The following is a 57,671-nucleotide window of genomic DNA, read 5'->3' as shown; positions in this document are numbered from 1 at the left end:
TCCTTAACATCTCCTCCCATACTTTGTAGAACATCCTTTGCATCTGGGTTTGTTGTTAATCGCTTGCCTTTTAGTAAACCGAGTTCATGGAGGATGAATGATCCCGCACAAATCGAACCTATTAGCTGCCTATTTGGATCAAGATTCAACGCTGACATAAATTCAGCATCTTTTAAAGCGGCTGGAATACCCCGTTTGCCGCTTGTAATAAGAACGACATCTTGATTCGTCACCTCAGAAAGGTGTCCGTCTGTTTTAACTTTCATACCGAGGTGGGAATGATGTTCAGATTTAGTTCCAAGTATACTTACTGTCCAACTGTCGGTTGTGCGCCCCAGCAAGTCATACATAAGAAAGAAATCGACATCCGTGAAATCATCAAATAAAACAACGCCGATTTTATACATAACATTTATCCTTTTGGACTTACTCGTAAGTCGCAAAATGTGTAGTAGGAGGGGAGGGGCATTCGATACACAAGCTTCTGCTAAGCACCTTAAATACCAAAGGCGGTGCAAACTAACAATGCCATGTGTACCAAATCCCTATTATAAAACTTTGTTATGTTTGTTTTATGAGCCCGCCCAGAAAAACTCAACCCTAATACCACTTGGGTCGTAACACATTAAATGTTTTGCGGGTCCTGTCTTAACAAGCTCGGGACCAAACTCAATTTCGATTCCCGACGCCATAAATTGATCACGCAACTCATAGAGTTGCTTCTCAGTCTCTACGAGTAAAGCTAAGTGATGCAAACCAATATTCGTTTTTCTGTCAAATGGAGTGGCGGCATCAGCCTTAGCCGCCCATAGTGTAAGCATGATATGCCCATCACTCACAAATATTGCCGGGTAGTCTGGATTTCTTTTTACTTCACTCCAACCTAATTGTTCAGTGAAAAACTTCGCGCTTGCTTCTAGGTTAGATACGGTTAAACCTACGTGGTGTATGCCTTTTGTTAACACAGTCACTTTGTTTCCTTACTCGTTTTAATGGCTATCAAACAAAGATAACTCGATAAAAAGTAAGCATCAATACACATATATTGATTAACTTCGTCAATCTATTCGAATACGGTAATCCAACTGGAAACATAACATTGTAAACAAGAAACCCAATCTTGAACTAAAAATTAAACTTAGAGTTCATTCTTAAGTGCTGTATTAATCAAATACATTAATAGCCATAATATTTAAGCCAGCCTATAGGGCATATCATTCCATTAAAGGTTTGAATGTTCTTATTCAAGCTAACGTCTTCCAATTTGTAACAGTGAACAAAATTACTAGTCGAAGTAGATGCTGGTGTTGAATACGTCACAGGTTTAGAAGCGTTTGCTTTATGTATTTCATGTGCTCGCTGCTGGTCTATCGCCACTTGATTCTTATGATTGTTAACTTCTCGCAATCCAGATTCTAGGGGTAGGTGCCAATCCTTACATGTTGTTCCTAAACCATCATTCTGAGACTGATATTCTGATAACGCTACACGAGCTTCATTTACCGACTGATCGATATCGGACTGATCGACTAGCCAAGTAGAAAAAGAATAGTTAATGGCCTCTCGATAGTTTACGGATTGCTCTAAGCTATAAGCATCGGAGTGAAAACAGGCCTCTACCACTGCCCATTGAGTCGATAGGTTTGATAATACGTTTTCAGGTATAGGCTGAAGCTGGCTTTGCGTAGACTGGCAACCGGTTAGAAGAAAAGGGACAGAGAGTAGTTTTAGAAAAAATTTTTGGTTCATTTTAATTTTAAAATTAGTGCAATCTTTTTCATTATCATAATACAGGACGATTGAAGAAAGTAGCATTTCTATCAGTAAGGGAATATAGCTAACGTACTGATAAGGTGCGAGTAAAGCAATGCCAAAGCCCTTAACACACCTTAACTACGAATACTACCGCATAACAAAGATGCTATGCGGTAGCGGTAGTATTCAGGCTTGAACAGTTTGTCGCACGTTGCTCTCGCCTGACAGCACGGAAATTCTCTCAAAATCTCGACTCGGGAAGTCAGGGTCTACGTACACAAACATACGACTTATCATTTTTCCTTCAAACTCAAATACACTACAAAAACGCCCTGTGGAAACTTTGTTGTCCGGCCAAGAGGTACCATCACTCATTACGCCGCCTTCCTGTCCTTCAACAATGACCTTGTTTCCAGCAGTCGTTATTTGAAAGCCGTCTATGTCGTGCCAGATACTAATCAACGAGCTACCAATCCTATTGCCAAACTCCACTAAGGCACTCTTTCCTTTCGCTTGCCCAAATTTAGGAAAGAAAAAATCAACATCCTCTGAGAATAGATCCAGATAGCTAGGATCACCGGCATCTATTTTCTCGAAATACTTAACTACTAGCCCAACTAAATCGTCTTTTTCCATAATTATTTCACACCCATATAAGCTTTACGCACAACCTGAACGCTTGCATCTTAAACACAGAGTACATTTAAACTGAAATTGCCAAGAGTTGCGAATCTTATTGAAGTGCCTTGTTAGATGTAATCCGTTTAGCCTACGTATACACCATTGAAGTATTCGACGCGTTCTAACGTCATTCTTAACTTACATTCTTCAATCTGGACACCTTGCCAGGGTGAAGGTGTGGAAGACAGGCCCGTAAATTCACATTCGGCGTCTCTGTATTTTAGCCAAGCTCTTTGGGCCTTTCGAAATGGCTCTACCAGTTCGGTCTGAGACCATGTTTCCCTTAGTGCTTTTTCTTCCTCACCTATTCTAGTGATTGCTTCCTTGTAACTTTCGTTAAGCTCTTTATCTGCAGATTCCATTTTCTTTTCTACACACTGATAACCAGCCATAACGCCACCGCCTTTTACTTTGCAGGGATCTTCAACATCATCAGAGGCCAAGCAAGGTAAAGAAACCAACGCAAATATCATTAGTAATTTGTTCAAAATTGCCTCCAAGCTCCGAGTGCTTGTTAAACCGTTATCCGCTATTTTTCCTTTTTAATCATGCTTCTTTTTATCTGTGCCTTCAAAGATAAAATAGAAGGTTAGTGATTCTAGTGCCTAAATAGAAGGTAAAAGAAGATTGATACACGGATTAAATGACGCCTTAATCTGAGTTATTTTTAGTGGGCGTTTGGTGTTAATCTTTTCTGTGGAATCATTAGTTTGATGGCGTCTGAGGATGTTAATATGACTCCCATTGAATTTATTATCGCCCTGAAACACCTAGGTTGAATTAAGTGGTGAATATTCCCCTCCTTGATTCAAAGGTAGGGCGATAAATGTTGCGATTCGTAATAAAAATTTATGCCAAGTGCAGTTCGCTATCGCGGCTTATATTGAGTTGGGCAATAACCTCTAATGATGTCTGAGTTTCGTAGCTTGTTGTGTTTTGTATTGCGCCCCGAAACCCTTTTACGCCACAATTTAAAGCTACTTGATTTGAGCCGGCTACGCATAAACTGAATCACGTCGGATTCATTCAAACCAAATTGAAATTCGATAGCCTCAAATGGGGTGCGGTCTTCCCATGCCATTTCTATTATTCTTGACTCAGTTTCCGAGGTCAGTTTCATTTCAAATAACCTATTTTAGAAAAGACATTTCTACGACGGAAATTGAGTATTGGTTCAAATGTTCTTATATGCGTGCTTAGTGTTTAGCGACTTAACACCTACAAAAACTTCTCAATGAGGACTTCGTCTACGTATTTCCCACGAACTTTTGCATGCTTCTTCGCGGTCCCTACGATTTCGAAGCCTTGTTTGAGATAGGCTGATAACGCTCGCTCATTATCGCCGCGAACGTACGCAAATAGTTTTTCGTAACCCTTTTGTTTGGCTACTTCGAATGTCGATTTGAAAAGCTGTTTAGACACACCTTGGCCACGAGCACCGTCACTAACAAACGTACCAATTATGCCAACATGGTCAAAAGCTTTTGTATATTGTGCAAATGGCTCGATATTTTGGAAACCTATGACTTGTGAGCTATTTTCGGATAAAGCGACTGTAAACACGCCCCGTTCTGGGAAATGAGTAATGAACTCTTTTTCTTCTTCAGGTGTGAAAGGCGTATCTAATACAGTGTATAAACCTTCAATAATGATGGGGTTGAGGACGTTTGTAATGCCTTCAGCATCACCTAAAGTTACCTGACGTACAATTAAATTCATGCCACTTATCTCCTATTAAAATTAGGGCTGTTTTGTACATGAGTTGGAGACTTGCGGCAACAAGTAACGTCATTAAGTCGTAAAGAATATACCTATTACACTTAAACGGCGGTTAATAGTGCTGATTGTTACTTTAGTATTTCTGATATATCACTTTTTAAGTGACGGCTTAACTTCTACAGAATATTTCCACATCACGACCCCATTTTCTACAAGATCATAACTCGCGCTTTGACCCTCGGAGTTGAGTACAAATACCGGCATTTCCATCCTTGACGTAGCGCCATCTCGGTTGCATGACATGGTAGCTTCAAGCTGTATGCTATTTTTGCTCGGTTCTGAAAGGGTTCCTAAGTACGTGCAGCCGTCGACAAAACTGGTTTTGCTTTTTCCTTTAGAGGATATTTCAAAAGTCGGAAAAATGAATGTTGATTGAGGCTCTGTTACTACCACATTGACTTGATAGTTCGTCGCTGAAAAAGCATTGAAATGAGCTCCAAGCATAAGTAAGAACAAGATTTTTGATTTCATAAACTCTTCTTTATTTCGATATTACTAGTTTGGTTACGGCGCTATTAACGTGACCACTTAATCTAAAACTTTACTGCGGAAGCATTAGAAAGGATACAAAGGTAGAGTAGTTGAATATGGTTAATCGGCCGTAAATAGTTTTATTAAGCGATTTTACATACCTAAAAGAGGTAAGTTCTTTCGCTTTTGATAGGTTAATGCTAATTCTAAACAGGTCTTGATTGAAGCTTCTGGCAAAGGTGCTGATAAAGATAGAATTATTGCTCGATTACCCTGAAACTCAAGTGAGTCACTATACAGTTCGCGGAATGTGTCGACGAGCTTAGTTTGGCAATTAAAGAACAGATAATAACGACTAGGCGTTTTCTGTTTCCAATCCATCCTTACCGGGCTACCTGTTTTCACACTGTAGCTTGGCTCTCCCCATTTTAGAGATTCTTCAACTTCCCCCAGTTTTAATTCAGAAGCGATAGTTAAGACGGTATTTCGTAGCTCTTCTATCCGAATACGCACATGTTTTGGATACTCATCAAATCTTGCCTTCACTGCATGGTTCATTGGTATCTCCTATAAATAGCGTTGTTTTGGGGTGAAGCCCAAGCGTACTTTGGCTATGTAGCAATTACGTCATAATGTTATTAATCAATAAATCTAGCACATAGCCAAAATACTAAGCGTAAGGGTTTCCCTCGGTTACGTTTAGGATGCTCTGGGTGAAAACATGATGATTGACATGCCAAGCATAGCGACAGAAACCCCCACTATGTCCCAGAGCGTTGGTCGAACGCCGTCGATACACCACAACCATAGAATTGCGACAAAAATATAGACACCACCGTAAGCGGCATAAACTCTGCCAGTTGCGGTAGGATGTAAAGATAGAAGCCAAGCAAACATAGCAAGGCATAGCGCTGCTGGTACCAAAAGCCAAACTGACTTATCTTCCTTTAACCAGAGATAAGGTAAGTAGCAGCCTAATATTTCTGCAATGGCGGTTATAAAGAAAAGCCCAATGGTTTTGACTTCAGTCACTTAAACATTCCTATCTTTCTCTACAAATATATGATGCTTGTTAAATGGGCAATTGTTCGGCTCATTACATTTCGCCCAGCTTAATCTTGGATTGAGCCTCACTCACGGTTTGTTTACCGAATAACAAATCCATCATCGAAATGATTCGTTTGTTGTCTTTACCCCATTTATCTGGGTTCGCGCTGTTTGGTGCTTTAAATTCAACTTGTCCTACTTTTTCGTTATTTTTGTAGGCTTTGATCTGAGCATCAGCGATAAATGTTCTAAAATCCCAGCTCCAGCGTGATACGTAAGTAAGTGTTAGCTCAGAGCTAACAGGAGGCGTGCCGTCGCTTACGACTGTGCATTTATGGGCGGTATCCAAACACCAGTCTTGCATCGAATCTAAGAAAACATCTCGCGTGGCGTTGTCTTTTACGATGGTGATTTCCTTGCTCTGATTTTCTTTCGAGATTGTTTCTACCGTATACTTTGGTGCCGCACATGCAGCTAATAGAATAGGCAAGCTTAGAATGATGAGTTTTTTGTGCATCTTATGTCTCTTTTTTTAAATTTATATATTCAAACAACTTCAAGATACTGAGTTCAACGAGAATAACTAACAAGCATGGCAACTGTTATTAACAAAACCTTTAGAGTAGAAGGGTTTGTTTCGGGAGTATGCCAATGTCTCGATGCAAAATAATTAGTAAGAGATTGCTATTGCGTTATGTTAACTCTTGAACTTATGTCCGTATCAATGTCCAGAATTCTTCGCATTGAAGTTTTTGAAGTGCAATTCTAACGGAATTTTAAATTGCTGCATAATGCTCAATTAAGAGGAATAGGGGAGCTTATCGTTAAACATAACGTGTAGTGCTGTAAATTGGTCCCTAAGACTAAGCTAAAAGGGCCTAATGTTTTAAAATAGCTTCTTGTCTATTCTGTTGTGTGAGTTTTCAATGTTGTCTCATACTAGCCACTTAAAAGAGCGCTGTAAGAACTCGTCTGCATTATCAAGGACGATTTCACCGTGAGCCATAACCAATATATTAGGTTTCCAAGACAGCAATTTATTTAAGTGTTTTCGAGCCTCTTGTTTGCTAAACATAAAACTTAGGCGCCAATCCAAAGGCATTTTTCCATTCGGAGCAAGAATACCGGCCCCTTTAGCCACAAACCGCTGCCAGTAGTTAAAGTCCTGGCCAGAAAAATTCTCGACGAGGTCAGTAACAATTAAGGTCTTTGAAAGTCGATGATAAAACACACACTCTTCCATTAATGGAGAGCCAGAAAATAGTTCTTGTTCAATCTCAGAGTTCCAAGCATTACCGCCTTGGTTAAGTGAAGCGTGAAAGTGTATATCACGGCACTTCTTAATGACTTCATCTGTGCCATAAATTTCTGCGCTAGGATAGGCAAATACCCATTCAGATAAGAACAAGTGGTGTAAATGATTAGGAGCGATTAAGTATTTCACTTGGCCTAGATTGTTGATTTGCTCTTTAATCGAATTTGATAACTGAATTGGACTATGAACCCAAAGGCCACCATCAGAAAGCCTAACAATAGTCATACGAGTGGTGTATGGGAGTCCTAAGAATTGGACGGGATCTCCGTCAAATATCCATATCTCATGGGCTAACTTTTTCATGTCTCTCCAACCGTTAACACTGTATTAAGGCGGCATTTAAGTTACTCAAAAGCTGCCTTGCTGCACAATAAACGCTTCGCTAAGCGTAAACCAAAAATATTAGGTTTACCAAACCCTTATTGAGTGCAGCTGTATGTCTTTGAGTATTTTTATACTGAACGGCGTAAAGTAGTTTTAAGAGGATCATTTGACTTGATAGAACAAAACCCCGCTATTTTTGAGCAGGGCTTTGCAATTAGATAAAGGGGCTAACCGATAATGAAGAAGAAAATCGCGGTTGCAACAATACCAATCAACGCATAAGGAAACTGTGTGGTTGCGTGTTGCATTGCTGTACAGCCTGAGCCTTGTGCAGATAACACGGTTGAGTCACTAAAGAAACAAGAGTGGCTCCCTGCCGCTGATGCTGAAAGCAGCGCTGCAACGGTTAAGTGTAGAGGCACACCAAGCTGTTCGCCCAAAGGTAGAACAATTGGCATCGCTACTGCAAACGTTCCCCAAGACGATGCCGTTGCAAATACCAACGCGCCCGTAATCATAAAGATAATCGCCGGGAAGTAAGACGCTGACAGGTAAGGGCTGACGGTCTCAATGACATATTGTGTGACGCCCAATGAGTCGTTGACCGATTTCAACATGAAACCACCAATAACGGTCGCAAGCGGCAGTAGCATAACCTTAATGCCATCATAAACAGCTTCGAACATGTCGTTCATCGAGATCAGTTTTTGTGCGCCGTAAAAGCTAATAGTAAAGATTAGCGCGACGAAAACACCAGCAAGTAGATCGATACCAAAGTACCAACTTGCGGCAACGAGTACGATCATCGGCAACAAGAAGTTGACAAGGCCCATGGTTGGGTTGGTATGTGCAGATACATCGGGACCAAAGTCGACATCTGTTGCACCGTCTGGACGAACTTGACCATTCTTCGCACGCTTTTCTGCCTTTTTCATCGCACCTAGATCTGGGATCTTTTCCATTGCAACCAGCAAAACAATCACCAGCGTTACCCAGCCGTAAGCCATGTATGGAATAGCTTCAATGTATGCTTTGATACCATCTCCCGCTTCTGCTACTCCGTTTGCTTCTAGCAACGAACTGAAGAAAATTGCCCAAGTGGAAATCGGTACGAGGATACAGATAGGCGCGGCGGTTGAATCCACAAGATATGAGAGTTTTTCACGCGAGATTTGGTAACCGTCCGTAACTTTTTTCATTGAGGAAGAAATTGCAATCGCATTCAAATAATCGTCGATAAAGATCAGAATACCTAACGCAAAGGTCATCAGCATCGATTGCTTACGGCTTTTTACTTTCGTGACCAACATGTCGGAGAAGCTTAAGATACTGCCGCCTTTCTCCAAAATAGCAATTAGGCCGCCCATCAAACCACAAACGAGGATGATCCAGGCAATAGTTTCATCCATCATTACACTCATGGAAATATCAACAATCTGTTCTACCGCTTCAGTTGGGTTAAGCAGAAGAACACCGGCAATAGCGCCGCTAAAGAGGGCTTCCACAGTTCGGTGTGTTGTCAGCGCAAAGACCAATACCAACGCCGTTGGTAAAAGGCTCATCCATCCGTAGGCTTCGCCTTCCTCATGGTTCAAACCGATTGTGGTAAAAAAGACAAACGTCGCAACCGAGATTAAAGAAACAATAATGTGTTGAGAGTTGATTTTAAGAGGCGCATCCAGCGCCTTGGTCTGCGTAGTCATAAAGTTCATTTCCTTTGTTTATGCCGAGTGCAACATCCAGTCGATTTCCAATGGAGTAATCGCTCGCTCAAATTCTGCGAGTTCACTCTGTTTGCAAGCTAGATACAAATCGATAAAGTCTCTTGAGATGTATTGAGCCAGCTCACTGTGCTCCAGTCGCTCTAGAGCTTCTGACATACGCAGAGGTAACTCAATTGCATCATCACTGAGAGTCGGTGGACATTGATCTTTGGTGTAGCTTTCACTCGCTAATACTGCGGAAAGTACTACTGCAGCGAGAATGTATGGGTTAACGTCAGCGCCTGCTATACGATGCTCTATACGGCGATTTTTGCTATCGCTGATAGGCACACGCAACGCAACACCGCGGTGGTTTTCTCCCCAATCGGCTTTGGTTGGGACGTAAGCGCCAGGAACAAAGCGACGGTAAGAGTTAACGTTAGGACAGATTAGAGCCATGGCATCGGATGTTTGTGACAGCATCGCTGCCATGGTTTGATAGAAGAAGGCGCTCGCTTGACCGTCTGATTGGCTAAAGTGGTTGTTACCATCTGTATCAACCAAGCTGAGATGAATGTGCATGCCATTACCCGCTTGCTCACTAAAAGGTTTCGCCATAAATGTGGCGTCAAATCCGTGCTGATGAGCGACCTGGCGAATCAAGCGTTTTGCGATGATGATTTCATCACATGCTCGAAGTACATCTTTAGAATGGTTGAAGTTGATTTCGAACTGCCCTGGTGCCGATTCAGATAGGGCTCCGGAAGTGTTTAAACCTTGTTCTAATGCAATTCGATTAAGGTCGGCCAAGAAATCAGCGTAGTCATCTAGTCCATCAAGGTCGTAAACCTCGGTATCTTTTTCTCGAGTTTTTTTCGTGGGGTTAATTGCCGTTAATGGTTCGCCATTTTCGCCGCGGGTTTTGTCTATTAAATAGAACTCCAGCTCGAGCGCGACACAAGGATATTGGTCTTTAGCATGCAGTGTTTGCAATATAGAAGCGAGAATGTTTCGGATGAACAGTGGGTTAGGGTGCTGCCCGGTTTCATCCATCATACTAAGCAGTAGCTGACCAACTTGTTCTTTTGCCGTCGGCATTAAGGTGCCGCTGATTGGATAGCAGAGATTATCTGGTTCTCCGAGATCTTCTCCCAACCCGGCCGTTTCAACGACGTTACCTTTGGTATCTAGGGTGATGGTCGAAAGGGGGAGGGCAACACCTTTATTCAGTTTTTCTAGAGCATCTATCGGGATGCGTTTTCCTCTTGGGGTGGCATTTATATCGGTAAAGATGAGATCGATAAATTCAATATCGGGCCATTTTTGTTTAAAATTTTGTACTTCCTGTAGATACGATTCCATTTTCTTCTCCAAATAGCCTGACGAGTAGAAATTAGAAATAACCAAATTAACAAATAAATTACAGCACTCTGAACGAGTTGTTTGTTTTTCAGGTTATTTTTAATTTAAACATGCACTTACACTGTGCTTTTGATGTTTAACGGCTGGTTTTTATGTCTTTCTGTTAACTATTTTGTAACAGTTGGTTTTGTTTTGTTCAATATAATGAGCATAAATATTCAGTTTTGAAGCCTAAAAAGTGCGTCAGATCACGTTGTGACGATAATAATGGTCATCTGTGTTGATAATTTTGTACATGGTTTGTAGGGTTTGTGTTAAATAAATTGAACACGGACATATCATGGCAGATACACACAAACCCATCATTGGTGTGGTTAGCTGCGCTAAAGAGTTGGGTGGCTATCAGATACAAGCGGTCAACGACTTTTACCTTCGCGCCATAAAGGATTTTGGAGGACTACCGATTATGTTGGCTCCCGACATGTCGGGCGATGACGTAACCACCATCCTAGACATATGTGATGGTTTTCTTTTTCCTGGCAGCCACTCTAACGTTGCGCCACATCGATACAATGCAACGCACGAAGAGAGCTACAAAGATGAAGCTCGTGATGAGCTCTCATTCACGTTAATTCGTCATGCGGTTGACCAAAACATTCCGTGCCTTGGTATTTGCCGCGGCTTTCAAGAGATGAATGTCGCACTCGGTGGCTCGTTAAACCCAGCCGTTCATGACTCCGGCTTCAATGACCATCGTGAAGCGCCTGTTGAAGATTTCGAACAAAAATACGCGCCAGCACACGCTGTGCTAGTTCAAAAACAGAGCTTATTTGAACAATGGCTGGTGCAAAATCATTGGGAAAACACCACCTTCTTTGAAGTGAACACACTACACAACCAAGGCGTCGATCAGCTTGCTCCTCTATTACAAGTAGAAGCTAAAGCCCCGGATGGCTTGGTAGAAGCATTTAGTCTTCCTAATCAAAAATTTTTCGTTGGCGTGCAGTGGCACCCAGAATGGGAAGCAAAAACCAATCATTTCTCTCAAATTTTGTTCAATGAATTTATGATGGCTACCTCTCGTTAAACGTTTGGAGCTGTATGAATGGACAATCAAGAGATTGGTAAAAATATTGTTCAGTTACGAAAAAAACATGGATTGTCACAAAGGGAACTAGCCGAGCGCGCTGGTATTACCCACAGTGCAATCTCATCCATTGAAAATGGCAAAGTGAGCCCGTCGGTCAGCTCACTACAAAAAATCGTTAATGTATTTTCTTTATCGTTATCAGAGTTTTTCACTTTTGAACAACCTTCGAACGATGAAGTGAAAGTAGTCATCAAGCCGTCAGATCTTGTGGAAATCGGAAGCGAGACGGTGTCCATGAAACTGGTAACGAATGGCGACAAAGATCAAGTCATCGGATTCTTGATCGAGGAATACGCACCTTATGGAACCACTGGTGCGGCAGAAATCAAACACGAAGGCGAAGAGATTGGCACCGTATTAGAGGGCGAAATCACTCTGGAATATAAAGGGCAATCTCATGTCATAACAGCGGGCGAGTCGTACATTATTGATACGACGAAGCCCCATCGATTTAAAAATCACACAGACAAGGCTTGTCGAATGATAAGTGCGCATACGCCAACCACATTTTAGTGGGGGCTTGCCTTGTGTGATCACAAGGAGAGCGTATGAAAACCCAAGAGCAATGGATTGAACTAAAAAACAATCTAAACATCGAAAACAGGGCGTACATTAACGGTGAATACAGTGCCGCTTTAACAGGGCAAACCATCCCGGTAGTTAACCCAGCAACAGATGAGATATTCACCGAAATCGCCCGTTGCCAAAATGAAGATGTTGATCTCGCGGTTTCATACGCTCGCCAAGCATTTCAATCCGGTCAGTGGAGCGAGAGCAGCCCAGCTCATCGCAAAGCAGTGCTTAAACAGTTTGCTGACTTGATTGATCAAAACCAAGAAGAATTGGCTCTGCTAGAAACGCTTGATACCGGTAAGCCTATCTCTCACAGCTTCTCTACCGATATCCCTGGTGCGGCGAGTGCATTACGCTGGTACGCAGAAGCAATCGACAAAGTATACGGCGAAGTTGCCCCAACCGAAAAAGATGTACACGCTTTTATTTCTCATCAACCAATTGGTGTGGTTGCTGCGGTTGTACCGTGGAACTTCCCCCTTTGGCTTGCGTGCTGGAAGCTTGGTCCTGCTTTAGCCGCTGGTAACAGCGTGATTCTAAAACCGTCAGAAAAATCTTCTCTCACCGCGATATTTCTAGGTCAACTTGCTTCTCAAGCGGGCTTACCAACAGGCGTTTTCCAAGTCGTTACGGGTTTTGGTCATGAAGCTGGCGACGCGCTGGCGAAACACCAAGACGTAGACTGCATCGCCTTCACAGGCTCGACGCGCATTGCAGGCCAACTGATGGTCAGATCGGGTGAGAGCAACCTAAAGCGCGTGTTTGCAGAAGCGGGCGGCAAGAACGCGAACATCGTGTTTGAAGATTGTGATGATTTAGACCGCGCAGCAGCAGAAACCGCCGCAGGGTGTTTCTACAACCAAGGTGAGGTGTGCGTCGCGGCAACCCGCCTGCTTGTTCACGAAAGCATCAAAGATCAGTTCTTAGAAAAAGTTATTCAAGCGTCGAAAGCGTTCACGCCAAAAGACCCAATGGACCCAAGTTCATCCATGGGAGCGCTCATCGACCAAGATCATAAATCAAAAGTGTTGGAATACATCTCGTTAGGTGAATCAGAAGGTGCAAACGTACGTTGTGGCGGCGATGTCGATGGGCAAGGTGCATTTGTTTCCCCTACCATTTTAGACAACGTCGACAACAAGATGCGTGTCGCTCAAGAGGAAATTTTTGGTCCGGTGCTGTGTGTCATTCCATTCAAAGACGAAGCGCAAGCAATTGAGATCGCTAACGATTCGAAGTACGGCTTAGGTGCTGCACTTTGGAGTAGCAATATCAACCGCGTTCATCGCGTAGCAAAACGACTGCAAGCCGGCTCGGTTTGGGTCAACAACTATAACGAAGGTGACATGACGGTCCCATTTGGTGGATTCAAAATGAGTGGAAATGGTCGAGACAAGTCTCTCCACGCGATTGAAAAATTCACCGAAACCAAAACCACTTGGATTCGCCTCCATCCTTAAGCCTGCTGACGATTACGATAAATAAAGGAATAGTTCTATGAACAAGCATACGGATTCGTTCTACGCGCACTCTGTGCCAAACATGCCGGAATACCCACAGTTGCAAAACGACATCGAGTGCGATGTGTGTGTCGTCGGTGCGGGATTTTCTGGTCTTTCTTCTGCACTACACCTTGCAGAAAAAGGTTTTAAAGTCGTTGTGCTAGAAAGCGCAAAAGTGGGCTTTGGAGCAACTGGTCGTAACGGTGGCCAAATCGTTAACAGCTACAGCCGAGATGTTGACGTGATTGAAAGCCGTTACGACCAAAACCAAGCCAAAGCTCTGTGCGATATGATTTTTGAAGGCGGCGATATCATCCGTGGCCTGATCGACAAATACGACATCAACTGTGATTACAAGCAAGGCGGCTTGTTCACGGCACTGAACAGTAAACAACTCAAAGGGCTAGAAGAACATAAGAAGAACTGGGAGCGTTACGGCAACGACCAACTGACTCTGCTTGACGCAGGAGAGGTAGAACAAGCGGTAGGCACTAAAGTATACACTGGCGGCTTACTGGATATGCGCGGTGGTCACATTCACCCGCTTAAACTGGCATTGGGTGAAGCTGCTGCGTTTACGTCTCTAGGTGGTCAAATCTTTGAGCAGTCGGCGGTCGTGTCGATTGATAAAGGTATTAACCCAGTAGTGAAAACGGCGAAAGGCAGCGTGAAGAGCAAGTACGTGGTACTGGCAGGTAACGCCTACCTTGGTGGTTTGGCACCAAACATCAGCAACAAAGCGATTCCGTGTGGCACGCAAGTGGTGGCGACTCAACCTTTGAGTGATGAGCAGCTAAAACAAGTGCTGACTAGCGACTACTGCGTTGAAGACTGTAATTACTTACTTGACTACTTCCGCTTAACTGCCGACAAGCGTTTGTTGTTCGGAGGCGGCGTGGTTTACGGCGCACGTGACCCAGAAAACATCGAAGCACTGATCCGTCCGAAGATGGAAAAAGTCTTCCCACAATTGAAAGGCATCAAGATTGATTACACCTGGACGGGTAACTTCTTGCTGACTTACTCACGCATGCCGCAATTTGGCTCGTTTGCAGACAACATTTACTACCTCCAAGGCTACAGCGGTCACGGTGTAACGTGTACTCACCTAGCAGGTAAGTTGCTGGCCGAAGCTCTGACCGGACACGCAGAACGTTTCGACGCGTTTGCTGCACTGAAACATTACTCCTTCCCGGGTGGCCGCCACTTCCAAATTCCGTTTACGGCAATGGGCGCGGCTTACTATAACCTACGTGACAAACTGGCGATTTAAGAGATAAGGAATATCAAATGAGCAAAGTAGTGAAATTTGCAGCCCTTCAACTGACGAAAAGCTGGGATCTGGAAGATAACTTAGCCAAAGCAAAAAAGGCGATTCGTGAAGCAGCACAAAACGGTGCGAACGTGATTCTTCCGCAAGAGCTGTTCGCTGCGCCTTACTTCTGCAAAAAACAAGAAGCAAAGTATTTCGAGCTTGCGGAAGAAACGGAGAATTGTCGTCTCATTAAAGAGATGAGCGCTCTGGCGAAAGAACTCGGCGTGGTTATTCCTGTTAGCTACTTTGAAAAAGCGGGCAACACGTTTTTTAACTCGCTAGTAATGATAGATGCCGATGGCACGGTACTAGATAACTACCGCAAGTCACACATTCCTGACGGTCCGGGCTACAGTGAAAAGTACTACTTTAGCCCTGGCGATACCGGTTTCAAAGTGTGGCAAACCAAGTTCGGTAAGTTCGGTGCTGGCATTTGCTGGGACCAATGGTTTCCAGAGCTTGCTCGCAGCTTGGCTCTGCACGGCGCGGAAGCGATTTTTTACCCAACGGCAATCGGTTCTGAGCCTCAAGATCCAACACTGGATTCACGTGATCACTGGCAACGTACGATGCAAGGTCACTCGGCAGCAAACCTCGTTCCAGTCATCGCGTCAAACCGAGTGGGTACTGAGGTCGATGATGGTATTGAGACCACGTTCTACGGCTCTTCTTTTATCACTGACCACACTGGTGCAAAAATTGCCGAAGCACCACGTGAAGGTGAAACCATCATTTACGCAGAAATCGATCTCGCTGCGACAGCGAAAGCGCGTCATGCGTGGGGCTTGTTCCGCGACCGTCGTCCAGACCTTTACACCAGCGTTGGCAAGCTAGCTGTTTAAAGAGGCGCTAGTATGAAGTTATCGACAACACCAGCGCAAGATGGCTTCTATTTTCCGGCTGAGTTTCAGCCGGTTAGTGAAGTTTGGCTAGCGTGGCCAGAAAGGAAAGACAATTGGCGTGATGACGCATTACCCGCGCAAGAAACCTTCGCCAGAATCGCGAACTTAATCGCGGAAGTGACCAAAGTGTGTGTGGCGGTGTGCTCGCACAACTTTGACCGAGCGCGTCAAATGCTTCACTCAGATGTACGTTTGGTGGAAATCCCATTTAACGATGCGTGGATGCGAGACATCGGGCCGACCGTGCTTGTTAACCGAGCGGGCGAGCGCCGTGGGATTAGTTGGCAATTCAACGCGTGGGGCGGCGAATACAACGGGCTTTACGACAACTGGCAGCAGGACGATCTTGTCGCTGGCTCGGTGTGCGACATCATCGGTATTGATTATTACCGCGCACCGTTTGTACTTGAAGGTGGGGCGATTCACACCGATGGTGAAGGCACCCTTTACACCACAGAGGAGTGCTTACTCAGCCCAGGACGTAATCCGCAGTTGAGCAAAGCGCAAATCGAAGAGCAGTTAAAGGCGTACCTCGGTATCGAAAAAGTCATTTGGTTGCCAAATGGTTTATTCAATGACGAAACAGACGGCCATATCGACAACCTGATGCACGTTATCGCCCCGGGTAAAGTGGTACTAAGTTGGACCGATGACCCAAGCGATCCGCAATACGCGTTATCTCGTCAAGCGGAACAAGTACTGAAATCTCAGCACGATGCGAGAGGGCGCGAGATTGAAATTGTCCGTTTGCCATTACCGGGGCCGCTGCATTACAGCGAGCGAGAAGCCAATGGTATCGACGCCAGTTCAGGAATGAGTCGACAAGCTGGCGAACGCCTAAGTGCCTCCTATGCCAACTTTCTTATCGTCAACGGGCATGTGTTCTTGCCAATGTTGGATGAAGAAACCGACGCCATTGCCATAGGTATTTTGCAAAACACGATGCCGGAGTACCAAATCATCGCGATACCGTCGAGAGAGGTTTTACTTGGCGGAGGGAACATTCACTGCATTACGCAGCAGATTCCCGCTTAAACATTAGCTCGCCGTAGAATCTGCGGCGATGATGAGTTGTCAAAAGGAATGACCATGCAACAGATACACAACCAAAGCCTTGTTTCGTTTATGGTAGCGAATCCACAACAGGGCATTGCAGTGACTAATCCGGCGACCGGAGAACTCCTCGGGTACGCACCAGTCTCAACCGAAAACGACATTTTAAATGGCATTGAACGCGCCAGTGTGGCGCAGAAAGAATGGGCGGCACTGCCAGCAAAAACGCGCGCTGGCATGCTCAATCGTTGGTTCCAACTTCTGTTAGAAAACAAAGCCGACCTTGGCCGCTTAATGACGTTAGAGCAAGGTAAGCCGCTGGTTGAAGCTCAAGGTGAAGTGCTTTACGGCGCGAGCTTTATCGAATGGTTTGCTGAAGAAGCGAAACGTACCTACGGTGAGACGATTCCTGCGCCAAGTGCAGACAAGCGTTTGGTGACCATCAAACAGCCAATTGGAGTTGCCTGTGCGATTACGCCTTGGAACTTCCCAATCGCGATGATCACGCGCAAAGCAGCGCCAGCTTTAGCGGCAGGCTGTAGCTTTGTGGTGAAGCCATCTGAATCTACGCCGCTGTCTGCGTTTGCGGTCGCAGAGCTTGCCTATCAAGCGGGTATCCCACGCGATGTGCTGCAAGTGGTTCTCGGTGAAAATTCACGTCAGGTAGGCGCTATTTTCACTTCGCATCCGTTGATTCGCAAGTTGTCTTTCACTGGCTCTACCCAAGTTGGTAGTGTGCTGATGCAGCAAAGCGCGGCGGACATTAAACGTACCTCAATGGAGCTCGGTGGCAACGCGCCGTTTATCGTATTTGATGATGCCGACATTGATGCAGCCGTGGCGGGTGCGATGGCGTCGAAATTCCGTAACGCAGGTCAAACGTGTGTGTGTGCGAATCGTTTCTACGTACATAGCAAAGTGTATGACGAGTTTGTTGCTAAGTTCGACGCTGCGGTTCAGCAGCTCAAAGTTGGTAACGGATTGGAAGAGGGGGTCAACATTGGTCCAGTGATCAGCGAGTCAGCGAAGCAAGGCATTCAAGCGTTGATCGATGGTGCTATCGAGCAAGGTGCGAAGCCGGTTTCAGAACTTAAAAAGCTCGATGGTCTATTTATGCAGCCAGTGGTTCTCAAAGACGTTACTCACGACATGAAGATTGTCTCTGAGGAAATCTTTGGCCCTGTCGCGCCAGTGATTCGTTTTGACAGCGACGAACAGCTGATCGAAATGGCGAACGACACCATCTACGGCCTTGCGTCGTACTTCTACAGCCAAAACATTCACCGTGTTTGGAAAATCGCAGAAGCGCTCGAATACGGCATGGTCGGCATTAACGAAGGTATGATCTCTACTGAAGTGGCTCCTTTCGGTGGTGTTAAGCAGTCCGGTATCGGACGTGAAGGTGCAAAACAAGGTATCGATGAATACATGGACGTGAAATATCTCTGCTTTGGCGGCAACTAATTAAGGACAAAACAATGACAAACCAACAACTGCACGAAAGAAGAAGCCAAGTTATCGCTCAAGGCATGGGCGCACTGTACCCACTTTACGTCGAGAAAGCAGAAAACGCTTACGTATGGGATATCGAAGGCAACAAATACATAGACTTTGCAGCGGGCATCGCGGTAACTAACACCGGGCATTCTCACAAACGTATCAGTGAAGCGGTAAAAGCTCAGTTGGACAACTTCTCGCACACCTGTGCGATGGTTACGCCGTACGCGTCATTCGTTGAGCTGGCTGAAAAGCTGACAGAACTTGCACCAGGTGAGACTAAGAAGAAAGCGATCTTTCTTACTACTGGCGCCGAGGCGGTCGAAAATGCCGTAAAAGTGGCACGTGCTCATACAGGTCGTAGCGGCGTGATAGCGTTTAAAGGCGGCTTTCACGGTCGCACAAACATGACTATGGGGTTAACTGGTAAAGTTGCGCCGTACAAAGCGGGCTTTGGTCCTTTCCCGAACGAAATCTACCACGCGCCTTACCCAAATGCGTTTCACGGCATCAGCGTTGAGCAAAGCTTACAAGCGATCGACGATCTATTTGCTTGTGATATTGAACCATCACGTGTTGCGGCGATCATCTTCGAGCCAGTACAAGGTGAGGGCGGCTTCTACAAAGCACCTGAAGCGTTTGCACAAGGCTTGCGTCAGCTGTGTGACAAGCACGGTATCATGCTGATTGCGGATGAGATCCAAACGGGTTTTGCCCGTACCGGTAAAATGTTTGCGACGGAGTACCTAGGCATTGAACCCGATCTAATGACAATGGCGAAAGGCATTGCTGGTGGTTTCCCAATCTCAGCTGTTGTTGGTAAAGCGGATGTAATGGACTCCGCACTGCCTGGTGGTTTAGGTGGTACTTATGCAGGCTCGCCACTCGGTTGTGTTGCTGGTCTTGAAGTGCTGAAAATCATCGAAGAAGAAGATTTGTGTGCTAAAGCGATGGGCATCGGTGAAGTGGTCAATGCACGTATGACCAAACTGCAACAATCTGTGCCTGCTATTGGTGAAATCCGTACTACGGGTGCGATGATGGCGATTGAATTTACTGACCCAGAATCAGGTAAGCCGCTACAAGAGATGACCAAATCGGTGATTTCTAAAGCGCAAGAAAATGGTCTTATCCTGCTTTCTTGTGGGGTAAAAGCGAACGTGATTCGTCTGTTGCCTCCACTGACCATCGAATCTGACGTACTGAACGAAGGCTTAGATAAGTTGGAAAAAGTGATTCTTGAAGTGGCGTAATTCACGCGCTTTTAAATAGCAATAACAAATCAAGGAAGCGGTTGGCATCAATCGTTTCCTTTTTGTTTTTTAGCGTATCTGCTGCCTATCTAAAAAGTATTGCTCAAGCTCCAAGTCGTCACTTTTATTACGGATGACTTAACAATTGGGCTCGTTCTTACTTTCCACTTAGTCGCTACTTTGTTCTCCTCGAATGTGGTTTGGTGCTCGCATTCTAAATCCCGACATCTGAAAGCCACTTGAGTCTATAATTTTATTGAGCGTCATTCCTCACTTTTTGGACTATAAAAATGAGATAGTATTCATATCCCACTTAGGTTGCTTGTCAGATTAGCAGGACGAACTTTGATAACAAAGAATACAAGGTATGCCACTTTACTCGGCTTAGTTCCCATCGCCATATTTGTAGTGGCCTTTCATTCGATAACCAACTTTTACGTCAACTCGGTAAAAGCGTCGAAAATAGATGCTTACGTAGATTATTTAAATCAAAGGTCTGCCTATTTGGACGGAGCAATAGTGAAGCAGATTGCTCAGTTAGATTTTACTTGTAGTGATAGTGATGTAAGAACTTTACGCGACCCACGTTTTTATAACCGTTACATTCGTTTTATTGCGATGACCACAGAAGGCGGAAAAACGTGTTCCACGGTTGGTAGTGAAGTGTCTCGCCCATCTAGTAGTGAACGATTTCAGATGGATGAGAACTTTTTCGCATCACTTATTTTGCCGCAACAGAATGACCAAATAGAGTGGATGGTCATTTATGATAATGAACACGTTGAAGTTTTCTGGGTGCTTGATAACAGTTGGGTTAACGAGGTAATAAAAACGCCTTGCAAAGACTGCCTATTTGTAGAGTTTAAGTATGATGAACCAATATTTGGTGATTTAACGATAAGCCGTGGCAAAGCGAATATTGCAGGAGAAGAAAGCGCACTCTCAAAAGAGTTTTTCTTTTCAGGAGAGTCTCAAGCCAACATGCTCATCAAGATATACAGCGGTGAAAAACTTAAAAATTATGCTCAGGAAAGAGTATTTTTGTGGGGCGGTCTTGTAAGTGTGCTTGCTGGTCTTGCGACTGCCTTTGCATACATATCTGGTAAAAGCTTGAGAAAATCCATTACTGGTCTAATTGAAAATGGGATTAGTAATGCAGAATTTATTCCTTACTACCAGGCGATTGTCGATAGTCGCGATGGTAAGACAGTAGGATACGAAGCTCTGATTCGATGGTCGCGGCGTGATGGAATGGTGCCACCAAATATGTTTATTGGTGCTGCAGAAGAAAGTGGCCTGATTATCTCGATGACCAATCAGCTTATTCGTAAAATCATACAAGACTTAAGTGACTTACCCGAGCATACGTGGGTCAGCATCAATATTGTTTCCTCCCATTTAGAGTCAGGTGTATTAACGAAGTTGCTGTCGGAGTTAAATTGGCCAATCTCTAATAGAATTCATTTTGAATTGACCGAGAGAATACCAGTAAAAGACACTGAGGCCGCGAAAAAAGAGATTTTGTATTTAACGAATAAAGGCTACAAGTTCAAAATTGACGATTTTGGTACCGGATATGGTGGCTTTTCTTACCTACAAGATTTGGGCATCCGGTGTGTAAAAGTGGATAAGATGTTCATTGATCCAATAGGATCTGACGACCAAAAATTGAAAGTGCTGGACTCAATTGTGTCTGCAGCGAACAAAGCGGAATGTGAGATGATTGCAGAAGGTGTAGAGAGCCAGGCTCAAGTCGAATACCTGGCTCAGCATGCGATTTACCTTATTCAAGGTTATGTTTACGCTAAACCAGAGCCCCTGACTAATCTTGCAAGCGCTTAACAGCCATAACGTCAAAACGTACCGTTTTAAAGGTGTCAGTTGCCTAGGTTAGCGCTGATTTCTGCTGATGGGGTCACACTTGAGGATTCCTAACACTCTCATTACTCCTAGAGTGTTAGGAATTAACGTTACTTAGGAGGAGAGTGCGGCTCTTTTCGTTTTGATTGACGTAATGAGCTGAGGTAGTAATGACATTACGATCATTCCCAGCATTAAGCTGTATTGCAGAGGAGTGAACGTTTCCCCCAATAGCAGTAGGCCCGAAACAATGCCTGCGACTGGGTTTGCAATACCACCAAAGGTAAAATCTACGACCGACATCCGCTGTAATAACCATACATACATGCCATACCCTAATGCGGTGTTCAGAATAATTACCCACAGTAACCCTAGAATATTCGTCATGGATACGTCCTGAACGACCGTAACATATGGCTCTGGATTGTTTATCGCCAGCACACTTGTTGCGATAGACATAATCACGCCACCCAAAATGAGCTGCCATGTTAGCACTGTCCACCAGTGCATTTTTGTACCTAGTGACTTTGTTACGCTACTTCCTATCACGATGCACATAATGGCGGAGATCATCGCAAGTAAGCCCACGGGTTCGAGAGAAATAGAGCTAGGATCAAATAAGAACCAAGCTAAAGCAATCAAAGTTGCGCCGCTTATCGCTTGAATGCCACTAGGCTGACGTTTGTAGACCGCCCAACCAAACAGCATCGCAAAAACGGGGACCGAAACCATACCAACACCAGAGATGGCAGAAGGAAGCGTCAACGCCATGACAAAAATGAGACCAAAGAAGCAAGCGATGTTGATGGTTCCTAAAACAAGCAGCACCTTCCACTCACTTCTTTTCGGAAACGAGGGCTTTATTGCCAGCAACAAAAGACCCGCAGGCAGTGCCCTTAGAGCGCCAAGTAAAACGGGAGGCCAGTCCGGTAGAGTAAACTGAGTAACAGCGTAAGTCGTCCCCCAAAAAAAGGCAGGAATCATCGCAAGTAAAATGTTCATGTTAAATATCTTTATATAGAGATAATTAAATGTAACGATATCGGCAAGGTGGCTTTTTGTAAAGTATCTTTATGTTAAAATAAAAAATATATGATGTTTGGAGAGAAATAATGGATGCAATTGATAGAGTGGTAGAGCAGTGGGCTAGGGAGAAGCCAGACCTCGACACTGAACCGATGGCAATAATGGGTCGACTAATGCGAATTGCAAAACACATGGAATCTAGGGTCGCTGAGCTACATAAGAAGTACGATCTGAAAATGGGTGAATTTGATGTGTTAGCGACACTGCGTCGAGCTGGTTCACCATATTGTCTTACTCCTTCAGCGTTAATAGAGTCGATGATGCTCACTTCGGGTGCGATGACTAATCGCTTAGATAAACTAGAGAAGAAAGGGTTTATTACCAGAACCCATAGTAAAGAAGACCGACGTAGCGTCACCGTTGAACTAACAGGGCAAGGCTTAACCTTAATTGACAAGCTAATTTTGGAGCATGTAGACGTTCAGCAATCGTTATTACATGGTTTAGAAGGCAATGAAAAAGAGCAGGTTAACCAGGCGTTAAAATTGCTATTGCCACAATTTGAGTGAGAACGCAGAAGGAGGTAGGGGATATGAAAAGCAAAGAACTAGAACAATACTTAAGTACCTTCATGTGTGCAGAAAGCGATTTCCCATTTGGGCCTGAAGCGGTTGTTTACAAAATCAAAGGCAAGATGTTTGCCATCATTGCAGAGAGAAACGGTCGGGAGTATGTCAGCGTAAAAGTAAAACCAGAAGATGGAGAAGTCTTAACGTCGCAGTTTACGGACATTATCCCGGGTTATCACTTAAATAAGCGTCATTGGATAACGGTTTATTTTAACGGTGATGTCGAGGATGGGTTGATTCAAGACTTGTGTGAACGCTCTTATGCTCTTGTCGTTGCCAAGCTGCCGAAAGCACAACGAGCGTTGCTTGGTGAGTAATCGGCAACGCACTGGCCTCTGTTGTTTTGTCGCTCGTTGCTCGTAGCCTTTACGGAAAAATTCGCACCTTTTTCATCCTCGGGCTATATAAGAATAAGAAGGTGGAAAAGGGGAATGATATGCGAGCATTATCTGAATGGCTAAAAGAATACGGGGAGAGTCACCAAAACCCTATTAACCAAAAGATTCACACAATCGCAGTTCCAGGTATCTACCTTTCTGTGGTTGGACTTATTTGGTCGATTCCCCAGATTTCATTATTAGGCTTCGAACTTAATTGGGTTTGGGTAGCAGTGATCCCCACTTGGGTTTTCTATTTTCGTTTGTCTCTGAGCGTATTCATGATGATGATCGGCTACACATTAGCGTGCATTGGCCTTATTTGGTCTCTAGAGGTATTGATGTTGCCCGTTCTGCATATTTCTATGCTCTTGTTTGGTGTATTGTGGATATTGCAATTTATCGGTCACAAGATTGAAGGTAAAAAACCGTCGTTTTTTGAGGATTTACAGTTTCTACTCATCGGCCCGATTTGGGTGTTCAGAAAACACTAGCGATAAGCAAAATCAGGCATCATCCGAATTACACAAGACATATAACGTTCAGAGATTATGTAGCTCTTACTACAGAATACCTCTCCTTCTTATTGCCACGACAAGCATTCACTTTAGATACGCACTATGATTAAAGAGGTGCCAACGCACTTTACGCTATCGAGATACTTAAACTTACGGCAAGTTTACTTTAGGGGGATGAATGTACGACCGACAATATAAATATGCCTATTGGAGAGAAGAGCGTAAAAAAGGCAAATGGCACTATATATTAAAGTCCTTCTTTATGATTTGTTGTGCATTACTGCTTGGTAAAGTCATCGGTTTGTTCATTTTTGGAGAGCTGCGTTCTTTAAGCGACATTTGGGAACAACTCCCTGCGGATGTTTTTATTATGATGCTCGTGGGTTTTCCAATTAGTGTGCTTGGTTGGTACCACGAAGAGTCAAAGTTTTTCCGGGCGCTGCGACGCAAAGAAAAGCGGTTAAAAGGCAATCAAAACAAACCGAAATAGAGTAACCTTTGTCTCTGTTTGGATTGCCACTTACCTATCTGATCGATTCTATCCCTTCCAGTCATTTAGCGTTTAGTTACGTGTTGCAAAAAGCCTTCTTAATACAACAGCCCCCAGTGTTGTGGAAATTGGTACTGTAAGAAACATTAAAAAACGAAGTTGAGCATTAGCGTATAAAGGCTCGCACTGTCATCCTTTGGGGCTGATGAAAACGCGCCAGAGCTATTATTGTAGGTGTTGAACCTTTGCCATTCTGCGTTTAGGGAAACGTTGTAATCTAGGTCGTATCTCAATCCGAGTAAGAAACTGTCTCCACTTTTTTTATCCCGACTATTAAACTGCTGACCGTAAACAATATAAGGAGTCAACTTGTTTACATTGTAACTTGTTGTCGCGTACCAAGATGAGGAAAGATTGCTGGTCTGTCCTTCTGCCATAATCACAATGTTATCGAGCTCGTATCTTAACCCTAGAGAAAACAGATCGATCGTGTTGTTTTTTTCTGTTTCAACTAGACGGTCAATGATTGTGGTTCCGCCACCGGGAGTGGATTGCTCAATGTTAGAGAGCGTCGTTGTTTGATCATAATCGCCGTGGAGGTAGGAAAAGTTCCAACGATAACTCTCTCCGCTTAGCGTTAAGTTCATCCCTGCAGTGTTGTTTGACTCAATTTCCAATTCAGTACGTTCATTGATGGTTACGTCACTATTGTCTTTAAACCCGACAAACGGCATGGCGGTAAGTACGACTTGCTCATTGAGGTCATGAATCCAGCGTGCAGATAGGCCGTTATAAGCCGTGATACCTAGAATGCTGTCATATACCTCATTCGGTGGGCGGGCTTGGGTAAAAGCGTGGCCGACATAGTTGTACTCAGACATCAAAAACAGTGGCAGTCTTAAGCGTCCTCCTCGTATTTCTATGTTTTGATAGGTATAAGCCAAATACGCCCACTCGAGCTGAGGCGAGCTCCAATGGTCTTGCGGGCGCTTTACGACTTGTGCGGATGCCCGAAATGCCTTGTGAAAATAATCGAGCTGCATGCCGAAAGTGGTATCGCAATCGAAACAAGATTCATCGCCAATAAAGCGGTTAACTAGTACCGTAGTTGGGTTATCGGATTTTGCCCACGACGTAGAGCCAAAACCACTTAAAGAAAGTTGTTCTGTTAGTTCAATCGTGGCTGAGCTCGGAAAGGTCGCGATACTCAGCGATAACATGGTTAAATATTTTTTCATATCAATTCTCCGAGCTAACCACACATAAAACATGAGCATTACTAGGGACGCTCGATGTTGGGGCATAACCAATTCTATTCGGCTTCTCTTGCATCCATGCTATGAGGTCATCAATGCTGGAGCGTGCAATCACTTTTGGCGGTCTAGCTTTACCTGAAAAAGACAAGCTTGCCCAATGCGCGTTCATTTGCGCTAAATTTTTGTTGAGAAGATAACGATAGAACTCAGCTCTTTCTGTTGATGTCGCAGGCCAGTCAGAGAGTTCAATTCGCTGGCCTTGTAAAAGTTGCGTCTTCCCTCTGTACAATTTTCGCGCTTTATTGACAGTGAGCGGAGAGAATTCGTCATTAAATGAGAAAACGGCGTAGCTCTCTGCAGCGAGAGCTTGGCAATTTAATGAAAGAAGAACAATCAGAATAAACAGATAGCGTTTTATGTAACGCAAAGGAAAAGCAACGCGAGAATGATTTCTACTCATAGAATCCACCTACATTGCTTGTTCAATTTGATACAACAGTTTTTCTTTGCGCACAGGCTTTGGTACGTAGGCATCCATTCCTGAATCAAAGCAGCGCTGAATGTCATCATCTACGACGCTTGCGGTTAATGCGATAATGGGCGTCTTAGCTAATCCTTTACTCGCTTCATAAGCTCTAATTTGCCTAGAAGCTTCGAACCCATCCATTATGGGCATCATGCAATCCATCAAAATAACATCAAACTTTCCATCTTTTTGGAACATTTCGACTGCAATTTGTCCGTTTTCTGCGACTTCGAATTGATAGCCTGCTTTAGATAGCAATAGAGAAGCCACTTTCTGGTTCACTCTATTATCTTCGACAAGCAAGATACGTTCGGAGCGAATAGGCGTTACCGTTGCTTCTGGTTGCTCTGAACTCGCAGGTAGTTTATGAGTAGTATCGAGAGTAGTGTTCTCTTGGTGTGGTTCAGCAGGCGTCGTGTTGGAAACACGTAACCCAATTGCCTTATCTAACTTCTCTTTAAGCAGCCCTGCTTTAAACGGTTTGGGCACATAGTCATCCATTCCAACGTCAAAGCATTTTTGTATATCGTCATCGACCACACTTGCCGTTAGAGCAATAATCGGAATTCTGAAAGCGCGTTTTTCTTTTACTTCTATTTGACGAATTATTTGGGTGGCTTCAAATCCATCCATTACGGGCATCATACAGTCCATTAAAATTAGGCTGTATTGATTCTGTTGAAATTTCTCAACCGCTTCTTGTCCGTTTACTGCGACATCAAAGTCGAAGCCAGCTTTTGTGACGTGTAGCCCCGCGATTTTTTGATTGACCGTATTGTCATCAACGACCAAAATTTTCGGCAAAGATTTAACATGTTGCGCTGAAGTGCTCTCTTGTTGTGCGTGCGAGAAGTTTGCCGCACAACTTTCAAGTGCTTTAATTAAGCGCTGCCCTAGTAGTGGTTGAGTGACCAAGGCGCTGATACTGTTTCTAAAGTCGAATTGTGGGCTATGAAGGTGCTTGATGAGGCAGACACGAATGTTTCGTTTACAAAGGCTTTCTATCTCATCGATATGCATCGCCGCTGCATTTGGTGATGCTTCTACATGAATAACGATAACGCGCTCGTTATCAATCCACGTTGGCAACGCACTTAAGGTATCTACTGACTGCGTTATATTGATGTTGAAAAAACTTAACTCGTTACGCAGTTTTTGTTCTAGTTGAGTACTGCTGCATACAATCCATATGTCGTTGTGATTCAGAGCGTGATAAGCGTTAAACTCTTGAGTCACAACAGGAGCCGTTAGTTCAAAGAAGAAGCGACTGCCTTTACCTTTCTCGGATTCAAGTTGAATTTCTCCACCCATTAGCTCAACTAATTGCGTGCTAATGGCAAGCCCAAGTCCAGTTCCCCCAAATTGTCGGGTAGTAGAGTTATCCTCTTGGGCAAATGGAGCAAATATTTTCTTTTGCTGCTGGGCATCAATACCAATCCCAGAATCTTTAACGGAAAACTCGATGACCGCTTCACCATTTTTAATTTCGCGGGTGATGACCGATAGCTCTACACTGCCTTGTTCGGTAAATTTTACCGCGTTAGACATGAAGTTCATGACAACTTGGCGTATACGATGGTCATCCAACATTACGTGGTAAGGCGTGTTACGGCTAATGTTGACTTGCACATCGATGCCTTTTTCCTTTGCTTTCGGTGAAATGATAGAAGCAATGTCATAGATAGACTCTCGAACACAAGTTGAATGTGGGCTAATGAGCAACATCCCAGATTCAATTTTTGAGAAGTCTAGAACGTCATTAATTAAACTCAAAAGCAGTTGGGAGGAGGTTTCAATCGTGTCGACGTAATCGCGTTGTGTGGCAGTCAGGGAAGTATCGGATAAGACTTCAGAGATACCAATAACGCCATTTAGCGGCGTGCGGATCTCGTGGGACATGTTGGCCAAAAAGCTACTTTTGGCTTTACTCGCCTTAATTGCATCATCTTTTGCTTGTTCTGCATCTTCTTTAGCTTGTGTGAGCTTTAGTCTGGACAACATCCGCTCATCACTAAGCTTTTTTACCTCTCGAGCAAACTTACTCAGCTCGTCTTTACCCTTTATTAGTTGAGCAAGAGGTGAATTTTCAGTGTTACTTTGTTCATTGCTTTCGTTACTGAGAAATTTGAGGACTAGATTCAAGTTTCCAGTAACTTTTCGCACCAATCTTAGCGTTAAACTTACGACCAACAGCGTTAAAAGGCTCATCATTGCGATAAAGGTAAAGCGGTGCTGTGTCGTCGTGTTGATTGTCTTTGATATATCATCACTCAGCTGTTGTTCCATTTTGTCGTCAACACTTTGTAATAACGATAAGCGTTTGTTGAGTGCAGATAACCCCGCATCAATCTCATCCGGGGTTAATGATTTGAGTTGAGCTGGTTGCAATAAATAAGCACGAAACTCTTGGCTTTTGATAAAGACTTCACCCGTAAACGTCTCAATGAGCAGATCTACTTGTTGTTGATTGGCATTTAGCGTCACAAAACGCTCTAGAAATAGTTGTTGGTTCTGGATTAAAGATTGGATAGAAGCCTGTGTTGTGAGGTCATACTCGTTATTTTCCTCTGAAGATCGAATCAAATATTCGCTTAATCTATGCTCTTCAGTGGACCAAAACATCAACCATTCAAGTTGCATCAAAGAAGAAAGGTGAGTGTTTGTTTCATAACTCACATTTCTAAAATAGACTTTGTCTAAGCTCATGAGGATTTCTTTGAACGTATCAGCGCGCCACTCTGCCGCATCTAACTTTTCTTCTTGATTTTGCGAAGAGAGCATCGAGAGGGTTGCTTCCTCAAAGCTTGTCAACTGGTTTAGTATCTCAGCGTTTTCACCGAATACTGGTGCAGCGGTGTCGCGTAACAATTGAGATATCTGCTGAGTTTTTAGTTGCTTATCTATTACATCAGGGTTATTCGGTAGGTGATAAAGCGAAGATACGCGGTCGATGTAGACAGAGAATAACTGTGCTTTTTGTAGTTCCTGAGCCTGGATAGAAAGGCTTTGTACATGTTTACCCGCGAGGACAAGCAACAATAAAATTGGCAGCAAAACCAACCCAAATAGCTTTTGTTTTACCGACAGGTTGTTCCAAGAAAAGATTCCTACCACGCGCATTTCCATATCCAAGAAGTTGATATGAAAAGTGTAGTTTATTTATCTCAGATGTTAGATTTTAAGAGAAAATTCATATTAATGAGTTGGGGGAAGTGTGACCGATATTGCATTACGAGTACTAACGCGCTAAGCGGCAATAGTTAACAAAACGGCGTTCTAAGCAAAGTGATTGACGCTTTGAGCGCCACTCCCTCGTTGGTATTCAAATGCAATCAATTCCTCGGCAGGTACAGGTCTACCTAAGAAAAAACCTTGTGCGACGTCACAGTGGAGAGACTCCATGCGTGTGAGCTGAGTTTGAGTTTCTACGCCTTCGGCTACTACTTTCATTCTTAGGTTGTGAGCCATGGATACAATCGCGCGAACTAATGAATCGTCTTGATCGCTTTTTCGGATTTGAGTGATAAATGAACGATCAATCTTGAGCCCGTCAAAAGCCATATGTTGCAGGTAGGCAAGGGCAGAATATCCTGTGCCAAAGTCATCTAGCCAAACTTCCACTCCGATACTTTGTAGTTTTTTAAGCACATATTGAGCTTTCTCTGTATCATCAATAAAAAGTGACTCTGTCACTTCAACATGAATGGTTTGAGGGGCAACATCATGTCGTCGTAAATACTTAGAAAATAATTGACTTAAATCTTGGCGATAGATTTGCCTTGGGGATAAGTTTAATGCGATGTGAAAATCAGTACCGAAATGTTCTGCCCACATTGCCCGCTGAGCAACTGCTGTCTCAATGATATGTTCTCCAAGCTCCAATATTAAATCACTTTGCTCTGCGATCGGGATAAACGATTCTGGACTGATATAGCCTTTCTCGGGATGATTCCACCTAACCAATGCTTCGACCCCAATTAGGCGATAGGTTTTTAGATCAAATTGTGGTTGATACCACAGCTCGAATTGAGACAAGTCACGTACTGAACGACGCAGTTCTCGTTCTATGTATAAACGTTGTTTAATCGTTTCATCAAACGTGGAATCGTATATCGTCATAATGTCTTTACCGCGTCTTTTAGATTCCTGCGCCGCAAGAGAGGAAAGCTGTAAAAGAGACTCAGCGTTAGAACCAAATTCTGGATACACAGCAATTCCGAGGCTTGCCGTAATTTGAATATCGTTCTCTTCCAAACTAAAGGGAGAGAGCAGTTGGCGATGAATATCGTGCGCTTTTTCTGTAGCTTCATGAGTGTCCGAGCACGGAAAGGCCAGTACAAATTCGTCCGCACCTACTCGACTTACTATGGTAGAAAGGCGGTAAAGCGGCTTAAAATAACTCGGCAAACGGCTTTGAAGCTCTGAGGCAAGATGGCCTAGCAATTTATCCCCAATGTTATGTCCATAGTTATCGTTAATGTGCTTAAAGTCATCCAAGTCAATAAACACAACCGCGAGTGAGGGGGATTTGTGGTCAGTTATTTGCGTTTGAATATCAATGAGTAACTTTTCTCGGTTTGGCAGGGAAGTCAGAATATCGTGGTACGCCATGAACTCAACTCGGCTAGTGTATCGGTTCACTTTGTTTGACATTTTGTTGTACGCCGAAATAAGTTCTCCCACTTCATCTTTGCTTTGTATGTCGGTGACTGGCAGCGCTTGGGTATTTGACTCTGAAAATTGATCTTTTAGTTGCTTGAGTGGCTTAGTTAACGACCGCCCCAAAGCATAAGCGATGATGCTACCGAATAGAACGGATATCCCACTGATCGTTAGCAGCAAGTTAAACATCTTCTGTTTATCGTTTGAGGTAATCGCTCGGACTTGTTCAATGTTCTGTTCTTTCTCTTCCAGTAGATGTATCAAGTTAAGCTCAAGATATACCGCCCCAAGAGTAATGTTTGATTGCTGAATCGGCGCTGCGATCTCCAACTGATGCTTGGAAAAGGAAACGAGAGTTCTAGATTCTTCTATTGCTTTCAAAATAAAAGGAGAGCGGTCATGAGGTTGGGCAAACATCCTTAGCTGAGTAGTGCCGTCGTGAAAGATTAGCCCTTCATTGTCAACAACATGTATTTTCGAGACATCTGGCTGGCTCAATGTTGCCTTAATTTGCTCATACGCTTGACTGATATTGTCTGTATAGAGTGGATCAAAAAGCTGTTTTGATAATAGCTCTGCATAAACCAACCCTTTTTGCTTAACGTAAGATTCTGTTTTTTCTTGAGAGTTGTTCGTGATTTGTTGAGTTAAGCTATTTGAATACGCATCGTAACCGTGCATGTATAACGTAAGATTTATCACCACAACAAACAAGACAACGAACATTGTCGAGCAAATGTATTTGGTTTCGAGTGAGAGCTTTTGAAACATCAATCCACCTTCGGTAACAAGTGAACTGACTTGCGCACTGTACTTAAGGAGGCTCGCATTTCTGGAGTAAGCGCGCTGAATTTTTTGGTGTTCTGAAACTTTTTAAGTGCGAGAGAGCCTTCGTGAGTTGTATCCATATCAAGCAGTATGGACGTGATTTTACGCTGTTGCTCTAGGCTCATGCTTGGAGAAGCGAGAATCAAATCCCTGGGTATTTCAACAGAACGAGAAAAAATCGCTAGTTTGTCTTTCATGTTCTCTGGCAAATCTTTGGGATTGTTCCAGTTGAAGTTACTGAATGCTCCTGCTGCAACTCTCTGTTTATATACCCATACAGATAGGTTGATTTCATTTGACTGAGCGAGTTGCTCATCAAGGAATAAATAACCAATACTGTCTTTGGCCGGTTTGTCATCAGGAGAGGGAAGGTATTGCAGTTTTTCTCCGTGGTTCAGCAATGTAATCGCAGGTAGGTAATAGCTGCTGGTAGACGTGCGCTTTTCGAAAACAAGCGTTTTTCCGCGCAGGTCAGAAAGTGACTCAATGCCACTCTCTTTATTAGTAAAGAACACCGTATGATATTTTTGCAGGCCTTTTTTCCATCGTATAGCAAGAACTTGGCTATTAGACTCCTTTTCTAAGGTCATCGCATTAAAGGGGGTCGCCGTTGCAATTTGAACGGTGCCATTTTCAAGCGCAACCGCGAGCTGACGATAATTTTTAAATACCTTTACCGCCCCTTTTGCGTAACCATATTCAGTCATATTTTCAGTTACATACTGAGTAAGGGGCGTCGCTTTTTTGATTTTGCTTTGGGCTTTATTGGACACAATGCCAAATGTGAATGTTTTCTCAATATTTTCTTGTGCACTGACGACAAAAGGTGAACTCAGCAAAGTGAGTAATAACAGAGTGCAGGCAGGTTTCATCCGGCTTCAACTTCCTTCTGGTGCATGTCAGTAATATTTAGTATTTATCAATGTGCCGAAATCAATCTTAAAAACAGTATGATGTACAAATTTCGTTGTGTGCGCACTTTTTATAATGTGACTTGGTCACTTATTCCGTTCAAATAGTACCGAATTTGACGTTTATGTACAGGATGAATGTATCACCGTGAGTCTGAATTCACTGGATTCTTGGTCAAGCGCTGTATTGGCGGTGAGCTAATGCGCCTTATGTATCGCTATTTTGTACTAAGAAAATTTTTCCAACTGTTTTTGATACTTTTTCTCGAGAGCTTCATTGCCTGCTGCACGTTCAAGTTGAATCATGAGTTGCAAAGAGGGCTTCTTCACGCCATACATTTGATTGAATCTCATTAATCGAATTCTAGCTTCAGTATAATCACCGCTATCAATTTCTATTTTAGCGAGTTGCAAAATCGATTTTGGTCTATGGGGATCATGATCGATAGCTCTAGTAAAGTAGTATCTCGCTTTGTCTTTATCTTGTGATTTTAGCGCACAAAAAGCTGCATTCTCATAGCTCGCTGGAATAAGGTAGTAATAAGGCTGCTCAATGGCTCGATTAAACATCTGATCGGCTTTTTCGAAGTCACCTCGCTTGCAAAGAAAAGTACCGTAGTTATTGAGCACATTTCCGTTTTTAGTGTGTTGGCGTAGAGAGCGTTTATACATCTGTTCGGCTTTAATATCTTCACCAACCGTTTCGTAGTAGTGAGCCATAGATAATTGCGCGCGATAGTATTGAGGTGCGTGGTTTAAGGCTTGTTGTAAGTTATCATGCGCGCGAATCATGTTACCGCCGTCTAAATAACCTAAGCCAAGTGCGATACGTGATTCTGCCATTGCCACAGGATCGGCTTTAACGACAGGGCTTCCATCTTCTTTCACCGTCACGCAACCCACGAGTGCAAACTGAGACAATAATATTAGTGCACCGAGCTTTGCTGTTTTCATTCTTTATCCCTACATCCCTGAATCTTTCTGCATGATATGAATTACTTAGCAAAAACCTATTGAGGAAAAAACACTATGCGATCAGGTTTGCAAACTGTTATGAAAAAGCCGCCATATGACGGCTTGGTTCACATATTACATTTCGGTAATGATGAGTGCTTTGTTTGCTTATTTTGAAGCTAATCGTCTTTAGTGAAAGCATCTTCACTGAAGTGATCGAGGTCGTACGGTGTTTGCTGATAAACACAGTAGTTCAGCCAGTTTAAAAAGAGGAGGTGTCCATGGCTTCTCCAACTTGCAATTGGTGGGTTATCTGGGTTGTTGTTTGGGTAATAGTTGACAGGAATAGCGGGCTCCATACCTTCGCTTAAATCTCGGATATATTCATTATGTAAGGTGTGAGAATCATACTCAGGGTGTCCTGTGACAAAGACATTGCGTTTGTCTTTTGTGGTGGCTAAGTACACACCTGCGACATCCGATGTCGCTAAAATGTCTAAGTCAGTATGCTCTTCTAGAAAGTGAGGCGAAAAATCTGCGTAACGCGAGTGAGGAGCCAAAAACGTGTCATCAAATCCGCGTAAGATAGGGTGAAATTGATGATGGATTTGATGATGATACACGCCTGAAAGTTTTTCTTTACGCGTTTTTTTAGGTAGATCGTAGAGTAGCTTTAACCCTGCTTGCGCAGCCCAGCAAACATAAAGAGTGGATGTCACATGATCTTTTGCCCACTCCATGATGGTTTTGAGATGATCCCAATAAATGACATCTTCAAATTGCACCAAACCTAATGGAGCTCCAGTAATGATCATGCCATCGAAGTTTTTATCTCGTACCATTTCAAATTGGCGATAAAACGTGTCTAAATGTTCAGTTGGCGTATTTTTACTCGGGCGGTTATCAATGCGCAGTAATTCGACGTTAACCTGTAGTGGGCTGTTTGAGAGTAGACGCAGAAACTGAGTTTCAGTCTCTATTTTTTTTGGCATCAGATTAAGGATCAGCACTCTTAAAGGACGTATTTCCTGACTCGCTGCACGCGTTTCACTCATCACGAAGATGTTTTCTGTCCTTAATACATCGGTAGCTGGTAATTGATCTGGAATTCTAATTGGCACGACTTTCTCTCCCTAAGTATAGTCAATCTAGACGTCTATACTTCTAAAGCTAACTTAATTAAGTTTAGATGTCGATACGAAATCCGACTTTTCAATCTACTCTTTACATTATGGTAAACCGTACTCGGGGTTGTCACACAATTGTGACTAAAGCAGAGTTTCTGATGAGATAGGTTTGAAACGCAGTGTGTACTATTTGCTGGTAATTATGCGATCACGTTAATATGTGAAGGTGACTTCGTAGTAAGGAAGTCTCAAATTAATGAGCCATACTAAAAACAATCAGCTCACCATTTTGCATTAATGTGCATATTTGGAAACATCGTCAGTGGAGGACATTATGTTCGGTATTTTCAAGAGAAAGACAAAGATTCAGAGCATCGCTCAAGAAGTTCCTTGCGTGCTACTGCATTCGTTTGGTGATAAAGACATTTATACGCCGGAAGAGATTGATCAAGCTCTTCAAAAGCTGGGTTATGATAAGAGCAAGGATATCAGTCATTATCAGTATGCGTATGGAATGTTTGCCGATGAAGCCTCTTACGAGCTCCTAGAACTAACGGATGAGCTAGGTAATTATGGTCATTTCCAACGTGAAGTAGGTAAGATGCTACTCAATACACCTGAGCCGATTGATATGCATATCTACTTTGAAATTTCTCGTCAGCACCAAAACGTCAGCCTTTCACCTGGTCATCAAAAAGTAAGCGAAAGTGATGGTGTGTAAACATCGTTAGTGGTATTCCATCGTGAGATGAGTTGGGTATAATGCGCGGCCTAATTATCCGGACATGTTGTCGGTTACATTTCTGTTGAGCGTTAATGCCTTATGTTCAAAATGCTTGTCTCTATGCCACCAATGTTGGCGCTGTCGATAGCGATTGTATGTGAAGTGATTGCCACTTCTTATATTCCCAAAACAGAGCAATTTACGAAAGTAATGCCGAGCACAGTCGTTTTGATTGGTTACGGCATCGCTTTCTTCTTGCTTTCCGTCACAGTGCAAACAATGCCTGTCGGGGTTGTTTATGCCATATGGAGTGGTGCTGGGATCGTTTTGGTTGCGACGGTTGGTTACTTTGTTTACGGACAGCGTCTAGACTTACCAGCCCTAGTTGGTATTGGGTTTATCATCGCTGGTGTGTTGATCGTAAATTTATTATCCAAAACAGTAGGGCACGAATAACGCCACTCTACTTGTTAAGTGAATAAGAAGCCGCAGCGAGAAATTGCTGCGGCTTTTTAGTGCAAATTCAATCGCTAATGGCGAGTATTGATATGACGTCTTATTGTTGCATTCATCACGGTCGCATTATGTGATTGAACAATAGGCATTATTTAGCGAATTGAAAATACAAAGTTATGTTTCTTCAAACTTTAGGAAAGGGCAGTAGATAAATCACTCCGATAGATGTTAACGTGGCGACTCATCTTTACTGCTTTTTCATTCCCTACATATTTCTGCAAAGTTCTTATTGTGTAGTGTGTCGAAGAACCATAGAATCCGCGCGCTTTAATTTATGTTATTAGCGTTATCAATGATAAAAGTGCAGTCCATTATCATTGTTTTTATCACTTATAGATGGGCACATCTGACAATACTTACATGAACAAATACAAAAAGCCTGCATTCAAGGCCGAATTTCTTTTGCCTCGTTACTGGGGAACGTTAATTATCATTAGCGTGATGTACTTACTTAGCCTCCTTCCTTTTAAAGTTCAACTAGCTTTGGGACGCAACATTGGTCGTTTAGCTATGCGACTCATGAGAAAACGTCAAGTTACGATCAGACGCAATCTTGAGCTTTGCTTCCCTCATATGGAAGAATGCCAACGCGAAGCAATTCTAAAAGACAACATCGACAATACTGGCATCGCACTTTTTGAGACCGCAATGGCATGGTTTTGGTCAGATAAACGGGTAAACAAACACGTCACGATAAAAGGCATGGAGCATCTAGAGGCTTTAGAGAAGTCAGGCAAAGGTGCATTAATGTTGGCCGTACACTCAATGAATCTAGAGTTAGGTGCTCGAGCTTTTGGCATTAAAAAGTCTGGAACCGGTGTTTATCGCCCAAACAATAATCCGTGCTTTGATTATTTTCAGTATAAGGGACGCTCTCGCTCTAATCGTACACTGATTGATCGTAAAAACGTCAAAGCCATGCTTGAATCACTTAAAACGGGTGAGCGGGTTTGGTATGCACCGGACCACGATTATGGTAACCGACGCTCGACATTTGCACCGTTATTTGCCGTTAAAAATGCTTGTACTACGACAGGTACAAGTTTGTTGGTTGATTCTACAGATTGCGCCATTGTGCCTTTTACGATGGTAAGAGGAAAAGACGGACACTATACCCTAACCATTAGTGCGCCCGTCGAAGGTTTCCCGAAAGAGGATCATCAACGCGCCGCCGCATTCGTGAATCAAATAGTTGAAACATCAATCATGGCAAGTCCGAGCCAGTATATGTGGCTTCATCGTCGATTTAAAACTAGACCAGAGGGTGAGGACTGTTTGTACAAGCCTAGGCTCATCCCTAGCTTGGCATAACACATAGAGAGCCTACAAAAAGCCCAAGGAACATACGAACCTTGGGCTTTTACTTTCTATTCGTTTCGCTTTATAAGTAGCGATCTTTTAGGTGAGCTTGAAAGTGTTTAGCATTCAGTGTTTCCCCCGTGGCTTGTTTTACCAACTCATCAGTGGTGAATAAGCTACCTTTACTCCAGATGTTTTCCGAGAGCCAATTGAATATCGGAGCTAAGTCGCCAGAACGAATAACCGCATCTACATCGACGGTTTGTTTCATTGCTGCCATAAATTGTGCAGCGTACATCGCACCGAGCGTATAGGACGGGAAATAGCCAAAACTTCCGTCTGTCCAATGGATATCTTGCATACAGCCATTTTTGAAGTTTCCTTCGGTTGATAGCCCCAAGTACGCTTTCATCTTTTCGTTCCAGAGTTCTGGTACATCTGTATGTTTGATGACGCCGTTCATGAGATCTCGCTCAATTTCATATCGAAGAATAACGTGAGCAGGATATGTAAGTTCGTCAGCATCTACGCGAATAAAGCCTTTTTCTACGCGAGTGTAAATTTTGGCTAAATTGTCTTTTTCGAATTCACTACCAGAAAAATGGTTAGAAGCCAGTCGAGCGAGGTGATCGATAAACGCGCTGCTTCGTCCTATTTGCATTTCAAAGAAGAGTGATTGTGATTCATGAATACCCATAGAGCGAGCTTCTCCCGCGGGTGTTCCTGATAAATCTTTTGGTAGCCCTTGCTCGTATCGAGCATGGCCAGTTTCGTGGACAATCCCCATCAATGATTGGACAAACTCGTTTTCATTATAACGTGTCGTAATACGCACATCTGTCGGTACACCGCCACAAAATGGGTGGGTACTCTCATCAAGTCGACCGTGTTCAAAATCGAATTGAAGTAGCTTCATGACTTCCAAACCGAGCGCTTTTTGCTTTTCCGCAGGGTAGTGTGCAGTTGGCAATAAGATGTTGTCTGATTGTTGTTTTTCAAGCGCTTCATCGATCAAAGTAGGAAGCCAGGTTTTCACGTCAGCAAAAAGAATGTCTAACGACGCAGACGTTGTGCCAGGTTCATAAACATCGAGCATGGCATCATAAGGAGTCGTGCCATTTGCTTCGGCTCTAATTTGCGCTTCTTCCTGCGATAGCTTTACTACTTCAGCCCAGTTCTTTTCAAAACCAGCCCAGTCATTTTCTCCACGTTGCGTACGCCATGCATGTTCACATTTGGAGCCAGCAAGAGATTGAGCTTGAACTAATGATTCTGGTAGTAAGTTAGCTTGCTGCCACCCACGCTTCATTTCTCTTAGGATAGATTTTTCTTTTGTAGACAGCGTCTCTTCTTCTGCCTGAGCGAAAAGCTCTCCCAAGTGCGGTTGAGTCATTAAAGAATGGATATGTACATCGAGCTCTGCCGTGGCATTCGAGCGTGCTTCAGCGCCACCAGGTGGCATGACCGCTGCTTGATCCCAATCTATGATGGCAGATAGATGCTCAAAATTTGCCACTTTTTTGGAATGTTCAACGAGTTTTGTAAATGCGTTCATGTGACTACTCTTATTCTTTTGTTCTTTCCCTAAACACCCGATAACGGGTCCTTCATATGGTGTTGCACTAAGCAACCTGCGTTAATTTACTAATAATTAACAATTAACTCCAACCCATTGTCCATAAACTCACCCAGTTGTATAGCTCTCTTAAAAAAGAAGCTTGCGAATCTTGTGGATTGGCGGTATTGATGAAGGATTGACAATTAATTATCACGATAATATGGATATTTTGAATTTCGAGGCATTTATTATTGCCATTACGATTTTAACGTTAACGCCAGGTTTAGATACTGCACTTGTTATCCGTAACACTAGCCGCTCGGGCCTAAAAGATGGATGTACAACCAGTCTAGGGATTTGCTTTGGCTTATTCGTACATGCTTTTTTTTCTGCGGTTGGTATCTCGGCGATTCTTGCGCAATCAGCAGAGTTGTTCCAAATCGTAAAAATGATTGGTGCGGCTTATCTTATCTGGCTTGGTTTGAGCAGTTTAAAAGCGCTAATGTCGTCGAAAGATGGATTGACCGTGACCGAGCAGATTCACGAAGTGTTTAATGGTAAGCGATCTTTTAGAGAGGGCTTTCTTTCTAACGTCTTGAACCCAAAAACGGCGGTCTTCTATTTGGCTTTCTTACCACAGTTTGTGAATCCAGAAGGTTCACCCTTGCTTCAATCAATGATGATGGCATCTGTACACTTTGCTATTGCGATGGTTTGGCAGTGTGGTTTAGCTGGCGCGCTTAACTCGGCTAAAAATCTACTAAAGAATGCAAGCTTTATGAAGTGGATGGAAGGCGCGACGGGCGCAGTATTAGTCGCACTTGGTGTGAAGTTATTAATTGAAAAACCCGTTTAATGCGTAATATTTATCGATTGTTGATACTACTCGCTGTATTTATTGTGGGGATAGGTGCCGCTGTTGCTTGGCATACGTGGCCACAAGTACAGTTTGCGCAACGCGGCATGATCTGGTCTTGGCACTGGGGCTACTTCGAGCCTTTTGCTAATGGAATACAACAAACGCGAACTCAAGATACTAAACAGTTATTGCTCAGGCGTGTGTATTTGCATGACGCTATTGTCGTTTTTGTTTCGACAACTATGGACAATAAATTTGAGGTTGACGTTGTAAAAGAGCAAACCTGTGAACCTAAAACGACGACTTGGGCTTCGGTCTCTGTCAATCATCAACGTGTCAGGCATGTACCTATGGTGTGCGATGCGTTTGGGCAAGGCTACTTTTATCGCTACATCGGGAAACATCTGGAATCGATTGAGGTTGGTGTCGGCGACTCGTTTGTAACAGAAGCATTTTTAGACTGGCCGCTGTCAGAGTTGAAAGCGGATCAATTCAAGCAAAAAAATGCGAAGTTTTTTGAAAAACGTGGAGAAAACGTTGAGCATCAATGGTTGAGAGATTAACCATTTAACCGAAGATAAATAAAGCCCGCTAAATAATAGCGGGCTTTGTGTTTTACCATTTCTAATGTGTTTTGCTCTCTGTGACTGACAGTTTGTGACCGCAAACCTGCCGTTTCACTAAGCTTTCACTGCTTCAACTTCACCTGATTGCGATGTTGAGCTAAAGAACAGTTTGGTTTCTGCCAGTACGACGTGACGCAGTGCGATCAAACCAATTAGGTTAGGAATTGCCATCAGACCGTTTACGATATCAGCCAGTAGCCAAATCATATCGAGGTGAAGGAATGCACCAGATGCCACCAAGCCAACGAAAATCAGTTTGTATGGAAGCACAGCTTTAGTTCCGAACAGGAACACAACGCAACGCTCACCGTAGTAGTTCCAACCAAGAATGGTGGTAAAAGCGAAGAACATCAAACCGATTGAGACGAGCATAGGACCAAATGTATCTGCATTTAAACCCACCGCAAAAGCATGAGTCGTCATCGCGGCACCTGCAAAGTCACTTTGCCATGCACCGGTCAGGATTAGAGCAAGGCCTGTCATGGTACAAATAATGATGGTATCGAAAAAGGTACCCGTCATTGAAATTAGGCCTTGTTTAACACAAGAGTCTGTCTTCGCTGCTGCTGCTGCCATAGGCGCGCTACCCAAACCTGATTCATTTGAGAACACACCGCGAGCGATACCTGATTGGATTGCCAGCATGATGCTTGCACCTAAAAAACCACCAGTCGCTGCTGTTGATGTAAAGGCTGAAACCAGCACTAATTCAACGGCATTGAACAATTGGTCTGCATTCATGATGATCACGCTTAAACACGCCAACACATAAAATACAGCCATGGTAGGAACCACTTTTCCTGCAACGTTAGCAATGGATTTGATGCCACCCAAAGTTACGAAAGCAACCAAAAGAGTTAGTACGAAGGCAGATAGCTCACGGTTAACACCAAGAGATATCTCACTTGCATCCAGAATCGCGTTTACTTGTGGAAACGTACCGATACCAAAACAAGCAACACCCAAAGCAAACACTGCAAACATGATCGCGAGAGCTTTTGAGCCAACACCGTATTGCAAGTAATACATTGGGCCACCAATCATTTGGCCTTTATCATCGACTCTTCGGTACTTAACCGCCAACAAACATTCGGCGTATTTAGTCGCCATTCCGAAAAGGGCAGCGAGCCACATCCAGAATAGAGCGCCTGGTCCACCGAGTTTGATTGCTGTGGCAACACCAACAATGTTACCAGTACCAATTGTTGCTGAGAGCGCAGTACAAAGAGCTGCAAAGCTAGAAACGTCACCTTGAGTATTAGATGACTTATCTTTACTGAATACCATCGCTAGCGCTGTTGGGAGGTGTTTAAACTGGATCAAGCCAAGGCTAAAAGTGAAGTAAACACCTGTACCCACTAGCAAAATAAGCAGCGGTGGACCCCAGACAAAATTATCGATGGTTTGTAGTAAAGATTGTAGGTTGTTCATGATTTCCCCTTAATAAAACAACTAATAAGGAGAAGAGGGAAAGGACGAGATCAACGATCTCTAAAAGAACTAAGCTATTGGTTGTAGGCGGGAAGGCCAAGCAAAATAGTTAGGTTGTAACTTTCCACTCCTCTGTCCTTTTGCCTGAGAGTTTCACCTTGCGTGAGTGCAAGACTTGCTCCTTCGGCGACCGATTTAACGGTTCTCTCCAGAGGTTCCTCCAACTACAGTCCCCGCTACCTAGGTAGCACCTGAAATAGTTAATTCTTCGGCGAGTTATGCTAATCAAATGTTAAAATTTGATTAATAACCACTCTCCTGCAGTCTTCATCGGAACAATTACTCAATTAAATGAGTAAAGGTTAGTTAATGATGCTGGTCATCATTAACGTGTGAACTCTATCATGTTTTTGGTCCATTTCAACACCCTATGTCAATTTATTTTCAATGAAATAACCTCATCTATTTTCATGAAGGTATGTTTGCCAATCTTTTTGCGCGAGCAACTGCATAAATAAAACTTATTGGGTTAGGAAATGGAACCAAAAAACACTTCAGAACGATAAATGTGTTTCGATTGTTACGACATAAGTTATTCAATTAAGAACACAAAATTGATTAAAATCGGAGCACTTATTTTAAAATCTACGCTAAGTTGACCTTATGGTACGTATAAATGGGTTACAATGAATCTTTGTGAAACAGTCTACGGACCTAGGCAGTTTTTCATGAGTGGACAAGGAGGCGGTATGACCAGATTATTAGCCATTGCGGTGTTGATTGCAGTAGCATTTGTGCTGTTTCGTTATCGAACCAATGAAAAAGTCCAAAAAGCGACCGTTATAACATTAATTGGCGCATTTCTGATTTATACAGCATCAATTATGTTTGCGGAATTGATCCGCTAGCAAAGTAAAAGAGTCCTTGGAGTAGTATACGGTGAGTTCTCAGAACAAAATGGAAGAGCAAGACGACGTAGTTGTCATTGAAGAGCGTGACAAACGTACGCATATCTATATCGCAATCGCTGCGGTGTTAGGCTTGGCATTTGGTGGCCTTGTTGGATCGGTTGTCACTGCGAACAAGTGGGAATCGACTTACCACGTATTAGAAGAAAAGTATCAAGCACTAACGCAAGATAAAACCCAGTTGGCATCTCAAGTAAAAGTGCGTGAAGAGGCGCTTGACCAAGAGATACAAAACCAAGTTAGTGAGTTACTCGCCGCGAAAGATGAAGCTCATCAGAAAGCACTTAAGAAGTTGCAAAAGCAATTGACTGAGGTCGAGAAGGTTAACTTGTCACTAGAGTCTCAATTGAAGCAGCAGGCAGATAAGATCAACACGACGAAGTCAGAAAATGAGAAGTTGAGTCGTCAAGCGGATATGCAAGCGACTATGTTTGAGCGGTCCCGCGAAGTATTCCAGAAAGAGCTGAAAATTTCGCAAGAATTAGAGTCTCTCGAGAAAGAACGGTCGAAATTATTACCTAAGATTGAGAAACTCAAGAAAGAGTGTGACGTATTTTTAGAAGGCAAATCTTGGGACGTGAAGTCGGACGCTTGTGATAAACATGATGAAGCTAATTCACGACTAAGTCAGGTCGATCAAATGATTGAAGTCTATAAAATGGACCTCAAACAAATCAAAGCAATAACGGAAGATATCGGCCTTTAAGTCTTTTGTATCCGATTTTTGAAAAGCAAAAGGAGCTCTTTAAGAGCTCCTTTTTCGTTGTTAGCTATGACTTTTAGGCTGTCGCGTATATTAGATTCGTGAGGCGTCATAGCCTGAGGCGAGCAGGAGCTCTCGTTCGTGTTTAATCAGCTGAGCTCGATCTTCAATTAGCTCATTGAGTGCTTGAGATGGCTTACCTGCTAATGCTTTGAACGAAGCAAAAGATTCCGCGGTGTCGATTTTATCAATCATCTGACTGATGACATTACGAGCCTCACACGGGTTACTCGTCGTTGTAAAGTATTCTACTTGCTTTGCTGCCGATTTCATCTCAGTTAATAGCTCAAGCGGGCTACTTTCTTTGGCTACTGCCATGTAGTTATCCAGCACGCGCTTTGCATAAAGCAGTTCTTTGAGGGGGATATCTCTTCCGCTCTCGATTAGGGATTCGCTAAGGATCATACTTGAGCTCATGGGCATTCCTTCTTATTACTACGCCGCTTTTGATGTTTCCTTGAGTCTAATTTATTGAAGTCACATTGGGAATGGGTAAAAAGCATTTTTGACGCATTTTTATTCATTTATGAAAACACGAATGCGATGCTTATCTGGATCGATAGCCATAAAATTTAACCCATACACTGATGTCGCTGGTGGTTGAACAAACTCAACACCTAGGTCTTTCCAGCGCTTGTAAATGCGCTCTAACGTATGCCTGTTGGGCACTGATAAAGACAGCTCGGTGCCACCACCTCGAATGCCGCTGTAGGGTGAAAGATTATCTCTTTGCTTGAGTGTCAACGTTAAGCCTTCGGTCAGTGGAATAGCGGCAAAGGTTGGAGACAACTGCGTGACTTTGCGTTCGAACAGTTTCGAATAAAAAACTTGGCTTATGTGGATGTCCTCAACGTAGAGAACGAATGAATTGATAGTCAGCATGGTTTGTTCCTTAATCAATTAGAAGTAGTAGGGGCAATCTAACGGAAAGGAACGACAGGAGTTGTCAGTAGAACATTCTCGAAGGTAAGTGACAGAATAAGAAAAAGGAGCCGTTTAGCTCCTTTTTATCAGCGGAATCATTGGTGTTAATGAGTGTGTTTGGAAGAATACCAGTTGTTTTGATACGCTTTAGATGCAAATAATGCGTTTGCTTTTGCACGCTCGACAATAGACTCGTCCACCTCTAGCGGCTCCATGGTTTGGTCTTTAAAGTCGTACGCCAGGGTCGATACCTTTTCACCAGGGGAAAGCACAACGAGATTGTCGCGCGTTAAATAACCAAAGTTTTTGTCGTATTGCATCATTGCGCGTTCATCTTCGCGAGCTAGTGGCTTCGTTAAATCACGACCAATCATCGGTGTTTTAGCATCTACCCCAATTAGAGATAACAGTGTAGGCGGCATGTCGATGTTGTTTGCTATGCGGTCATCTTTACGTGGTTGAATGCCTTTACCAAGGATCAATGCTGGAATGTGAAAGTGCTTAACCGGAACAAGGTTAGCGCCAGAAACACGTGCATCATGATCTGCAATTACAATGAAAATGGTATCATCCCAATAAGATGACTTTTTCGCCTTTTCAAAGAAAGTGCCCAAAGCGTAATCGGAATATTTAACGGCGTTGTTACGCGTCATATATTCTGAATCGTATGGCTCAATTTTGCCTTTTGGATACTCATAAGGGCTATGATTACTTGACGTAAAAACTAAGCTAAAGAAAGGTTTGTCGCTTTTTGAAAGGCGTTCAAACTCTTCGTTTGCTTTGTTATATAGATCTTCATCACTAACACCCCAAGAGCCAACAAAGCTTGGGTTGTTATAATCATCTTCTTCTACTATTTGATCAAAACCGTTACCAAAGAAGAAAGTTTTCATGTTGTCAAAGTTGGCTTCTCCGCCGTAAATAAATTGCGTGTGATAGCCTTGAGATTTCAGTAAGTCCGCGATGGTAAAGAAACCCGTTTGGCTTTTACTCAGCTTCACTACCGCGCGAGACGGAGATGGAGGAAATCCAGTGGTTACGGCTTCAATTCCACGAACAGAACGAGTACCAGTGGCGTACATTTGTGTGAACTGCCAACCTTCCTTCATGAGTTCATCAAGGTTTGGTGTTAGAGGCAAACCACCCAAAGCACCGACAAATTGGGCGCCTAAGCTTTCTTGTAGCAAAATCACTAAGTTTTTATGTTTACCTTGGTAAGTCGCGGGGTTACTGTTCATGGTTGGGAGTAATGAAGGGTTGAAGTCGGATTTTGTTGATGAAGTGCGAACTAATTCCAACATCTTTTGAGTGTCCATTTTTCCGTAGAACTGCTCCGCACTCTTTTCTGACTTCATGCTATTAACCGCAAACAACAATGAGTAAGATGAGTTCAGTGCTAAGTCGTTAAGCAGTGGATCGTTAGAAAAGGCGACCATAGCAGGATTTAGCGGGCGGTGACCTAAAGATGAGCGAGCACCTGCAACCCCAAAAAGAACAACGAAAAGTGCCAATAGTGGTCGCCATTTCCAGTTGACCTGCTGCGCCTTATCGGTCAGTTTCTTACTCCACTTCCAACCTAAAGTGATGGTTAAAACTGTACCTAACGCACCAATAAACAGTTCTAATTTGTAGCCAGTCCAGAGCATACTCAAGACTTCTTTTGGGTAGATTAAGTATTCCACAAACAGACGGTTTGGACGTAGGTCGTATTCCTGAATGAATGGCGCTGTTGCGAGCTCCATGTATACAAGCACCCAAAGCCCTAAAACCATCCATATGCGTAATATTCGCTTCCAACACTCTCCCATCTTACCGGTTAATGGCATGAAGGTTGAAAACAGTGCTGGAAGAATAAATAACCAGCAAAGCGTTGCAATATCTACGCGCAAACCTTGACCTAGGATGTAAATTAAGTCGTTTAGAGAGTCAATACGGTCAATCTGCCAAAAAGCTAGCAAAACTCTTGAGATAGAAAGAAATAGAAGCGAAAACAAAGAAAAGGCAGCAATTGGCTGCAAAGGCCCCCACACAGAGCTCTTTGATAAGTTTTTCATATTTATTCGAATAGTTTAATTGTTATGTTGTGTTGTTTTTAGCAAAGCAAGCGTGAAATAAACGTGAATTATAATGTGGATTTATGGTCGAGTAGTGTAAGTGTTGGTATGTCTATGTAAGGGGGAGGGGCGTTTGTGTAAAAAAAGAGCCAGTTGATAACACCAACTGGCTCTAGAGATTGATAAAGGCATGATTACATTGCGGCTTTCTTCGCTTCTTCGACCCATGCGTCGAACTTTTTCTGGTTCGCTTTGATCCAGCCATTTACATGAGACTCGATGTCCGCTGAGCTGTTCTTACCTTGGCTCATCATCATATTCTGCGCACTAACATCATTGATATTTAGTTTGATGATTTCAAACAGCTTCGCAGCAGCAGGGTTTTTTTCCGTAAACTCTTTATTGGCAACGATGCGCATAGAGTTCATCTCGAAGCCGTAGTTCTTACCGTTCTCTAGTGTCGTATCAATGTCTTTACGCTCACCAGGAAGTGAAGAGAATGGCACTTCTAACCACACTACATCTTTCCCTGGAACTAAAACGCCACTTACCCAGTACGGTGTCCAAGTGTAGTAAAGAATCGGATCGCCTTTTTTGTAACGTGAGATCGTATCAGCGATAATCGCCGCGTAGTTACCTTGGTTGTGTGTTACTGTGTCACGAAGTTTGAAAGCATCCAACTGATGCTCAACAACCATTTCACAACCCCAACCTGGGTTACAACCAGTTAAGTCCGCTTTGCCATCGCCGTTTGCATCGAATAGCTTCGCCAATTTTGGATCTTTTAACTGACCAATGTTAGTGATGTTATATTTTTCCGCGGTTTTCTTATCGATCAAATAACCTTGCGCAGCACCACTTACGTATTGGCCTTTACGAAAGAACTTATCATCACCGCCAGACATCGTGTACTTATCGGCGTGAAGAGGGAACCAACCAACCGCTAAGAAAGTAGCATCACCTTTAGCAATAGAGGTGTAGCCTACGTTGTAGTCCACTTCTTTGGTCGGTTTAACATCGTAACCAAGCTCTTCAAGTGCGCGGTTTACGATCAACGTTTGAAATGTTTCTTCTGCAACGGTTGATTGAACAGGCTGAACAGTGACACCTTCACCCGGTAGTTCACTTGCCACACCATAAGTTGAAAATGCGATAGTACTTAGAGCTCCAACAGAGAGCGCTTTCTTCCATGAATTATTCATTGATGTTTCTCCTAAGTTTTAGATCGTCTTGGTTCGTCTTTGTTTTCAGTTTTAATAGGTATGAAACAGGACCTGTGTGATACCAGCGAAGTTTAGTGTTGCCCGCATTAACCCCTAACACCTGGGTGATACGGTCTAACAAAATCGCAAGAATAACGATGCCTAAACCACCAACGGCAGCAAGACCCATATCAAGTCGGCCAATACCACGAAGTACCATTTGGCCTAAGCCGCCAACAGCAATCATTGAAGCAATCACTACCATAGAAAGTGACAGCATTAAGGTTTGGTTTACACCTGCCATGATAGTTGGTAACGCCAACGGTAACTGGATGCGATAAAGCATCTGTTTTTTGTTTGCCCCGAAAGAGTGGCCAGCTTCGATAAGCTCTTCAGGTACTTGCTGAATACCCAAAATAGTCAGGCGCACAACGGGAGGCAGGGCGAAAATGATCGTTACTACTACGCCAGGAACGTTACCAATACCAAACAACATAACAATTGGCACAAGGTAAACGAACGCGGGAGTCGTTTGCATTGCATCTAATATTGGCCTAACAAATTTGGCAGCGGTTTGGCTCCTTGCCAACCATATCCCCATTGGTAGCCCTATAAGCAAACAGAAGAAAACGGCGGTTAACACCAGTGCTAGCGTTGTCATCGCTTGTGACCACGCACCAATTAGGCCGATGAAAACAAGGGATACAAGAGTAGAAAAACCAAGTTTTACATTGGAAAACTGCCACGCTAGCAAAAATAAAATGAGTACCATTATAGGCGCAGGTGTAGACACCAAAGCAGTTTCAAACGACGTTAGAATAAAGTCGATTGGAACTCGTATTGCTTGGAAAACAGGTCGACCATGTTCCACCAGCCAGTTCAAACCGGACTCTACCCAGCTATCGAGGGGTAAAACCGCATCTTGGAATGGGTTCATAATATCGAATGGTGCTTGCTCTACAGTTTCTGAGTTGAGCCAATCATTACTTGGCGCGGCCTCTGTACCTTGCGACCAAGGATCATCTTGCGCAGGAGCAGTATTTGACCAGGGATCATTGTTAGTTTGCTCTGAAGACATCGTGTTAATCCTTATCTAGTGTTTGTAGAAGACGTGATTTAGTCACGACACCAAAGTAAGTTCCTTTCTCATCTACGACAGGCACGGCATAAGGAACACCAGCAACCAGACCCAAAATGTCATTAATTGACTGATCAGGCTGAAGAGTAACTTCATCCGGTAATTGAGCACTGGCTAACGAACGGTTTTCTTTATGAGCCAAACGTAGTGAATCAAGAGATACGATGCCGGAATATCGGCTAGATTTATCGACGACAATACCGTAATCACGGTCGTGATCCATCAGAATCTGCATCGCAGAGCCTGGACCGTCATTTTCCGATTTCTTAAAAACAGCCGCTGGCTTCTTGCGCGCGATATCTTTTGCTGTCAAGACACTTGCGATGTTTACGCCGCGGAAAAACGCTTCGACATAATCATTTGCTGGACTGTGTAATATTTCATCAGGTGTACCAACCTGAACAACCTCACCGTTTTGCATGATGGCGATACGGTCGCCAATGCGCATTGCTTCATCCAAATCATGAGAAATGAAGACAATTGTGCGTTTGTCATCGTTCTGTAGACGAATAAGCTCATCTTGCATCTCAGAACGGATCAATGGGTCTAAAGCGGAAAACGCCTCATCCATTAATAGGATGTCTGGATCACAAGCTAACGCTCTCGCTAAACCAACGCGCTGTTTCATACCTCCGGATAATTCGTCAGGGAAAGATTCTGCATAAGGGTCTAAACCCACTCTTTCTAAGGCGGAAAGGGCACTTTTCTGACGCTCATTAACGTCGATGCCGGCAAGTTCTAAACCAAAGGCGGCATTTTCAATCACCGTCATGTGTGGCATGAGTGCGAAACTTTGAAACACCATTGAGATATTGTTACGACGAACTTCTCGAAGTTCATTTTCGGAGATGTGGGCGATATCTCTTCCTTTGAGATAAACACTACCTTTAGTCGGCTCAATGAGCCGGTTAAGAAGTCGAACAAGGGTGGATTTCCCGGAGCCAGAAAGGCCCATGATTACGAAAATTTCCCCTTCATTTATGGTGAGAGATACATCGTTTACGCCGACTGTTAAACCTGTCTGTTCAAAAATACCGTCTTTATCGACGCCTTTGTCGATAAGCGAGAAGGCTCTCTCTGGGTCTTCTCCAAACACTTTATACAGTCCCTTAACTTCCAGTATGGGATCCATGTTATCTGTCCTTTTTCGTGTGTTTATAACTGTTTAACGATTTGTACTCTAATTAATTTTAGTTCAACTTTCAACGAAAGGGGGTTGGTTAACTAGTTCTGCCGTGCATAGAGAATTCGTTGAGCAAGGTGTGTTCAATTCTTGCTTTTTATATTTAAAACAATTGCTTGTGATGTGTTTTTATCCACCATAACGTTGCCCTGACGTAGGGTTGAATTTATTTTGAATTTTTTTGTACATTTCAACTCAACTCGCTTGCATAGATATAAGCTGTGATAGCTTAGAACTCTACATGTAAAAAGGTTAGAGCTCTAATTTTTGGTTAAGGCTTGGTCCTGTGAAATCGGTTAGGTACTGTTATCCTTAGATTTATTTATTGCTTGATTTCACTCAGGGTGATATTTATCGCTGTAGTTTAGGCAACGTATGGAATAAAAAATGGAAGCCGAACAGTTAGAAGTGCTCAATTTCATTAGCCAGTACCCACCTTTTGATGACCTACCTGAAGAGCAGCTTAGAAAAATCGCTCTCAATGCCGAGGTTGCATACTTTCGGCAAGGAACAAAAATCCTTAACTTCGGAGATACGATCCGCGACTTGTATATGGTGAGAAGTGGGGCGGTAGAGATTTATCGGCGTAAAGGTGAACTTTACAACAGGATTGATGCTGGTGGACTGTTTGGTCAGATGGGGTTGTTGATGAACAACCGCGTACGGATGCCAGCCAAAGCGATAGAAGACACTCTCGTTTACTGTATTCCGGAAAACATCTTCAATGAACTTTGTGATGAGTTTGAAAACTTTGCGGACTACATGGAACTGGAAGATAGCGCGCGTTTGCGAAGCGCAATATCTAGCCGATCTGAAAGCAATGACTTTACCACCGCTAAGGCACGTAAAATCTTAGCAAGAGATCCAGTAACTCTGGAGGCAACGGCTTCAATTCAGGAAGCTGCAATACTCATGGCAGAGGAGAATGTCACCTCTCTGCTCATTATTCGCCCGACAGAGGAGCTCACAGAAGAAGATGACGAACAGCTGCTTGGAATATTGACTGATCGCGATCTTTGCATTCGCGTACTAGCTCAAGGTATTGATACCAATATTCCAGTGAGTGAGGTCATGAGTTATGACGTTGTTTCATTGGATTATAACGCCTATGTGTTTGAGGCAATGTTAACTATGTTGCGTTACAACGTGCATCATTTACCAATTTTAAAAGATAAAAAGCCGATAGGAATTATTGGCATGACGGACATCGTTCGTTACGAATCTCAGAACAGCCTATTGCTAGTGAGCTCTATTTTTCAGCAAACCAGTGTCGAGGATCTCAAGCAGGTTTCTGAACAAGTAAAAGACTGTTTCGTAAGAATGGTCAATGAAGATGCCAACGCGCACATGATTGGTCGAGCCATGTCGGTTATAGGCAGTAGTTTCAAACAACGCCTCGCTGAATTAGCTGAGCAAGAGTTCGGCCCAGCGCCCATTCCTTATTGTTTAGTCGCAATGGGTTCAATGGCGAGGGATGAGCAGCTAATTGTAACGGATCAAGATAACGCGCTTATTCTCGATAACAGTTATGACGTTGAGATTCACGGAGAGTACTTTGAAAAGTTTGCTAAATTTGTTTGTGATGGTTTAGCGGCATGCGGCTATGCTTATTGTACTGGAGACATTATGGCTACCAACCCAGAATGGCGAAAAACTCGTGCAGAATGGGAAGAATGCTTTGGAAACTGGATAGACAATCCAACCCCTGAGAGATTGTTAAATAGTAATATCTTTTTTGATCTCCTCGGTGTGCATGGGCGAGTGAAATGGGCGGAGCAATTAAGCAGCTTTATTGTGAGACGAGCGAAAAGAAATAACCGCTTTCTTGCTTGTATGGCGTATAACGCAATACGTAGGACGCCTCCACTGGGCTTTTTCAAAGACTTTGTGATGGAGAAAGATGGTCGTCATCGCAACTCGATTAACTTGAAGCGAAGGGGGACGGCTCCGTTGGCCGATTTAATACGGGTGCATTCTCTGGCAATCGGTTCGCGATCGCAAAACTCTTTCGACCGTTTAGATGACATTAATGATGCTGGCATTTTACCGAAAGGTCGAGGTTTGGATTTAAGGGATGCGATGGAGCTAATCTACATGGTTCGAATTCGTCACCAAGCCCTTGATATAGAAAATGGAGAAGAGCCAGACAACAATATTGAGCCGGAGAACATGTCTGAATTTGAACGTCGAAACTTAAAAGCAGCATTTCAAATTCTAAGTAACGCTCAGAACTTCATTAAGTTTCGATACCAGAGAAGTAGCAAATAATGTGGTTCTCAAAAAAAGTAGAAAAAGAACAGCCGTTGTTGGATACATCCCAGACGCCAGAGTGGTCAATGTTGTTCAAACAACTAGCTAAAGAAGCGAAAGACGAGAGGCTCAAACGCTACTATTCGACACCGATGGTTAATGGGGAAACACCAATTGAACAAGTGCCATTTGTCTCGGTAGACTTTGAGACAACAGGATTGAACTCGGAAGAGGATGTCATTCTCACGATCGGACTTGTGCCGTTCACTATTGATCGTGTTCAATGTAATGGTTCTGCTCATTGGGTCGTTAACCCAAACAGAGAGTTAAACCACGAGTCTGTCATTATTCACGGTATCACTGACTCTGAGGTTAAAAACGCGCCGCAGCTGTCTCAGATCTTGGGTGAAATATTGGATGCGTTGTCAGGCAAAGTGGTACTTGTTCACTACAAGAACATTGAAAGGCAGTTCTTTAATAACGCCTTGCTAAATAGCATCGGAGAGGGGATACAGTTTCCTGTTGTTGATACGTTAGATATTGAGTATGCAATACAACGCCGTGAATGCAGAGGTTTTATCAATAAGTTGAAAGGCAAGAAACCCGGTTCTGTACGATTAGGGTACGCTCGTGAAAGATATGGCCTCCCTGCTTATCAGCCTCACCATGCCCTGACGGATGCGTTAGCAACTGCGGAGCTGTTTCAAGCGCAACTGCAGTATCACTTTAATCGAAACATGCCAATATCTTCGGTTTGGCAATAGGCGTTATTTATGGTGAAAACAATAAAATGCAATGAGAGATAGGGGGCTTTAAGATTATGATGGCGGATTGAGTAACCGCTTATAAGAACAATGTTTTATGAACATGTGCTTGGTAGTGATGAAGACGTTTCATTACTCGAACTCCGACGAAAGTAATTTAAACTTGGTCACGTATTTTTAAGGAGATTATCCGTGAGCACCGATAATAACGGTGGCATTCAACGCCCCGATGGAAAAGTAAACGCAATAGATACTGACTATCAAATTGGTCAGGATAACGTTGCGCTAAAGGTAGGCCCATTTGGCCTTGATATTCACAACCGTGTTTTTGCAATTTCTGGCTTAGCAATCGTCATGTTTGTTGTGATAACACTATTATTCCGAGAACAGGTAGAGCCGTTTTTTGCAGACCTACGAGCGGGTTTGTTGCACAATTTAGACTGGTTTTTTCTCGCTTCAGGTAATATTTTTGTCATTGTCTGTGTCGGATTGATCTTCACACCATTGGGCCGTGTGCGAATCGGTGGTACTGAAGCAACACCGGATTACTCCTATGCCGGATGGTTGGCAATGCTATTTGCTGCAGGTATGGGCATTGGTCTCGTGTTCTTCGGTGTATCAGAACCGATGTCCCATTTTAGTTCTGCGATTGGTGGCGTGAGCGTTGAGAATGGTGTACGTACTGACTGGGCACCGCTAGGTGGTGCAGAGGGCGATGCAACTGCAGCTTCGGCATTAGGGATGGCTGCGACGATTTACCACTGGGCACTTCATCCGTGGTCAATATACGCGCTCTTGGCTCTTGGGCTGGCTATCTTTTCATTTAACAAAGGTTTGCCACTCACCATGCGCTCAATTTTTTACCCTTTGTTTGGTGAGCGTGTATGGGGTTGGACTGGTCATATTATCGATATTCTTGCAGTGGTAGCGACGGTTTTTGGTTTAGCAACATCGCTAGGCTACGGTGCATCTCAAGCCGCAACGGGTTTGAACTTCCTGTTTGATGTCCCAATGACCAATACGACGCAGGTTATATTGATTATTGGTATTACTGCGCTCGCTTTAATCTCTGTTGTGGCTGGACTCGATAAGGGCGTGAAGATCTTATCTGAAATCAATATGGGTCTTGCAGCACTGCTATTGCTATTTGTTATTGTTGTTGGCCCGACGATTGCGATTTTAACTGGTTTCTTCGAGAACATCGTTTCCTATGTGGCTAATATCCCTGCCTTATCTATGCCATTTGGACGAGAGGATGTGAATTACTCTCAAGGCTGGACGGCGTTTTACTGGGCGTGGTGGATTTCTTGGTCACCATTTGTGGGTATGTTCATCGCACGTGTGTCTCGCGGTCGTTCGGTTCGTGAGTTTATTATTTGCGTTATTCTTATCCCATCTTCAGTTTGTGTGTTATGGATGACGGCTTTTGGCGGTAACGCAATTAGCCAATACGTTAATGATGGCTATGAGGCGGTGTTTAACGCAGAACTGCCTTTAAAACTTTTTGCCATGTTAGATGTTATGCCATTGGCTGAGATAACATCTTTTGTCGGCATTATCTTAGTCGTGGTGTTCTTCATTACCTCTTCTGACTCAGGATCACTGGTTATTGATACTATTGCTGCGGGCGGTAAGGTCGATGCACCAACGCCACAACGCGTGTTCTGGTGTACGTTTGAAGGTTTGGTTGCGATTGCATTGATGTTGGGTGGTGGTCTAGCTGCTGCTCAAGCAATGGCGGTGACGACTGGTTTACCATTTACTATTGTTTTGCTTGTTGCAACGGTATCTTTGATAAAAGGTTTGATGGATGAACCTCGTCCAAAGGCGGTTTCTAAGAAATCAAAATAACTAGTATCAGCAGTTAAATTATTGATAAAAGCGGTATGCGAAAGCATGCCGCTTTTTTTTGGATTTCTATTTTTCTCTGAGAAATGAACAGCATGGAAAATGGTCTTATTCTGGTTGTTTTTTGTACTGTGCATTTAGGTGACTATTTAATAAATTAGACCTCGAACTATTTTAACTTTTGGTTAATAGGTTTATTTTTGTGATCAATATCACAAAAATACCGATAAAAAGGCGGATTATTTGATTTTTAGTCGCGAGGGATGCCCATAATAAAAAGGAAATTTAATTAGACCTCAAAGGATATGTATTTTCACATGATCACATCAGCACCTTGGGTCCTTTATCCAGAGATTGGAGAAGACTCAAGTAAAAAATGGATTTTTCGTGAGCCTAAAATCTCTGATGGTGACGACATTTACAGCTTGATTGCAGACTGTCCTCCATTGGACATGAACTCATCTTATTGCAATTTCCTACAGTCTACGCATTTCAGCAAAACCAGTATTTTGGTTGAGCAAAAAGGCGAAATCGCAGGTTTCATTTCCGGTTATCAGAAACCAGACGAGCAAGACGTTTTATTTGTCTGGCAAGTTGCAGTCTCACCTCGCTTTAGAGGTCATGGTTTAGCATTCCGCATGTTGAAAGAACTTCTCACCCGAGAGGAATTAGGCGGTGTTAAATCGGTAGAAACTACCATCACGGAAGATAATAAAGCCTCTTGGGCACTGTTCAAAAAGTTAGATGCGATGAACGGCAATTCTGGCCAAGTAAGCACATTTTTGGATGAAGAAGCCCACTTTAAAGGCAAACACGATACAGAATATTTGTATCGCATTCCTCTCAAATAATCCTCAAACAATAGGAATTAAAAACGGTCTCATCATGGATATTTTCAAAAAGCAGGAATCCAACGTACGCTCATATTCAAACAATTTCCCGGTCGTTTTTCGTAAAGCGAAAGGCTGCTGGCTAGAAACAGAACAAGGTGAACGATACTTAGACTTCCTTGCTGGAGCGGGATCTCTAAATTACGGCCATAACAATCCAGTACTAAAACAAGCGTTGCTTGAGTACATTGAAATGGACGGTATTACTCACGGTTTGGATATGCACTCAGAAGCGAAAGCATCGTTTCTGGAAGCGTTGGATACTTACATCCTTAAACCAAGAAACTTGGATTACAAGGTTCAGTTTACGGGCCCAACAGGTACTAACGCTGTTGAGGCGGCATTGAAGCTGGCTAAAAAAGTAAAAGGCCGCGACAGCGTCGTTGCGTTTACTAACGGTTTCCATGGTTGTACTGCTGGCGCACTGGCTGCAACGGGTAACCAGCATCACAGACAAGGTAACGGTTCTAGTCTAAGTAACGTCACTCGTATTCCATTTGAAGGTTACGCTGGCGTAGATGGTCTTGCGCTGTTCGAAACCATGCTAAATGATAACTCTGCAGGTATGGATAAACCAGCCGCTGTACTTCTTGAAACTGTGCAGGGTGAAGGTGGTTTAAATGCTGCTTCAAACGAGTGGTTACAACGTTTGAGCAAAATCTGTAAAGCCAATGACATTCTTGTGATTGTCGATGACATTCAAGCAGGTTGCGGACGTACCGGTACTTTCTTTAGTTTCGAGCCGTCTGGTATCCAACCGGATATCGTGACGCTATCGAAGTCGATCGGTGGTTACGGTTTGCCGATGGCTGTCGTATTACTTAAGCCTGAGCTTGACCAGTGGAAGCCAGGCGAGCATAACGGTACGTTCCGTGGCAATAATCACGCCTTTATTACTGCTGCAAAAGCACTAGAAATTTACTGGGCAAACGATGATTTTGAAACACACATCAAGCAGTGTTCAGACAAGGTGAGTGCAGTGATTGACCGTTGTGTTCGTCGCTTTCCACAAATGTTTGTGCAGAAAAAAGGCCGCGGCATGATGGTTGGTATTGAATGTATCAATGGTGACATGGCATCTGAAATCGCGAAAAACTGTTTCGAGAATGGAATGGTGATAGAGACAGCGGGTCCAGACGATGAAGTTGTGAAGTTCTTCTGTCCACTAACCATCAGCGAATCAGAGCTAGATCAAGGACTAAGCATCTTTGAAAATGCAGTAGAGACTATCGCTGCGAAACATTTCAAACAAGCATCTTAATAAGGATTTTAATTATGATCGTCAGAACTCTAGATGAATGCCGCAACAGCGAACGACGTGTTGTTTCAGATAACTGGGAAAGTGTCCGCATGTTGTTGAAAGACGACAACATGGGTTTCTCTTTCCACATCACAACGATTTATGAAGATACAGAAACTCATATTCACTATCAAAACCACCTTGAATCGGTGTTTTGTATGAGTGGTGAAGGTGAGATTGAAGTTGTAGGTGGAGAAACGTACCCAATCAAACCAGGTACATTATATATCCTTGATAAACACGATGAGCACTACTTGAGAGCTTATAAGAATAAAGAAATGGTAATGGCGTGTGTGTTTAACCCACCGATTACTGGCGCTGAAGTGCACGATGAAAACGGTGTTTATCCTCTCGTTGACTAAAAGATGATGGTGGGGTGCTTTGCCACCCCACACTTTACTATCTCTTCTTTTTTCTTTTTAAAGTTACCAATCAAAAAAGGCTTATCATGACATTTACCGTAGAAAAAATCGGCGGTACATCAATGACAGCATTTGATGCTGTTCTCGACAATATTATTCTTCGTCC

The 57,671-nt window shown here is 43.3% G+C and carries 56 protein-coding genes and 1 riboswitch (1 of these 57 running past the window's edge); of the genes, 26 read left to right on the top strand and 30 right to left on the bottom strand.

The genetic code is table 11. From position 1 onward, the window contains the following. The 14 genes from R7E00_RS12555 to R7E00_RS12490 form a co-directional block, all read right to left on the bottom strand. Positions 1-407, bottom strand: partial view of a DJ-1/PfpI family protein gene (locus tag R7E00_RS12555; protein ID WP_262606104.1) — the 5' portion only. Its footprint begins 232 nt before the window's first position; the window shows 407 of its 639 coding nt (coding positions 1-407); it begins with the start codon at positions 405-407; its stop codon lies off the left edge, out of view. Positions 408-572: 165 nt separating this feature from the next. Next, complete coding sequence (locus R7E00_RS12550) at positions 573-971, bottom strand: VOC family protein (RefSeq protein WP_031780991.1); 399 nt, start codon at positions 969-971, stop codon at positions 573-575. Positions 972-1,176: 205 nt separating this feature from the next. Beyond that, positions 1,177-1,815, bottom strand: coding sequence for a hypothetical protein (locus R7E00_RS12545; protein ID WP_239939272.1), 639 nt, complete (start codon positions 1,813-1,815; stop codon positions 1,177-1,179). A gap of 126 nt (positions 1,816-1,941) precedes the next feature. Beyond that, entirely contained in the window at positions 1,942-2,391 is a 450-nt protein-coding gene (locus tag R7E00_RS12540; protein WP_005377826.1) for a nuclear transport factor 2 family protein, read from the bottom strand. 128 nt (positions 2,392-2,519) lie between these two features. Further along, complete coding sequence (locus R7E00_RS12535; RefSeq protein ID WP_239939273.1) at positions 2,520-2,909, bottom strand: lysozyme inhibitor LprI family protein; 390 nt, start codon at positions 2,907-2,909, stop codon at positions 2,520-2,522. Between the two features lie 395 nt (positions 2,910-3,304). Beyond that, complete coding sequence (locus R7E00_RS12530; RefSeq protein WP_005377824.1) at positions 3,305-3,556, bottom strand: TIGR03643 family protein; 252 nt, start codon at positions 3,554-3,556, stop codon at positions 3,305-3,307. A 98-nt stretch (positions 3,557-3,654) separates the two neighbouring features. Next, positions 3,655-4,155 (bottom strand): GNAT family N-acetyltransferase, encoded by a 501-nt coding sequence (locus R7E00_RS12525; protein WP_053306918.1) that lies wholly within the window; start codon positions 4,153-4,155, stop codon positions 3,655-3,657. A 150-nt stretch (positions 4,156-4,305) separates the two neighbouring features. Further along, a complete protein-coding gene (locus tag R7E00_RS12520) occupies positions 4,306-4,686 on the bottom strand; it encodes a hypothetical protein (protein ID WP_031780990.1) in 381 nt (126 codons plus the stop codon). Positions 4,687-4,839: 153 nt separating this feature from the next. Further along, positions 4,840-5,244, bottom strand: coding sequence for a DUF1801 domain-containing protein (locus R7E00_RS12515; protein WP_171343234.1), 405 nt, complete (start codon positions 5,242-5,244; stop codon positions 4,840-4,842). 141 nt (positions 5,245-5,385) lie between these two features. Next, entirely contained in the window at positions 5,386-5,718 is a 333-nt protein-coding gene (locus R7E00_RS12510; protein ID WP_005377819.1) for a YnfA family protein, read from the bottom strand. A 64-nt stretch (positions 5,719-5,782) separates the two neighbouring features. After that, complete coding sequence (locus tag R7E00_RS12505; protein ID WP_005385757.1) at positions 5,783-6,250, bottom strand: Sbal_3080 family lipoprotein; 468 nt, start codon at positions 6,248-6,250, stop codon at positions 5,783-5,785. Between the two features lie 417 nt (positions 6,251-6,667). Then, positions 6,668-7,351, bottom strand: coding sequence for a DUF4336 domain-containing protein (locus tag R7E00_RS12500; protein ID WP_086046699.1), 684 nt, complete (start codon positions 7,349-7,351; stop codon positions 6,668-6,670). 248 nt (positions 7,352-7,599) lie between these two features. Then, complete coding sequence (locus R7E00_RS12495; protein ID WP_005377816.1) at positions 7,600-9,075, bottom strand: Na+/H+ antiporter NhaC family protein; 1,476 nt, start codon at positions 9,073-9,075, stop codon at positions 7,600-7,602. An 18-nt stretch (positions 9,076-9,093) separates the two neighbouring features. Further along, positions 9,094-10,437, bottom strand: coding sequence for a glutamine synthetase family protein (locus R7E00_RS12490; RefSeq protein ID WP_005377815.1), 1,344 nt, complete (start codon positions 10,435-10,437; stop codon positions 9,094-9,096). Between the two features lie 340 nt (positions 10,438-10,777). Here R7E00_RS12490 and R7E00_RS12485 point away from each other — a divergent pair, with 340 nt between their 5' ends. From R7E00_RS12485 to R7E00_RS12445, 9 genes are all read left to right on the top strand, one after another. Then, positions 10,778-11,524, top strand: coding sequence for a gamma-glutamyl-gamma-aminobutyrate hydrolase family protein (locus R7E00_RS12485; RefSeq protein WP_005377814.1), 747 nt, complete (start codon positions 10,778-10,780; stop codon positions 11,522-11,524). 18 nt (positions 11,525-11,542) lie between these two features. Further along, positions 11,543-12,100: an HTH-type transcriptional regulator PuuR gene (puuR, locus tag R7E00_RS12480; RefSeq protein WP_262606103.1), complete on the top strand. Its 558-nt coding sequence runs from the start codon at positions 11,543-11,545 to the stop codon at positions 12,098-12,100. Positions 12,101-12,135: 35 nt separating this feature from the next. Further along, positions 12,136-13,620: an aldehyde dehydrogenase gene (locus tag R7E00_RS12475; protein WP_005377812.1), complete on the top strand. Its 1,485-nt coding sequence runs from the start codon at positions 12,136-12,138 to the stop codon at positions 13,618-13,620. A 37-nt stretch (positions 13,621-13,657) separates the two neighbouring features. Next, positions 13,658-14,935 carry an NAD(P)/FAD-dependent oxidoreductase gene (locus R7E00_RS12470; protein ID WP_005377810.1) on the top strand — a complete coding sequence of 426 codons (1,278 nt, stop codon included), beginning with the start codon at positions 13,658-13,660 and terminating at the stop codon, positions 14,933-14,935. Between the two features lie 17 nt (positions 14,936-14,952). Further along, positions 14,953-15,819 (top strand): N-carbamoylputrescine amidase, encoded by an 867-nt coding sequence (aguB, locus tag R7E00_RS12465; RefSeq protein WP_140100406.1) that lies wholly within the window; start codon positions 14,953-14,955, stop codon positions 15,817-15,819. Positions 15,820-15,831: 12 nt separating this feature from the next. Then, the gene (aguA, locus tag R7E00_RS12460; RefSeq protein WP_262606102.1) at positions 15,832-16,914 is read left to right on the top strand and encodes an agmatine deiminase; all 1,083 of its coding nucleotides are present in this window, start codon (positions 15,832-15,834) and stop codon (positions 16,912-16,914) included. Positions 16,915-16,968: 54 nt separating this feature from the next. Next, a complete protein-coding gene (locus R7E00_RS12455) occupies positions 16,969-18,396 on the top strand; it encodes an NAD-dependent succinate-semialdehyde dehydrogenase (protein WP_262606101.1) in 1,428 nt (475 codons plus the stop codon). Between the two features lie 14 nt (positions 18,397-18,410). Continuing rightward, positions 18,411-19,682 carry a 4-aminobutyrate--2-oxoglutarate transaminase gene (gene gabT / locus R7E00_RS12450; RefSeq protein WP_206957281.1) on the top strand — a complete coding sequence of 424 codons (1,272 nt, stop codon included), beginning with the start codon at positions 18,411-18,413 and terminating at the stop codon, positions 19,680-19,682. Positions 19,683-20,201: 519 nt separating this feature from the next. Further along, on the top strand, positions 20,202-21,524 hold the full coding sequence (locus tag R7E00_RS12445; RefSeq protein ID WP_262606100.1) for an EAL domain-containing protein: 1,323 nt from the start codon (positions 20,202-20,204) through the stop codon (positions 21,522-21,524). A 132-nt stretch (positions 21,525-21,656) separates the two neighbouring features. Here R7E00_RS12445 and R7E00_RS12440 read toward each other — a convergent pair whose 3' ends face one another. Continuing rightward, positions 21,657-22,544, bottom strand: coding sequence for a DMT family transporter (locus tag R7E00_RS12440; protein ID WP_064353868.1), 888 nt, complete (start codon positions 22,542-22,544; stop codon positions 21,657-21,659). Positions 22,545-22,654: 110 nt separating this feature from the next. Between R7E00_RS12440 and R7E00_RS12435 the strand changes: the two genes are divergently transcribed. From R7E00_RS12435 to R7E00_RS12420, 4 genes are all read left to right on the top strand, one after another. Beyond that, positions 22,655-23,137 carry a MarR family winged helix-turn-helix transcriptional regulator gene (locus tag R7E00_RS12435; RefSeq protein ID WP_005377802.1) on the top strand — a complete coding sequence of 161 codons (483 nt, stop codon included), beginning with the start codon at positions 22,655-22,657 and terminating at the stop codon, positions 23,135-23,137. Between the two features lie 23 nt (positions 23,138-23,160). Continuing rightward, on the top strand, positions 23,161-23,514 hold the full coding sequence (locus tag R7E00_RS12430; protein WP_005377801.1) for an MmcQ/YjbR family DNA-binding protein: 354 nt from the start codon (positions 23,161-23,163) through the stop codon (positions 23,512-23,514). 119 nt (positions 23,515-23,633) lie between these two features. Then, entirely contained in the window at positions 23,634-24,068 is a 435-nt protein-coding gene (locus R7E00_RS12425; RefSeq protein ID WP_005377800.1) for a DUF962 domain-containing protein, read from the top strand. A gap of 202 nt (positions 24,069-24,270) precedes the next feature. Next, positions 24,271-24,582, top strand: coding sequence for a hypothetical protein (locus R7E00_RS12420; RefSeq protein WP_130546067.1), 312 nt, complete (start codon positions 24,271-24,273; stop codon positions 24,580-24,582). A 146-nt stretch (positions 24,583-24,728) separates the two neighbouring features. Here R7E00_RS12420 and R7E00_RS12415 read toward each other — a convergent pair whose 3' ends face one another. The 7 genes from R7E00_RS12415 to metA form a co-directional block, all read right to left on the bottom strand. Then, positions 24,729-25,820 (bottom strand): sulfate ABC transporter permease, encoded by a 1,092-nt coding sequence (locus tag R7E00_RS12415; protein WP_225478170.1) that lies wholly within the window; start codon positions 25,818-25,820, stop codon positions 24,729-24,731. A 1-nt stretch (position 25,821) separates the two neighbouring features. Next, entirely contained in the window at positions 25,822-26,298 is a 477-nt protein-coding gene (locus tag R7E00_RS12410) for a hypothetical protein (protein ID WP_025766726.1), read from the bottom strand. Between the two features lie 9 nt (positions 26,299-26,307). After that, the gene (locus R7E00_RS12405; RefSeq protein WP_171345363.1) at positions 26,308-29,484 is read right to left on the bottom strand and encodes a response regulator; all 3,177 of its coding nucleotides are present in this window, start codon (positions 29,482-29,484) and stop codon (positions 26,308-26,310) included. Positions 29,485-29,640: 156 nt separating this feature from the next. Continuing rightward, positions 29,641-31,797 (bottom strand): EAL domain-containing protein, encoded by a 2,157-nt coding sequence (locus R7E00_RS12400; protein ID WP_262606099.1) that lies wholly within the window; start codon positions 31,795-31,797, stop codon positions 29,641-29,643. After that, positions 31,797-32,726 carry a phosphate/phosphite/phosphonate ABC transporter substrate-binding protein gene (locus tag R7E00_RS12395; protein WP_053303129.1) on the bottom strand — a complete coding sequence of 310 codons (930 nt, stop codon included), beginning with the start codon at positions 32,724-32,726 and terminating at the stop codon, positions 31,797-31,799. Before R7E00_RS12395 ends, R7E00_RS12400 begins: the two co-directional genes overlap by 1 nt. 267 nt (positions 32,727-32,993) lie before the next feature. Then, positions 32,994-33,719 carry a type IV pilus biogenesis/stability protein PilW gene (gene pilW / locus R7E00_RS12390; protein ID WP_017820928.1) on the bottom strand — a complete coding sequence of 242 codons (726 nt, stop codon included), beginning with the start codon at positions 33,717-33,719 and terminating at the stop codon, positions 32,994-32,996. Positions 33,720-33,898: 179 nt separating this feature from the next. After that, positions 33,899-34,840: a homoserine O-acetyltransferase MetA gene (gene metA / locus R7E00_RS12385; RefSeq protein WP_005377792.1), complete on the bottom strand. Its 942-nt coding sequence runs from the start codon at positions 34,838-34,840 to the stop codon at positions 33,899-33,901. A 340-nt stretch (positions 34,841-35,180) separates the two neighbouring features. Here metA and R7E00_RS12380 point away from each other — a divergent pair, with 340 nt between their 5' ends. The 3 genes from R7E00_RS12380 to R7E00_RS12370 all read left to right on the top strand — a co-directional run bounded on the left by R7E00_RS12380 (position 35,181) and on the right by R7E00_RS12370 (position 37,397). Further along, positions 35,181-35,567 (top strand): DUF6559 family protein, encoded by a 387-nt coding sequence (locus R7E00_RS12380; protein WP_005377791.1) that lies wholly within the window; start codon positions 35,181-35,183, stop codon positions 35,565-35,567. A gap of 123 nt (positions 35,568-35,690) precedes the next feature. Beyond that, positions 35,691-36,026, top strand: a complete 336-nt coding sequence (locus R7E00_RS12375; protein WP_069593657.1) for a DMT family transporter — start codon at positions 35,691-35,693, stop codon at positions 36,024-36,026. A 420-nt stretch (positions 36,027-36,446) separates the two neighbouring features. Further along, positions 36,447-37,397, top strand: a complete 951-nt coding sequence (locus R7E00_RS12370; RefSeq protein ID WP_025998561.1) for an LpxL/LpxP family Kdo(2)-lipid IV(A) lauroyl/palmitoleoyl acyltransferase — start codon at positions 36,447-36,449, stop codon at positions 37,395-37,397. A 70-nt stretch (positions 37,398-37,467) separates the two neighbouring features. Here R7E00_RS12370 and R7E00_RS12365 read toward each other — a convergent pair whose 3' ends face one another. Further along, positions 37,468-38,940: a carboxypeptidase M32 gene (locus R7E00_RS12365; RefSeq protein ID WP_005377788.1), complete on the bottom strand. Its 1,473-nt coding sequence runs from the start codon at positions 38,938-38,940 to the stop codon at positions 37,468-37,470. A gap of 223 nt (positions 38,941-39,163) precedes the next feature. Between R7E00_RS12365 and R7E00_RS12360 the strand changes: the two genes are divergently transcribed. Then, complete coding sequence (locus R7E00_RS12360) at positions 39,164-39,799, top strand: LysE family translocator (protein WP_017820932.1); 636 nt, start codon at positions 39,164-39,166, stop codon at positions 39,797-39,799. After that, entirely contained in the window at positions 39,799-40,365 is a 567-nt protein-coding gene (locus tag R7E00_RS12355) for a threonine transporter RhtB (protein ID WP_262606098.1), read from the top strand. Before R7E00_RS12360 ends, R7E00_RS12355 begins: the two co-directional genes overlap by 1 nt. 117 nt (positions 40,366-40,482) lie before the next feature. Here the strand turns inward: R7E00_RS12355 and R7E00_RS12350 are convergent, their stop codons facing one another. Then, positions 40,483-41,859, bottom strand: coding sequence for an alanine/glycine:cation symporter family protein (locus R7E00_RS12350; protein WP_213896010.1), 1,377 nt, complete (start codon positions 41,857-41,859; stop codon positions 40,483-40,485). 122 nt (positions 41,860-41,981) lie between these two features. Further along, positions 41,982-42,081, bottom strand: a riboswitch (glycine riboswitch). Positions 42,082-42,608: 527 nt separating this feature from the next. Here R7E00_RS12350 and R7E00_RS12345 point away from each other — a divergent pair. Further along, positions 42,609-42,767, top strand: a complete 159-nt coding sequence (locus tag R7E00_RS12345) for a hypothetical protein (protein ID WP_005377784.1) — start codon at positions 42,609-42,611, stop codon at positions 42,765-42,767. A gap of 31 nt (positions 42,768-42,798) precedes the next feature. Beyond that, positions 42,799-43,533: a chromosome segregation ATPase gene (locus R7E00_RS12340; RefSeq protein WP_017820934.1), complete on the top strand. Its 735-nt coding sequence runs from the start codon at positions 42,799-42,801 to the stop codon at positions 43,531-43,533. 90 nt (positions 43,534-43,623) lie between these two features. Here R7E00_RS12340 and R7E00_RS12335 read toward each other — a convergent pair whose 3' ends face one another. From R7E00_RS12335 to proV, 6 genes are all read right to left on the bottom strand, one after another. Further along, a complete protein-coding gene (locus R7E00_RS12335) occupies positions 43,624-44,007 on the bottom strand; it encodes a hypothetical protein (protein WP_005377782.1) in 384 nt (127 codons plus the stop codon). A gap of 99 nt (positions 44,008-44,106) precedes the next feature. After that, positions 44,107-44,472 carry a VOC family protein gene (locus tag R7E00_RS12330; protein WP_130546073.1) on the bottom strand — a complete coding sequence of 122 codons (366 nt, stop codon included), beginning with the start codon at positions 44,470-44,472 and terminating at the stop codon, positions 44,107-44,109. A gap of 146 nt (positions 44,473-44,618) precedes the next feature. Further along, positions 44,619-46,568 carry an LTA synthase family protein gene (locus R7E00_RS12325; RefSeq protein ID WP_262606097.1) on the bottom strand — a complete coding sequence of 650 codons (1,950 nt, stop codon included), beginning with the start codon at positions 46,566-46,568 and terminating at the stop codon, positions 44,619-44,621. 194 nt (positions 46,569-46,762) lie between these two features. Beyond that, on the bottom strand, positions 46,763-47,770 hold the full coding sequence (proX, locus tag R7E00_RS12320) for a glycine betaine/L-proline ABC transporter substrate-binding protein ProX (RefSeq protein WP_054865582.1): 1,008 nt from the start codon (positions 47,768-47,770) through the stop codon (positions 46,763-46,765). Further along, the gene (proW, locus tag R7E00_RS12315; RefSeq protein ID WP_005377778.1) at positions 47,763-48,848 is read right to left on the bottom strand and encodes a glycine betaine/L-proline ABC transporter permease ProW; all 1,086 of its coding nucleotides are present in this window, start codon (positions 48,846-48,848) and stop codon (positions 47,763-47,765) included. Before proW ends, proX begins: the two co-directional genes overlap by 8 nt. A 4-nt stretch (positions 48,849-48,852) precedes the next feature. Next, positions 48,853-50,040, bottom strand: a complete 1,188-nt coding sequence (gene proV / locus R7E00_RS12310) for a glycine betaine/L-proline ABC transporter ATP-binding protein ProV (RefSeq protein WP_005377777.1) — start codon at positions 50,038-50,040, stop codon at positions 48,853-48,855. Positions 50,041-50,478: 438 nt separating this feature from the next. Here proV and R7E00_RS12305 point away from each other — a divergent pair, with 438 nt between their 5' ends. From R7E00_RS12305 to R7E00_RS12280, 6 genes are all read left to right on the top strand, one after another. Then, complete coding sequence (locus tag R7E00_RS12305) at positions 50,479-52,359, top strand: DUF294 nucleotidyltransferase-like domain-containing protein (protein ID WP_005377775.1); 1,881 nt, start codon at positions 50,479-50,481, stop codon at positions 52,357-52,359. Further along, the gene (locus tag R7E00_RS12300; protein WP_005385697.1) at positions 52,359-53,105 is read left to right on the top strand and encodes a 3'-5' exonuclease; all 747 of its coding nucleotides are present in this window, start codon (positions 52,359-52,361) and stop codon (positions 53,103-53,105) included. The genes R7E00_RS12305 and R7E00_RS12300 overlap by 1 nt, the downstream gene beginning before the upstream one ends. A 192-nt stretch (positions 53,106-53,297) precedes the next feature. After that, positions 53,298-54,956 carry a BCCT family transporter gene (locus tag R7E00_RS12295; RefSeq protein ID WP_005377772.1) on the top strand — a complete coding sequence of 553 codons (1,659 nt, stop codon included), beginning with the start codon at positions 53,298-53,300 and terminating at the stop codon, positions 54,954-54,956. A gap of 314 nt (positions 54,957-55,270) precedes the next feature. Beyond that, positions 55,271-55,804: a diaminobutyrate acetyltransferase gene (gene ectA / locus R7E00_RS12290; protein ID WP_005393379.1), complete on the top strand. Its 534-nt coding sequence runs from the start codon at positions 55,271-55,273 to the stop codon at positions 55,802-55,804. Between the two features lie 34 nt (positions 55,805-55,838). Then, positions 55,839-57,104, top strand: coding sequence for a diaminobutyrate--2-oxoglutarate transaminase (ectB, locus tag R7E00_RS12285; protein ID WP_017820939.1), 1,266 nt, complete (start codon positions 55,839-55,841; stop codon positions 57,102-57,104). A gap of 14 nt (positions 57,105-57,118) precedes the next feature. Beyond that, positions 57,119-57,505 (top strand): ectoine synthase, encoded by a 387-nt coding sequence (locus R7E00_RS12280; protein WP_005377769.1) that lies wholly within the window; start codon positions 57,119-57,121, stop codon positions 57,503-57,505. The last annotated feature ends 166 nt before the right edge of the window (positions 57,506-57,671 follow it).

It is taken from the genome of Vibrio sp. Vb1755 (assembly GCF_033338635.1).
GTDB classification, from domain to species: Bacteria; Pseudomonadota; Gammaproteobacteria; order Enterobacterales; family Vibrionaceae; genus Vibrio; species Vibrio alginolyticus.
Note: the sequence above shows the minus strand (reverse complement) of the source record. Positions and strands in the feature narration are given on the sequence as shown.

What these genes read in the sequence shown, in the direction of transcription:
- R7E00_RS12545 (WP_239939272.1), bottom strand. Translation starts at nt 1,815, where the DNA reads ATGCTACTTTCTTCAATCGTCCTGTATTATGATAATGAAAAAGATTGC.
- R7E00_RS12540 (WP_005377826.1), bottom strand. Translation starts at nt 2,391, where the DNA reads ATGGAAAAAGACGATTTAGTTGGGCTAGTAGTTAAGTATTTCGAGAAA.
- R7E00_RS12535 (WP_239939273.1), bottom strand. Translation starts at nt 2,909, where the DNA reads ATGATATTTGCGTTGGTTTCTTTACCTTGCTTGGCCTCTGATGATGTT.
- R7E00_RS12530 (WP_005377824.1), bottom strand. Translation starts at nt 3,556, where the DNA reads ATGAAACTGACCTCGGAAACTGAGTCAAGAATAATAGAAATGGCATGG.
- R7E00_RS12525 (WP_053306918.1), bottom strand. Translation starts at nt 4,155, where the DNA reads ATGAATTTAATTGTACGTCAGGTAACTTTAGGTGATGCTGAAGGCATT.
- R7E00_RS12520 (WP_031780990.1), bottom strand. Translation starts at nt 4,686, where the DNA reads ATGAAATCAAAAATCTTGTTCTTACTTATGCTTGGAGCTCATTTCAAT.
- R7E00_RS12515 (WP_171343234.1), bottom strand. Translation starts at nt 5,244, where the DNA reads ATGAACCATGCAGTGAAGGCAAGATTTGATGAGTATCCAAAACATGTG.
- R7E00_RS12505 (WP_005385757.1), bottom strand. Translation starts at nt 6,250, where the DNA reads ATGCACAAAAAACTCATCATTCTAAGCTTGCCTATTCTATTAGCTGCA.
- R7E00_RS12500 (WP_086046699.1), bottom strand. Translation starts at nt 7,351, where the DNA reads ATGAAAAAGTTAGCCCATGAGATATGGATATTTGACGGAGATCCCGTC.
- R7E00_RS12495 (WP_005377816.1), bottom strand. Translation starts at nt 9,075, where the DNA reads ATGACTACGCAGACCAAGGCGCTGGATGCGCCTCTTAAAATCAACTCT.
- R7E00_RS12490 (WP_005377815.1), bottom strand. Translation starts at nt 10,437, where the DNA reads ATGGAATCGTATCTACAGGAAGTACAAAATTTTAAACAAAAATGGCCC.
- R7E00_RS12485 (WP_005377814.1), top strand. Translation starts at nt 10,778, where the DNA reads ATGGCAGATACACACAAACCCATCATTGGTGTGGTTAGCTGCGCTAAA.
- puuR (WP_262606103.1), top strand. Translation starts at nt 11,543, where the DNA reads ATGGACAATCAAGAGATTGGTAAAAATATTGTTCAGTTACGAAAAAAA.
- R7E00_RS12475 (WP_005377812.1), top strand. Translation starts at nt 12,136, where the DNA reads ATGAAAACCCAAGAGCAATGGATTGAACTAAAAAACAATCTAAACATC.
- R7E00_RS12470 (WP_005377810.1), top strand. Translation starts at nt 13,658, where the DNA reads ATGAACAAGCATACGGATTCGTTCTACGCGCACTCTGTGCCAAACATG.
- aguB (WP_140100406.1), top strand. Translation starts at nt 14,953, where the DNA reads ATGAGCAAAGTAGTGAAATTTGCAGCCCTTCAACTGACGAAAAGCTGG.
- aguA (WP_262606102.1), top strand. Translation starts at nt 15,832, where the DNA reads ATGAAGTTATCGACAACACCAGCGCAAGATGGCTTCTATTTTCCGGCT.
- R7E00_RS12455 (WP_262606101.1), top strand. Translation starts at nt 16,969, where the DNA reads ATGCAACAGATACACAACCAAAGCCTTGTTTCGTTTATGGTAGCGAAT.
- gabT (WP_206957281.1), top strand. Translation starts at nt 18,411, where the DNA reads ATGACAAACCAACAACTGCACGAAAGAAGAAGCCAAGTTATCGCTCAA.
- R7E00_RS12440 (WP_064353868.1), bottom strand. Translation starts at nt 22,544, where the DNA reads ATGAACATTTTACTTGCGATGATTCCTGCCTTTTTTTGGGGGACGACT.
- R7E00_RS12435 (WP_005377802.1), top strand. Translation starts at nt 22,655, where the DNA reads ATGGATGCAATTGATAGAGTGGTAGAGCAGTGGGCTAGGGAGAAGCCA.
- R7E00_RS12430 (WP_005377801.1), top strand. Translation starts at nt 23,161, where the DNA reads ATGAAAAGCAAAGAACTAGAACAATACTTAAGTACCTTCATGTGTGCA.
- R7E00_RS12425 (WP_005377800.1), top strand. Translation starts at nt 23,634, where the DNA reads ATGCGAGCATTATCTGAATGGCTAAAAGAATACGGGGAGAGTCACCAA.
- R7E00_RS12420 (WP_130546067.1), top strand. Translation starts at nt 24,271, where the DNA reads ATGTACGACCGACAATATAAATATGCCTATTGGAGAGAAGAGCGTAAA.
- R7E00_RS12415 (WP_225478170.1), bottom strand. Translation starts at nt 25,820, where the DNA reads ATGAAAAAATATTTAACCATGTTATCGCTGAGTATCGCGACCTTTCCG.
- R7E00_RS12410 (WP_025766726.1), bottom strand. Translation starts at nt 26,298, where the DNA reads ATGAGTAGAAATCATTCTCGCGTTGCTTTTCCTTTGCGTTACATAAAA.
- R7E00_RS12405 (WP_171345363.1), bottom strand. Translation starts at nt 29,484, where the DNA reads ATGCGCGTGGTAGGAATCTTTTCTTGGAACAACCTGTCGGTAAAACAA.
- R7E00_RS12400 (WP_262606099.1), bottom strand. Translation starts at nt 31,797, where the DNA reads ATGTTTCAAAAGCTCTCACTCGAAACCAAATACATTTGCTCGACAATG.
- R7E00_RS12395 (WP_053303129.1), bottom strand. Translation starts at nt 32,726, where the DNA reads ATGAAACCTGCCTGCACTCTGTTATTACTCACTTTGCTGAGTTCACCT.
- pilW (WP_017820928.1), bottom strand. Translation starts at nt 33,719, where the DNA reads ATGAAAACAGCAAAGCTCGGTGCACTAATATTATTGTCTCAGTTTGCA.
- R7E00_RS12380 (WP_005377791.1), top strand. Translation starts at nt 35,181, where the DNA reads ATGTTCGGTATTTTCAAGAGAAAGACAAAGATTCAGAGCATCGCTCAA.
- R7E00_RS12375 (WP_069593657.1), top strand. Translation starts at nt 35,691, where the DNA reads ATGCCACCAATGTTGGCGCTGTCGATAGCGATTGTATGTGAAGTGATT.
- R7E00_RS12370 (WP_025998561.1), top strand. Translation starts at nt 36,447, where the DNA reads ATGAACAAATACAAAAAGCCTGCATTCAAGGCCGAATTTCTTTTGCCT.
- R7E00_RS12365 (WP_005377788.1), bottom strand. Translation starts at nt 38,940, where the DNA reads ATGAACGCATTTACAAAACTCGTTGAACATTCCAAAAAAGTGGCAAAT.
- R7E00_RS12360 (WP_017820932.1), top strand. Translation starts at nt 39,164, where the DNA reads ATGGATATTTTGAATTTCGAGGCATTTATTATTGCCATTACGATTTTA.
- R7E00_RS12355 (WP_262606098.1), top strand. Translation starts at nt 39,799, where the DNA reads ATGCGTAATATTTATCGATTGTTGATACTACTCGCTGTATTTATTGTG.
- R7E00_RS12350 (WP_213896010.1), bottom strand. Translation starts at nt 41,859, where the DNA reads ATGAACAACCTACAATCTTTACTACAAACCATCGATAATTTTGTCTGG.
- R7E00_RS12345 (WP_005377784.1), top strand. Translation starts at nt 42,609, where the DNA reads ATGACCAGATTATTAGCCATTGCGGTGTTGATTGCAGTAGCATTTGTG.
- R7E00_RS12335 (WP_005377782.1), bottom strand. Translation starts at nt 44,007, where the DNA reads ATGAGCTCAAGTATGATCCTTAGCGAATCCCTAATCGAGAGCGGAAGA.
- R7E00_RS12330 (WP_130546073.1), bottom strand. Translation starts at nt 44,472, where the DNA reads ATGCTGACTATCAATTCATTCGTTCTCTACGTTGAGGACATCCACATA.
- R7E00_RS12325 (WP_262606097.1), bottom strand. Translation starts at nt 46,568, where the DNA reads ATGAAAAACTTATCAAAGAGCTCTGTGTGGGGGCCTTTGCAGCCAATT.
- proX (WP_054865582.1), bottom strand. Translation starts at nt 47,770, where the DNA reads ATGAATAATTCATGGAAGAAAGCGCTCTCTGTTGGAGCTCTAAGTACT.
- proW (WP_005377778.1), bottom strand. Translation starts at nt 48,848, where the DNA reads ATGTCTTCAGAGCAAACTAACAATGATCCCTGGTCAAATACTGCTCCT.
- proV (WP_005377777.1), bottom strand. Translation starts at nt 50,040, where the DNA reads ATGGATCCCATACTGGAAGTTAAGGGACTGTATAAAGTGTTTGGAGAA.
- R7E00_RS12305 (WP_005377775.1), top strand. Translation starts at nt 50,479, where the DNA reads ATGGAAGCCGAACAGTTAGAAGTGCTCAATTTCATTAGCCAGTACCCA.
- R7E00_RS12300 (WP_005385697.1), top strand. Translation starts at nt 52,359, where the DNA reads ATGTGGTTCTCAAAAAAAGTAGAAAAAGAACAGCCGTTGTTGGATACA.
- ectA (WP_005393379.1), top strand. Translation starts at nt 55,271, where the DNA reads ATGATCACATCAGCACCTTGGGTCCTTTATCCAGAGATTGGAGAAGAC.
- ectB (WP_017820939.1), top strand. Translation starts at nt 55,839, where the DNA reads ATGGATATTTTCAAAAAGCAGGAATCCAACGTACGCTCATATTCAAAC.
- R7E00_RS12280 (WP_005377769.1), top strand. Translation starts at nt 57,119, where the DNA reads ATGATCGTCAGAACTCTAGATGAATGCCGCAACAGCGAACGACGTGTT.